The organism is Microbispora sp. H13382, from assembly GCF_014161445.1.
Taxonomy (GTDB): domain Bacteria; phylum Actinomycetota; class Actinomycetes; order Streptosporangiales; family Streptosporangiaceae; genus Microbispora.
Genome location: NZ_JABBXA010000002.1, coordinates 418351 through 473182 on the forward strand (window position 1 = coordinate 418351; position 54832 = coordinate 473182).

At 69.8% G+C, this 54832-nt stretch carries 58 protein-coding genes and 2 tRNA genes; 38 read left to right on the forward strand and 22 right to left on the reverse strand.

Annotated elements, in window-relative coordinates; genetic code table 11:
- On the forward strand, positions 1-585 hold a 585-nt coding region (locus tag HHX41_RS05845), incomplete at its 5' end, for a tetratricopeptide repeat protein (RefSeq protein ID WP_182905086.1).
- Positions 586-608: 23 nt separating this feature from the next.
- On the opposite strand, the gene HHX41_RS42230 is transcribed toward HHX41_RS05845, so the two are convergent.
- Positions 609-710, reverse strand: a complete 102-nt coding sequence (locus tag HHX41_RS42230) for a transposase (RefSeq protein ID WP_220503751.1) — start codon at positions 708-710, stop codon at positions 609-611.
- A gap of 168 nt (positions 711-878) precedes the next feature.
- Here HHX41_RS42230 and HHX41_RS05850 point away from each other — a divergent pair.
- Positions 879-957, forward strand: a tRNA-Ser gene (locus tag HHX41_RS05850).
- A gap of 36 nt (positions 958-993) precedes the next feature.
- On the opposite strand, the gene HHX41_RS05855 is transcribed toward HHX41_RS05850, so the two are convergent.
- Positions 994-1314, reverse strand: a complete 321-nt coding sequence (locus HHX41_RS05855; protein WP_220503752.1) for a hypothetical protein — start codon at positions 1312-1314, stop codon at positions 994-996.
- A 564-nt stretch (positions 1315-1878) separates the two neighbouring features.
- Between HHX41_RS05855 and HHX41_RS05865 the strand changes: the two genes are divergently transcribed.
- Complete coding sequence (locus HHX41_RS05865; RefSeq protein ID WP_182905088.1) at positions 1879-2991, forward strand: PQQ-binding-like beta-propeller repeat protein; 1113 nt, start codon at positions 1879-1881, stop codon at positions 2989-2991.
- 432 nt (positions 2992-3423) lie between these two features.
- Here HHX41_RS05865 and HHX41_RS05870 read toward each other — a convergent pair whose 3' ends face one another.
- A complete protein-coding gene (locus HHX41_RS05870) occupies positions 3424-4014 on the reverse strand; it encodes a TetR/AcrR family transcriptional regulator (protein ID WP_182905089.1) in 591 nt (196 codons plus the stop codon).
- A gap of 87 nt (positions 4015-4101) precedes the next feature.
- On the opposite strand from HHX41_RS05870, the gene HHX41_RS05875 reads away from it, so the two are divergent.
- Positions 4102-4788, forward strand: a complete 687-nt coding sequence (locus HHX41_RS05875; protein ID WP_182905090.1) for a nitroreductase — start codon at positions 4102-4104, stop codon at positions 4786-4788.
- 390 nt (positions 4789-5178) lie between these two features.
- Positions 5179-7998: a toll/interleukin-1 receptor domain-containing protein gene (locus tag HHX41_RS05880; protein WP_182905091.1), complete on the forward strand. Its 2820-nt coding sequence runs from the start codon at positions 5179-5181 to the stop codon at positions 7996-7998.
- Positions 7999-8261: 263 nt separating this feature from the next.
- Here HHX41_RS05880 and HHX41_RS05885 read toward each other — a convergent pair whose 3' ends face one another.
- Together HHX41_RS05885 and HHX41_RS05890 are read right to left on the reverse strand one after the other, a co-directional pair.
- Positions 8262-8705: a hypothetical protein gene (locus HHX41_RS05885; protein WP_182905092.1), complete on the reverse strand. Its 444-nt coding sequence runs from the start codon at positions 8703-8705 to the stop codon at positions 8262-8264.
- Between the two features lie 170 nt (positions 8706-8875).
- On the reverse strand, positions 8876-9217 hold the full coding sequence (locus HHX41_RS05890) for a YciI family protein (protein ID WP_220503753.1): 342 nt from the start codon (positions 9215-9217) through the stop codon (positions 8876-8878).
- 362 nt (positions 9218-9579) lie between these two features.
- Between HHX41_RS05890 and HHX41_RS05895 the strand changes: the two genes are divergently transcribed.
- From HHX41_RS05895 to HHX41_RS05905, 3 genes are all read left to right on the forward strand, one after another.
- Positions 9580-11154, forward strand: a complete 1575-nt coding sequence (locus tag HHX41_RS05895) for an MDR family MFS transporter (RefSeq protein ID WP_182905347.1) — start codon at positions 9580-9582, stop codon at positions 11152-11154.
- 113 nt (positions 11155-11267) lie between these two features.
- Complete coding sequence (locus HHX41_RS05900; RefSeq protein ID WP_182905093.1) at positions 11268-11936, forward strand: HEAT repeat domain-containing protein; 669 nt, start codon at positions 11268-11270, stop codon at positions 11934-11936.
- A gap of 6 nt (positions 11937-11942) precedes the next feature.
- Entirely contained in the window at positions 11943-12941 is a 999-nt protein-coding gene (locus HHX41_RS05905) for a HEAT repeat domain-containing protein (protein ID WP_182905094.1), read from the forward strand.
- 131 nt (positions 12942-13072) lie between these two features.
- On the opposite strand, the gene HHX41_RS05910 is transcribed toward HHX41_RS05905, so the two are convergent.
- Both HHX41_RS05910 and HHX41_RS05915 read right to left on the reverse strand, forming a co-directional pair.
- Complete coding sequence (locus tag HHX41_RS05910) at positions 13073-14221, reverse strand: endo-1,4-beta-xylanase (RefSeq protein WP_169984021.1); 1149 nt, start codon at positions 14219-14221, stop codon at positions 13073-13075.
- A gap of 49 nt (positions 14222-14270) precedes the next feature.
- Positions 14271-14978 carry a polysaccharide deacetylase family protein gene (locus HHX41_RS05915; RefSeq protein WP_310741794.1) on the reverse strand — a complete coding sequence of 236 codons (708 nt, stop codon included), beginning with the start codon at positions 14976-14978 and terminating at the stop codon, positions 14271-14273.
- A 354-nt stretch (positions 14979-15332) separates the two neighbouring features.
- Here HHX41_RS05915 and HHX41_RS05920 point away from each other — a divergent pair, with 354 nt between their 5' ends.
- The 7 genes from HHX41_RS05920 to HHX41_RS40210 all read left to right on the forward strand — a co-directional run bounded on the left by HHX41_RS05920 (position 15333) and on the right by HHX41_RS40210 (position 21939).
- Positions 15333-15950 (forward strand): DedA family protein, encoded by a 618-nt coding sequence (locus HHX41_RS05920; RefSeq protein WP_220503754.1) that lies wholly within the window; start codon positions 15333-15335, stop codon positions 15948-15950.
- Positions 15934-17019 (forward strand): sensor histidine kinase, encoded by a 1086-nt coding sequence (locus HHX41_RS05925; protein ID WP_182905095.1) that lies wholly within the window; start codon positions 15934-15936, stop codon positions 17017-17019. The genes HHX41_RS05920 and HHX41_RS05925 overlap by 17 nt, the downstream gene beginning before the upstream one ends.
- A complete protein-coding gene (locus HHX41_RS05930) occupies positions 17010-17654 on the forward strand; it encodes a response regulator transcription factor (protein WP_182905096.1) in 645 nt (214 codons plus the stop codon). The genes HHX41_RS05925 and HHX41_RS05930 overlap by 10 nt, the downstream gene beginning before the upstream one ends.
- A gap of 78 nt (positions 17655-17732) precedes the next feature.
- Positions 17733-18797, forward strand: coding sequence for a serine hydrolase (locus tag HHX41_RS05935; protein WP_182905097.1), 1065 nt, complete (start codon positions 17733-17735; stop codon positions 18795-18797).
- A gap of 361 nt (positions 18798-19158) precedes the next feature.
- Positions 19159-20928, forward strand: coding sequence for a hypothetical protein (locus HHX41_RS05940; protein WP_182905098.1), 1770 nt, complete (start codon positions 19159-19161; stop codon positions 20926-20928).
- A 127-nt stretch (positions 20929-21055) separates the two neighbouring features.
- Positions 21056-21790 (forward strand): alanyl-tRNA editing protein, encoded by a 735-nt coding sequence (locus HHX41_RS05945; protein ID WP_169984026.1) that lies wholly within the window; start codon positions 21056-21058, stop codon positions 21788-21790.
- Between the two features lie 20 nt (positions 21791-21810).
- Positions 21811-21939: a hypothetical protein gene (locus HHX41_RS40210; RefSeq protein ID WP_259400648.1), complete on the forward strand. Its 129-nt coding sequence runs from the start codon at positions 21811-21813 to the stop codon at positions 21937-21939.
- Here the strand turns inward: HHX41_RS40210 and HHX41_RS05950 are convergent, their stop codons facing one another.
- Both HHX41_RS05950 and HHX41_RS05955 read right to left on the reverse strand, forming a co-directional pair.
- Positions 21940-22554: a GNAT family N-acetyltransferase gene (locus HHX41_RS05950; RefSeq protein WP_182905099.1), complete on the reverse strand. Its 615-nt coding sequence runs from the start codon at positions 22552-22554 to the stop codon at positions 21940-21942.
- Positions 22551-23096 (reverse strand): DinB family protein, encoded by a 546-nt coding sequence (locus HHX41_RS05955; RefSeq protein ID WP_182905100.1) that lies wholly within the window; start codon positions 23094-23096, stop codon positions 22551-22553. The genes HHX41_RS05950 and HHX41_RS05955 overlap by 4 nt, the downstream gene beginning before the upstream one ends.
- A gap of 59 nt (positions 23097-23155) precedes the next feature.
- Here HHX41_RS05955 and HHX41_RS05960 point away from each other — a divergent pair, with 59 nt between their 5' ends.
- Positions 23156-24112: a YafY family protein gene (locus HHX41_RS05960; protein WP_182905101.1), complete on the forward strand. Its 957-nt coding sequence runs from the start codon at positions 23156-23158 to the stop codon at positions 24110-24112.
- Between the two features lie 33 nt (positions 24113-24145).
- Here the strand turns inward: HHX41_RS05960 and HHX41_RS05965 are convergent, their stop codons facing one another.
- A complete protein-coding gene (locus tag HHX41_RS05965) occupies positions 24146-24745 on the reverse strand; it encodes a hypothetical protein (RefSeq protein ID WP_169984030.1) in 600 nt (199 codons plus the stop codon).
- Between the two features lie 118 nt (positions 24746-24863).
- Positions 24864-25385 carry a helix-turn-helix domain-containing protein gene (locus HHX41_RS05970; protein ID WP_169984031.1) on the reverse strand — a complete coding sequence of 174 codons (522 nt, stop codon included), beginning with the start codon at positions 25383-25385 and terminating at the stop codon, positions 24864-24866.
- An 81-nt stretch (positions 25386-25466) separates the two neighbouring features.
- Here HHX41_RS05970 and HHX41_RS05975 point away from each other — a divergent pair, with 81 nt between their 5' ends.
- From HHX41_RS05975 to HHX41_RS05985, 3 genes are all read left to right on the forward strand, one after another.
- Positions 25467-25808, forward strand: coding sequence for a hypothetical protein (locus HHX41_RS05975; protein ID WP_182905102.1), 342 nt, complete (start codon positions 25467-25469; stop codon positions 25806-25808).
- Positions 25809-25822: 14 nt separating this feature from the next.
- A complete protein-coding gene (locus HHX41_RS05980) occupies positions 25823-26758 on the forward strand; it encodes an alpha/beta hydrolase (protein WP_182905103.1) in 936 nt (311 codons plus the stop codon).
- A gap of 184 nt (positions 26759-26942) precedes the next feature.
- Positions 26943-28367, forward strand: coding sequence for an aminobutyraldehyde dehydrogenase (locus tag HHX41_RS05985; RefSeq protein WP_310741795.1), 1425 nt, complete (start codon positions 26943-26945; stop codon positions 28365-28367).
- A 149-nt stretch (positions 28368-28516) separates the two neighbouring features.
- On the opposite strand, the gene HHX41_RS05990 is transcribed toward HHX41_RS05985, so the two are convergent.
- Both HHX41_RS05990 and HHX41_RS05995 read right to left on the reverse strand, forming a co-directional pair.
- Positions 28517-29335 carry a PIG-L family deacetylase gene (locus tag HHX41_RS05990; protein ID WP_182905104.1) on the reverse strand — a complete coding sequence of 273 codons (819 nt, stop codon included), beginning with the start codon at positions 29333-29335 and terminating at the stop codon, positions 28517-28519.
- A gap of 40 nt (positions 29336-29375) precedes the next feature.
- On the reverse strand, positions 29376-30626 hold the full coding sequence (locus HHX41_RS05995; RefSeq protein WP_220503755.1) for a sugar MFS transporter: 1251 nt from the start codon (positions 30624-30626) through the stop codon (positions 29376-29378).
- A 146-nt stretch (positions 30627-30772) separates the two neighbouring features.
- Here HHX41_RS05995 and HHX41_RS06000 point away from each other — a divergent pair, with 146 nt between their 5' ends.
- Positions 30773-31462 (forward strand): alpha/beta hydrolase, encoded by a 690-nt coding sequence (locus tag HHX41_RS06000; protein ID WP_310741796.1) that lies wholly within the window; start codon positions 30773-30775, stop codon positions 31460-31462.
- Here HHX41_RS06000 and HHX41_RS06005 read toward each other — a convergent pair.
- The gene (locus HHX41_RS06005; protein ID WP_182905106.1) at positions 31459-31884 is read right to left on the reverse strand and encodes a nuclear transport factor 2 family protein; all 426 of its coding nucleotides are present in this window, start codon (positions 31882-31884) and stop codon (positions 31459-31461) included. The two genes, HHX41_RS06000 and HHX41_RS06005, sit on opposite strands and share 4 nt — an antisense overlap.
- A 103-nt stretch (positions 31885-31987) precedes the next feature.
- Between HHX41_RS06005 and HHX41_RS06010 the strand changes: the two genes are divergently transcribed.
- From HHX41_RS06010 to HHX41_RS06025, 4 genes are all read left to right on the forward strand, one after another.
- Positions 31988-32164, forward strand: coding sequence for a hypothetical protein (locus HHX41_RS06010; RefSeq protein WP_182905379.1), 177 nt, complete (start codon positions 31988-31990; stop codon positions 32162-32164).
- Positions 32165-32255: 91 nt separating this feature from the next.
- The gene (locus tag HHX41_RS06015; RefSeq protein WP_182905107.1) at positions 32256-32681 is read left to right on the forward strand and encodes a nuclear transport factor 2 family protein; all 426 of its coding nucleotides are present in this window, start codon (positions 32256-32258) and stop codon (positions 32679-32681) included.
- 72 nt (positions 32682-32753) lie between these two features.
- Positions 32754-33599, forward strand: coding sequence for an MBL fold metallo-hydrolase (locus HHX41_RS06020; protein ID WP_182905108.1), 846 nt, complete (start codon positions 32754-32756; stop codon positions 33597-33599).
- 175 nt (positions 33600-33774) lie between these two features.
- Positions 33775-35001, forward strand: coding sequence for a glycoside hydrolase family 16 protein (locus HHX41_RS06025; protein WP_182905109.1), 1227 nt, complete (start codon positions 33775-33777; stop codon positions 34999-35001).
- 42 nt (positions 35002-35043) lie between these two features.
- On the opposite strand, the gene HHX41_RS06030 is transcribed toward HHX41_RS06025, so the two are convergent.
- The 3 genes from HHX41_RS06030 to HHX41_RS06040 form a co-directional block, all read right to left on the reverse strand.
- Positions 35044-36168 (reverse strand): MFS transporter, encoded by a 1125-nt coding sequence (locus HHX41_RS06030; protein ID WP_220503831.1) that lies wholly within the window; start codon positions 36166-36168, stop codon positions 35044-35046.
- A gap of 140 nt (positions 36169-36308) precedes the next feature.
- Positions 36309-37403, reverse strand: coding sequence for a calcium:proton antiporter (locus HHX41_RS06035; protein ID WP_169984041.1), 1095 nt, complete (start codon positions 37401-37403; stop codon positions 36309-36311).
- A gap of 42 nt (positions 37404-37445) precedes the next feature.
- Complete coding sequence (locus HHX41_RS06040; RefSeq protein WP_169984042.1) at positions 37446-38321, reverse strand: NUDIX hydrolase; 876 nt, start codon at positions 38319-38321, stop codon at positions 37446-37448.
- A 363-nt stretch (positions 38322-38684) separates the two neighbouring features.
- Here HHX41_RS06040 and HHX41_RS06045 point away from each other — a divergent pair, with 363 nt between their 5' ends.
- The 3 genes from HHX41_RS06045 (at position 38685) to HHX41_RS06055 (ending at position 41201) form a co-directional block, all read left to right on the forward strand.
- Positions 38685-39032: a hypothetical protein gene (locus HHX41_RS06045; protein WP_182905111.1), complete on the forward strand. Its 348-nt coding sequence runs from the start codon at positions 38685-38687 to the stop codon at positions 39030-39032.
- Between the two features lie 15 nt (positions 39033-39047).
- Complete coding sequence (locus HHX41_RS06050) at positions 39048-39266, forward strand: alpha/beta fold hydrolase (RefSeq protein ID WP_182905112.1); 219 nt, start codon at positions 39048-39050, stop codon at positions 39264-39266.
- Between the two features lie 324 nt (positions 39267-39590).
- Positions 39591-41201 carry a cellulose-binding domain-containing protein gene (locus HHX41_RS06055; protein ID WP_182905113.1) on the forward strand — a complete coding sequence of 537 codons (1611 nt, stop codon included), beginning with the start codon at positions 39591-39593 and terminating at the stop codon, positions 41199-41201.
- A gap of 146 nt (positions 41202-41347) precedes the next feature.
- On the opposite strand, the gene HHX41_RS06060 is transcribed toward HHX41_RS06055, so the two are convergent.
- Complete coding sequence (locus HHX41_RS06060; protein WP_259400649.1) at positions 41348-42178, reverse strand: M15 family metallopeptidase; 831 nt, start codon at positions 42176-42178, stop codon at positions 41348-41350.
- Between the two features lie 192 nt (positions 42179-42370).
- Between HHX41_RS06060 and HHX41_RS06065 the strand changes: the two genes are divergently transcribed.
- The 6 genes from HHX41_RS06065 (at position 42371) to HHX41_RS06090 (ending at position 48508) form a co-directional block, all read left to right on the forward strand.
- Positions 42371-43204 carry a prolipoprotein diacylglyceryl transferase family protein gene (locus HHX41_RS06065; protein WP_310741797.1) on the forward strand — a complete coding sequence of 278 codons (834 nt, stop codon included), beginning with the start codon at positions 42371-42373 and terminating at the stop codon, positions 43202-43204.
- Positions 43205-43578: 374 nt separating this feature from the next.
- Complete coding sequence (locus HHX41_RS06070; RefSeq protein WP_169984044.1) at positions 43579-43872, forward strand: hypothetical protein; 294 nt, start codon at positions 43579-43581, stop codon at positions 43870-43872.
- Positions 43869-45437, forward strand: coding sequence for a radical SAM protein (locus HHX41_RS06075; protein WP_310741798.1), 1569 nt, complete (start codon positions 43869-43871; stop codon positions 45435-45437). The genes HHX41_RS06070 and HHX41_RS06075 overlap by 4 nt, the downstream gene beginning before the upstream one ends.
- Positions 45434-45778 (forward strand): hypothetical protein, encoded by a 345-nt coding sequence (locus tag HHX41_RS06080; RefSeq protein ID WP_259400650.1) that lies wholly within the window; start codon positions 45434-45436, stop codon positions 45776-45778. The genes HHX41_RS06075 and HHX41_RS06080 overlap by 4 nt, the downstream gene beginning before the upstream one ends.
- A gap of 77 nt (positions 45779-45855) precedes the next feature.
- Positions 45856-46824, forward strand: coding sequence for an ankyrin repeat domain-containing protein (locus HHX41_RS06085; RefSeq protein WP_182905114.1), 969 nt, complete (start codon positions 45856-45858; stop codon positions 46822-46824).
- A 502-nt stretch (positions 46825-47326) separates the two neighbouring features.
- Positions 47327-48508, forward strand: a complete 1182-nt coding sequence (locus tag HHX41_RS06090) for an ATP-binding protein (RefSeq protein ID WP_142567879.1) — start codon at positions 47327-47329, stop codon at positions 48506-48508.
- 105 nt (positions 48509-48613) lie between these two features.
- On the opposite strand, the gene HHX41_RS06095 is transcribed toward HHX41_RS06090, so the two are convergent.
- Both HHX41_RS06095 and HHX41_RS06100 read right to left on the reverse strand, forming a co-directional pair.
- Positions 48614-49444: a MauE/DoxX family redox-associated membrane protein gene (locus tag HHX41_RS06095; RefSeq protein ID WP_182905115.1), complete on the reverse strand. Its 831-nt coding sequence runs from the start codon at positions 49442-49444 to the stop codon at positions 48614-48616.
- Between the two features lie 3 nt (positions 49445-49447).
- Positions 49448-50434, reverse strand: coding sequence for a hypothetical protein (locus HHX41_RS06100; protein ID WP_310741799.1), 987 nt, complete (start codon positions 50432-50434; stop codon positions 49448-49450).
- 260 nt (positions 50435-50694) lie between these two features.
- On the opposite strand from HHX41_RS06100, the gene HHX41_RS06105 reads away from it, so the two are divergent.
- Positions 50695-51195: a SigE family RNA polymerase sigma factor gene (locus HHX41_RS06105; RefSeq protein ID WP_169984110.1), complete on the forward strand. Its 501-nt coding sequence runs from the start codon at positions 50695-50697 to the stop codon at positions 51193-51195.
- A 9-nt stretch (positions 51196-51204) separates the two neighbouring features.
- Here HHX41_RS06105 and HHX41_RS06110 read toward each other — a convergent pair whose 3' ends face one another.
- On the reverse strand, positions 51205-51936 hold the full coding sequence (locus tag HHX41_RS06110; protein ID WP_182905116.1) for a thermonuclease family protein: 732 nt from the start codon (positions 51934-51936) through the stop codon (positions 51205-51207).
- Between HHX41_RS06110 and HHX41_RS06115 the strand changes: the two genes are divergently transcribed.
- Complete coding sequence (locus tag HHX41_RS06115; RefSeq protein WP_182905117.1) at positions 51923-52111, forward strand: hypothetical protein; 189 nt, start codon at positions 51923-51925, stop codon at positions 52109-52111. The two genes, HHX41_RS06110 and HHX41_RS06115, sit on opposite strands and share 14 nt — an antisense overlap.
- 284 nt (positions 52112-52395) lie before the next feature.
- Here HHX41_RS06115 and HHX41_RS06120 read toward each other — a convergent pair whose 3' ends face one another.
- Positions 52396-52893, reverse strand: coding sequence for a MarR family winged helix-turn-helix transcriptional regulator (locus tag HHX41_RS06120; RefSeq protein WP_182905118.1), 498 nt, complete (start codon positions 52891-52893; stop codon positions 52396-52398).
- A gap of 98 nt (positions 52894-52991) precedes the next feature.
- Between HHX41_RS06120 and HHX41_RS06125 the strand changes: the two genes are divergently transcribed.
- The 3 genes from HHX41_RS06125 to HHX41_RS06135 all read left to right on the forward strand — a co-directional run bounded on the left by HHX41_RS06125 (position 52992) and on the right by HHX41_RS06135 (position 54803).
- Complete coding sequence (locus HHX41_RS06125) at positions 52992-53555, forward strand: YceI family protein (RefSeq protein WP_169984049.1); 564 nt, start codon at positions 52992-52994, stop codon at positions 53553-53555.
- A gap of 190 nt (positions 53556-53745) precedes the next feature.
- Positions 53746-53835: transfer RNA gene (locus HHX41_RS06130), tRNA-Ser, on the forward strand.
- 503 nt (positions 53836-54338) lie between these two features.
- The gene (locus HHX41_RS06135) at positions 54339-54803 is read left to right on the forward strand and encodes a hypothetical protein (protein ID WP_182905119.1); all 465 of its coding nucleotides are present in this window, start codon (positions 54339-54341) and stop codon (positions 54801-54803) included.
- Positions 54804-54832 lie beyond the last annotated feature (29 nt).

Here is a 54832-nt window from a genome sequence, read left to right on the forward strand (position 1 = left end):
CAAGAGACGGGTAACCGAGCGAGTGAGGCGGATGCCTACCGCGATTTGGGTATTGCGCATCGCGAGCAGGGAGATTACGTGCAGGCTGAGCGAGAGACGTCTCAGGCGTTGCACATCTATCGGGAGATCGGCAACCGAGCTAGCGAGGCTCACGCTCACAGTGAGCTTGGCGTCTTGTATCGTCTGCGCGGTGACTATGCGCGGTCAAGGCAAGAGACGACGCAAGCGCTGCGCCACTATCAGGAGAGCGGCAACCAATGGAGTGAGGCCGATGCACACCGCAGTTTGGGCATCGCGCATCGCGAGCAGGGAGATTACGTGCAGGCTGAGCAAGAGACGACACAGGCATTACAGCTCTATCGGGACGTCAGCAACCAGAAGGGTGAAGGCGATGCGCGGCGCGATCTAGGTGTCCTGTACCGCTTGTGTGGTGACTATGCGCGCTCAGAGCGCGAGACCGTTGAGGCGCTGTCCATCTACCAGGAATGTCACAACCAGAGAGGTGAGAAACTTGCGCGCAATGATCTGGATACTTTATATCGCTTGCGGGGTGATGTAGGAGATGGCGCAGAAAACCTAGACTAAATGGTTCTATTGACCGGCAGGTATCACCACGGAAAGCCGGGCCGCACCACGTACAGGATCGCGTTCACGATCTCGCAACGCGGGTGTTGCTCCAGGCGGCCGCCGGTGTTCGGCTCTGGCAGCATCGCGACATCGTCACGACGCCACGCCGGAGATGCAATCATCTCAAACACGCTGTTAGCCAGCCCGGCGGCTGGGCTTCAACCTTGCTGTGGCCGAGCGCGGGATATGCACGGGATGATCTTTCTTGACTGAACCTCGATATCAAGCTGCACTGCACTTCAGGGCCAGTAGGAGCAGAGTAACCGTAGTGTTCTTGAAAACCGCTAGGCCGGGTGACCGGTCTCGTGGGTTCGAATCCCACGCTCTCCGCTCTGTGATGTCGCAGGACATCGGAAACCCTCGAACCTAAGGGTTCGGGGGTTTCTTTGTGTACTGGGGTTGGTAGTCGCGCGTGGGGTCGATGATCAGCTCGCGGAGGAGCTCTCCGGTGGTGGCGTTGACCACCCGGACGTGGAGATCGTCGACGAGCAGGATGACGTGGGTTCGGGCGTGGGTTCGCCCGATGCCGATGTGGTGGAGCCGGCCGCCGATCCGCAGGGTGACGACGCCGGTGTGGTCGACGCGGTCGTGTCGGACCCGGGCGTGGGTGTCGCCCTGGCGGCTGCCGGCCGGTTGGGCCTTGGGCCGGGTGTTGTAGGCCGCGGCGGGGGTGGCGCGGTGGGGCAACGACCGGTGGGGGCGGTGGTAGTTGTAGGCGTCCGCGAAGCACTCGATGAGGGAATTTTACGCAACCGCGATAGCAGTCACCGCCTCAATCGGGTGGTCGAAGGAACAGGCGGCCATCATCGTGGAGGCCGAACTCTGCGGTGTGCTCACGGAGGATGACCGCCAGCTTCGGCGGGATCGGGACAGGACGGCCTTCGTCCTGTGTACGGTGCTTGAGGCCGCGGTCGTCGTGCGCCTCACCACTGCCGACTGAGGCGGGTCACCGCACGGAATCAGTGCCAGAGCCAGTATTCGGCGTCCGTTGACAAGCACGACCGTCCCAGTGATCGACAAGCCGTTCTCCAGCGCTCGCCCATAGCGTCATTCGGAGCCTTCGCGCCGGGCGCGACGCCAAAGCCGACCCCAGGCATGCGAGCACCCCCGAGGAGAGATAGCGGTGAAGTCCGGGAGATGAAGAGTGTAGGCGGGCGTCAATGGAGCAGATGGCAGCGGGCGGTCACAGGGCTGGCAGTCGGCGTTTTGGTTGTCGTCTTAGGGTTCGTGTGGCGGGCAGTCACGGCGACCGTGACCATAACCCCCTCCTGGACCTACGACATCGGCTACGGGACCTCCGCGCCGGCGGTGGCCGACGGCGTGGTGTACGTCCTCGGCGGCGAGCTCGGCGAGGACAGGATGTACGCCCTGGACGCGGCGACCGGCAAGCAACGCTGGACGCACAAACTTCCCAGAGTTCCTTCAGCAGTCGGCTATTCCGATCCTGTGGTGGCCGAGGGTGTCGTATACACCACCGATGACGGCAGGGTGTACGCCCTGGACGCGGCGACCGGCAAACAACGCTGGACCTATGACACCCGTAACCGCGCCAGGGTCGACTTCAGCCCGGCGGTAACCGGCAACGCCGTGTACTTCAGCGACGAGACGGGCAGGGTGTACGCCCTGGAGGCGGCCACCGGCAAACAACGCTGGACCCACGAAACCGGCGGCAGTGGCTTCAGGCCGGTGGTGGCCGGGGATGTCGTGTACGTGGGCGATGAAGTGGGCAGGGTGTACGCCCTGGATACGGCCACCGGCGAGCAACGCTGGGCCCACGAAATCCGTAATCGCGCCAGGGTCGACTTCAGCCCGGCGGTAACCGGCAACGCCGTGTACTTCAGCGACGAGACGGGCAGGGTGTACGCCCTGGACGCGGCCACTGGCAAACAACGCTGGACCCACGAAATCGGCTTCGGCCTCTACGTCCGTCCGGTGGTGGCCGACGGTGTCGTGTACGTCGGCAGTGCCAGGGTGTACGCCCTGGACGCGGCGACCGGCGAGCAACGCTGGATCTCCGAAACCAGCGGCCCCTACGTCAGTGTGACGCTGGCTGGCGGTGTCGTGTACGTCCGCAACATCGAGGGCGATATGTACGCCCTGGATGCGGCCACCGGCGAGCAACGCTGGACCTACGAGGTTTCCGATGGCGACTACTACCCCGATGATTCGGTGGTGGCCGACGGTGTGGTGTATCTCGACGATGATGGCGAGAACATAGTGCACGCCCTGGACGCAGCGACCGGCGAGCAACGCTGGACCTATGAAACCGGCAGCGGGATCTACAGGCCGGTGGTAGCCGACGGTGTCGTGTATATCTCCACCAGCGGCGACAGGGTACATGCCGTGAGAGCGGCGACGGGATAAGGCCGACCAGCCGTTTTCGTCCGCCAACCGGCGACATCTGCGACGGCGCCACCGCACGATCTACAACCCCTCAAACAGACCGTCAACGGGCTGTGCGTGGACGAAGGTGCCCTCCGATGAGCGATCCGCACGTCAGCGTCGTCAACGCAATTCGTCCTTCATCAGGTCCCAGAAGGACCTGTGACGATGGGCGCCCGGCAACCAAGGCGCGAGAAACCAGGCCTCCCAATCGCCATCAGAGGTCGTGACGTGAGGGTTGAGGAGAGATTCTCCATCGTCCCCGTTGACCGACCAGAAGGGTGTCAGGCAGATACTCCTCTCTCAGGTTGATGCTGTCCTGCCCCCCTCAAACGCATGCAGTACCGCCCGCACTGTTCTTCGCGGCGCGTGAGCCGAGGCTCGCGCCGGCCGTCGTAGCGGGTTCGCCATGCCTCAGCGGCGAGGACGGCGTGGCGCGTGATCGAGGAGGGTCTCGGCGGCCGCGCGGGCATGGCGGCCGTAGTCGGGGTCGTTGAGCACCATCGCGCGGCTCACGGCGCCGTCGGCGAGGGTGACCAACTGCTCGGCGAGCAGTTCCGGCTCATCGATGTCCATCTCGTCCACGAGTTCGGTCACCAGCGCGAGCATGACGAGCTTCTGCTCGCGCGCGAAGGCGTGTACGCGGCCGGCGGGATCGGGGTGCTCCACCGCGGCGTGGATGAACGGGCATCCATGGACGATGCCATCCGGCCAGGGCCGTACGGCGAACATCGCGAGGAGCCGCTCGCGGGGCGCCAGGTCGGTGCGTGTCAGGGTTTCGAGCAGTGTGTACCCGGAACGCAGGAGGTAGTCCAGGTGCGCCAGGACGAGGTCCTCCTTGGTGGGGAAGTGTGCGTAGAGCGTCCTCTTCGAGACCGGGGCCTCGGCGGCGACATCCTCCATCGTGGTCGCGGTGATGCCCTGCTTCGCGAAAAGGCTGCTGGCTGCGGCGAGCACGCGTTCCCGGCCGCCCCGCCCGGCCCGACGCACCGGCTCGTCACTCATGACTCCGACTATACGACAGCGTTTACATAACGCGGATCCTCCGCTACGGTGCTTAAGTAAACGCAAACGTCTACCTAAGGAAACGACATGGGAGCGGTGACGAGCGAACTTCCCGCCGTGGCAGAGCGGCTCATCCGGGATCGGCACGCGACCAGGGCGTTCCTGCCCGACCCTGTCCCGGACGAGACGCTTCGGGCCATCTTCGACCTGGCTGGTGCCGCGCCGTCGAACGCCAACGCCCAGCCCTGGCACGTCGAGGTGGTCAGCGGGGTCGCACGGGACAACCTCGCCGAGGCGCTCGTGTCCGCCGACAGAGCCGGTCGGCGGACAGTCGACTTCCCTTACAGCGAGGGCATCTACACGCCGGTGCACCAACGCCGGCGTGCGGCGTTCGGTGCCGTGATCTACGCCGCGCTCGGTATCGGCCGCGACGCCTACGATCTGCGTGCCGCCTACGACGCCAAGAGTCTCCGCTTCTACGACGCGCCCCACGTCGCGCTCCTGTACGCGCCGGAATCGGGTGACCCGCGACTGACCGCCGATGTCGGCATGTACGCGCAGACCCTGCTGCTTGCCATGGCCGCTCATGGGGTGGCCAGTTGCCCCCAAGCGCTGCTGAGCTTCTACGCCGACACGGTGCGCGAGACGCTCGACGTCACCGACGGGAAACTGTTGTTCGGCATCTCGTTCGGCTACGCGGACCCCGCGGCCGCGATCAACGAGGTCACCGTCGGTCGCGAGCCTTTAGAGGAGACAACGCGCTTCCATCGCTGACCGAACGCCCTTCAGCACCTCCTCGCGATCCTTCACAGCGGTTCGCCGATCTGCTCTTGTCCGTCGGCCGAGCGGCAGAATGAACTCACCCCCGGCGATTCGAGGAGACTCCGTTCCGGGGGCGACGGCGGCACGAGGCGCCGCTATCGCTTGGTCCAGATCGTCTTGGTTTCCGGTGTAGTCGTATCGGGGCGCGGAGTGCAATTCCGCGGCAGGCCGGTACCGCCCGGACCACCCAGCTCAGGACCGGGCCGGCGCTATTGCCTACAAAGGAACGGCCGAGCATCATGCAGCGGATTCGGCCACCGACTGATCGATTGACCTTGCCACACCGTCACGTGATGATGCCGGAAACGCCCAAGCGCTCCAACGGCGACCACGAGGATTTGGATGTCTGTGCCTGGGAACGCGCCGAACGCCGTCTCGACCCCACCTGTTCCCGGTCAGTCCGCACGATACGCGGCGTTCATCTCGTACAGCCACGATAGCGACAGTGTGCTCGCACCGGCGCTGCGTGATGCCCTTCACCGCCTGGCCCGGCCCTGGTACCGACAGCGGGCCCTACGGGTCTTCCTTGACGAGCGCAGCCTCGCCGCCAATCCCGGGTTGTGGTCGTCTATCGAGAGCGCGCTGGATTCGTCCGACTTCCTCATCCTGTTGGCGTCGCCGGAGGCCGCCGCGTCGCCCTGGGTGGACCGGGAGGTGCGGCACTGGCTCACGCACCGGTCAACGCAGACGTTGCTAATCGCACAGACTGGCGGAGAGATCGTCTGGGACACCGCGTGCGGCGACTTCGACCGGACCGCGACGACCGCATTGTCGCCCGCCGCGTACGGGAGGTTCGCCGAGGAGCCGCGCTGGATCGACCTGCGCGGCTTGGCCGACCGAGACGACTACTCACTACAACTGCCGGCCTTCCACGATGCTGTCGCAGAGCTGGCCGCGCCGCTGCACCGCGTCGACAAGGACCAAATCGTCGGCGAGGACATCAGCCAGCACCGCCGCACCATGCGCTTGGTCCGCGCCGCGGTGGCCGCGCTGGTGACGCTGACGCTGCTGGCCGTAGCAGGGGCGGTGGCCGCCGTCCGGCAGGCCGGCATCGCGGACGCGCAGCGCGCCGTAGCCGAAGATCGTCAGCGCTTGGCGACCAGCCGCCTACTCGATGCGCAGGCGGACAACCTGCGCATTACCGACCCGGTCCTGTCAGGGCTGCTGGCGGCCACTGCCTGGCACTTCAGCCACACCGCCGAAGCCCGCTTCGGCATACTCTCCACGCTGGCGACCTCCGTCGAAGCCGTCCTGAACGGCCACACCGGCGACGTCTCCGTAGTGGTGTTCAGTCCGGACGGCAAGACCCTGGCCACCGCCGGCGCCGACTCCGCCATCCGGCTGTGGGATGTCGCCTCCCGCCGGCAGATAGGCGACCCTCTCGTGGGTCACTCCGAAGAGATCGCCGCGCTCGCGTTCAGCCCGGACGGGAAGACGCTGGCCAGCAGTAGCACCGATCGCACGGTCCGGTTGTGGGATGTCGCCTCTCGCCGGCAGATCGGCGCTCCCCTCAACAGCTTCACCGGCAACCACTCCGCGGTCGCGTTCAGCGTGGACGGCAAGACCCTAGCCTGCGGGGGTGCCGGTGATGGCAGAGTTTGGTTGTGGGATGTCGCCACCCGCCGAGAGATCGGCGATCCGATCAACGTCTACACGGGAGTCGTCACCACGGTCGCGTTCAGCTCCGACGGCAAGACCCTGGCCATCGGCGGGCGCCACGGCGCTCTCCGGTTGTGGGACGTGACCGCTCGTCGGTGGATTGGTGATCCGATCAAAGTCCCTGCTATCAGCACCTACACAGCGGTGTTCAGCCCGGATGGCAAGACCCTGGCCACCGTCAGCGCTTCGACCGTCCGATTGTGGGATCTGGCCACTCGCAAGCAGATCGGCGGCCCTATCGAGAGCCCTGGCGTCAGTATTTTCGAGGTGGCATTCAGCCCGGATGGCAAGATGCTGGCCACCGCGAGCGATTCGACCGTCCGATTGTGGGATCTGGCTACTCGCCGGCAAATCGGAAACGCCTTCAAAGGCCATACCGACACGGTCTCCGCGATAGCGTTCAGCCCGGATGGCAGGACACTGGCCACCGGCGGCGCGGACTACACCGTCCGGTTGTGGAATTTGGCAACTCGCCGCGAGATCGGCGATCCGCTCAAAGGCCACACTGGTGCCGTCTCCGTGGGGTTCAGCCGGGACGGCAAGACGCTGTACACCAGTGACGCCGACCGCACCGTCCGGACGTGGGATCTGGCCACCCACCGGCAGACCAGTAATGTTCTCGCAGCCCATGAACCCGGTGAAGTATTCGCGGTGGCGTTCAGTCCGGATTGGAAGACCCTGGCCACCGTTACCACCCTCGACAGCAGAGTTCGCCTGTGGGACGTGGCGACTCGACGACAGATCGGTGATCCTTTTGATGGGAACGCCGGTTCTGTGTACGAGATGATATTCAGTCCCGACGGCAAGATCCTGGCCGCCGCCGACTACGCGGGTGGTGTCCGGCTGTGGGATGTGGCCGTTCACCGGCAGATCGGTTACTTTCTCGACGTCCCCAGCGGCGGTCGTGCCCTGGCGGCGTTCAGTCCGGATGGCAGCGTCCTGGCCTCCGCCAGCGGTGGCACCCTCAAGTTGTGGCAGGTGGCCACTGGTCAGCGCATCGGTTACCTGCTTAATGGCCACGAGGGTGGTGTTGACGCGGTCGCCTTCAGCCCCGACGGCAAGATCCTGGCTGCCGCCATCGCTGGTGCCGTCCGTTTGTGGGATGTGGGCGATGGCCGGTGGATAGGCGACCCTCTCGTTGTCCCTCCCAGCGGTACCTTGATTACCCTCTCCAGAATGGCGTTCAGCCCGGACGGTGAGACCTTGGCCACCGCCGGCTTCGGCATCGTCCGGCTGTGGGATGTGGCCACTCACCGGCAGATCGGCGACCCCCTCGTTGTCCCTCCCAGCGGTGCTTTGACCGATGCCATCTCCGGAATGGCGTTCAGCTCGGACGGTACGAGCCTGGCCATCGCCGACTTCGATGGCACCGTCCGCCTATGGGACGTAGCCCTGCCGGCCGACCCGTTCCTTTCGGTGTGCGGGGTGGCAGGCCGTTCTCTCACCGAGCAGGAATGGGGGCGGTACCTGCGAGACGAGCCCTTCCAGCAGGTCTGTCCCTAGTGTCCTGAGTCATCGAGGATGGCCTGGCGAACGTGCTGGTAGAGGTCGTGATGCGGGTCGTCGAGTGACCGAGCTGTGCCGAGACGACCCTGACGTCCCAACCCCGCCTCCAGGCTGAGCGACGCCGCCGTGTGCAGATAGGCGCACAGCGCGTCGATGCACATCTGCCGGCCGCCTTCCCAGTCGTCTGCGAGCTTCGCTCGGCTCAGCAGTTCCGGCCCTGTCCTCTTCCGGAGGCGGGGCCGTTCGGCGTTTCTGGCGAGCTATTCGACGATCTCGTTAAGCGCGTCCTCGTACGCCTTGGCGTCGGAGGGGGCCATGGCCTTGTCCACGCGCACCACGACGTTCCCCTTGACGTACGTGTACTCGGCCAGCATCGGGGTCTTTCCGAGCGCCTGTATGTACTCGGCGCGGGCCTCGGCGCCGTTTGCGTCCTCGAACACCTCGACACTGCCCGCCTTTTCTGTCTTGACCCTGCTATCGGTGAACTCGGCCTTACTGAGGTAGCCATTGGGGCGGCCAAGCAGCTTGTTCGGGTCGGTGTTCTCGTCGTAGACGGTGCCGAGCTTAGCGGGTACGCCGTTGGTACCGAGGTCGCCGATGATGGCGGCGGCGTCCTTGTTGGTCGTGGCCCCGCCGCAGGCGGTGAGGAGGCCGACCAGTGCAATCGTGGCGGCGGCGTGGGGGTGTCGTCGTAACCAGATCATGAGGTCATGCATACATTCTGGATCGGTCCAGCGTGGCCGCGTTGATGTGATTGGTAGCGTCTCGCCACCGGGCATGCGGGTCCCAGGTCGTCTGCGGAACATGGACGGCGCTGGGGCGAGGAGGGGATCCGGCTGAGGCCGAATGCGCTTCCCAGCGAGGTCGAGGCCCGTCAGCTGGCGGGATCGTGCTGGAACGCACGGACCTCCTGCGCGCATCGGCACGCGACCGCGATCTTCGCGGCCCACTCCAGTGCCGCCCCGCGGGACGGCAGCTCCAGAACCGTGTAGCCGCCTTCAAGCTGCTGCGTCTGCGGGTATGTGCCTTCGGTCACGGTCCCATGCCCATCCACCATGACAGGCGGAACGCTTTCGTCGATGCCGCCGCCGAACACCAGACGCCGGCGTCCTTCGCCTCCTGCACCACGGCATGCGACGCATCCGAAACCGCCTGCAGATCCTCGTCGGGGGATGACCATGGCGCGACTCGGGAACGAGATCAGGTACTTCGTCATCGCGTCGGCTCCTTCTTCGCGCTTCACGGATCGCACCCAACCTCGCCGACGCCACTCGGCGGCGCGCCGCCATGAGCCTGACCGCTTTCGGACACCTGGGTCGAAGCGATGATCGTCTCGGAAGGAGTCCGTGAGATGCCCGCCGCTGCCCGCACGGTGCGTGAGAAGGTCGTGGCCGCATTGCCGCAGGTAGTGCGTGTGCGGTGGGGGCGGCGCAAGAGCGCGCTACAGCCTGTGGAGGAGGCACGGATACCCGGGAGATGGGAGGTCCGGGACATCCATGGGCGCAGCCGGAGTTCGGCGTCCGCGGTGAAAACCGGGTGACATCTCGCCTCACTCGCCGGAATCCTGGGGTGCGGGCGATGAGTTTTGTCGGTGGCGGCTGTCAGGCTTGCCATGACCACGAACTCCTGTGGGGCCCGGGCTGGGACGCCAGCCATGACCAGGTAATTCCCCCTGACAACCCTGATCGAGGTGCCGTGTCCATCGCACAGCTTGATTCGCCTGCCGATTCCGCGGCCCCCGTCTCGGGCCGCACCCCACCCGTGATCCGGTTGCTGGTGCTCGCCACGTTCGTGGTCATCCTCAACGAGACGATCATGATCAATGCGATCCCGCGGCTGATGGACGCGCTGCACATCACCGAGCAGACCGCGCAGTGGCTCTCGACCGCCTTCATGCTGACCATGGCCGCTGTCATCCCGATCACCGGATGGTTCCTGCAGCGGGTGTCCACCCGCAGCGCGTACGCCACCGCGATGGGATTGTTCCTGTTCGGCACCGCCTTGGCCGCCGTCGCGCCGTCGTTCGAGGTGCTGCTGGGCGCACGCGTCATTCAGGCGTCCGGGACGGCCGTGATGATGCCGCTGCTGATGACGACCTTGATGCAGGTGGTGCCGGAGACAGAGCGCGGCCGTGTGATGGGCAATGTCTCCCTGGCCATCTCGGTCGCGCCCGCGATGGGCCCGACGGTCTCAGGCGTGATCCTCCAGTTCGGGTCCTGGCGGCTGCTGTTCGCCGTGGTGCTTCCCATCGCCGCGTTGATCACTTGGCGAGGCCTGAAGCAGCTCCAGAACGTCGGAGAGACCCAGGCCAGTGCGATCGACTGGCTGAGCGTGGTGACCGCCGCGGCCGGCTTCGGCGGCTTGGTCTACGGGCTCAGCCGGTTCGAGGGCGGTAACGTCCGCGTGGCCGTCGCGATCGTGGGAGTGGGCCTGGTCGCCATCGCCGTCTTCGTCGTCCGCCAGCTGTCGCTGCAGAAGCGCGGCGTGCCGCTGATGGACCTGCGTACGCTGCGCCACCGCACCTACACGATCGCGCTGGTCCTCATGTCGGTGGCCTTCATGGCGATGCTCGGTTCGATGATCCTGCTGCCGCTATACCTGCAGAACGTCCGCGAGCTCAGCCCTCTGGAGACCGGCCTCCTCGTGATGCCGGGCGGCCTCGCGATGGGGTTGCTCGGGCCGACCGTCGGCCGCCTGTTCGACCGGTTCGGTGGCCGGGTTCTGGTCGTTCCCGGCGCGATCGGCATCGCGCTCGCGCTCGCCGGCCTCACCCAGGTCACCATGACCATGCCGTACTGGCAGCTCCTGGGGCTGCACGCGCTGTTGATGGTGAGTCTGGCCGCGACCTTCACCCCGGTGTTCACCCTCGGGCTCGGCGCGGTTCCCCCGAAGCTCTACTCCCACGGCAGCTCGATCCTGAGCACCCTGCAGCAGGTCGCCGCGGCCTTCGGCACCGCGCTCGTGATCACCGTGATGAGCGCGCGAGCCGATGCTCTGAAAGCCGCGGGAGCCTCAGAGGTCCTGGCCAACCTCGACGGCATGCGGCTGGCCTTCGTCATCGGCGCGGTGCTGTCTGTGGCCGTGGTCGTCACCGCCCTGCTCCTGCCGGCGCGAGCGAACGGCGTTGCCGAGCTGGGGCCATCCGCGCATTGAAACGGGTGTCACGGCAGCACGCTCTGATCACAGCCGGAGCCGCCTCGCGGTGTGGCTCCGCTTGACCTTGACACTGTGACAAGGTCTTCACTGGGGCCAAGGAGGTGGTCCCGATGGCCATGCCGAAAGAGGACACGAACACGACGCGAGCGCTCCGGGGGCTGGAGAACAGCAGCGCCTCGGTGCGGCTGCAGGCGGTGCTGGCGGTCGGGACGGCCCCAGACCCGCGGTTCGTCGACAAGCTCGTCGAACGATGCGCGGTCGAGCCCGATTTCTACGTGCGGGACATGCTCACCTGGGCGCTCACCCGCCACGCGTCATCGGTGACGGTCCCCAAGCTCATCGACGAACTCCGTTCGGAGCGTGCGCAGGCACGGAGCCAGGCGTTGCACACGCTGTCCAAAATCGGGGATCGGCAGGCGTGGCCGGCGATCACGCGGGCGCTGCTGACCGACGCGAACGACGAGGTGGCGCGGACCGCCTGGCGGGCAGCGGTCGTCCTTGTGCCCGAAGGTGAAGAACCCGGGCTGGCCGGAGTGCTGGCGACGCAGCTCGGACGCGGCGAGCGTGAGACGCAGTTGAGCCTCAGCCGGGCGCTGATCGCGCTGGGCGAAGTGATCACGCCGGCTCTGCGTGCCGCGATGACGGATCCCGACCCGCGCGTACGTCAGCACGCGGTCGCCACCGAACGGCTGTCGCGCAACCCGGATGCCGGATTCGAGTTCGCGATAGAGGAGGCGAAGCGCATCGTGGCCCTCGGCACGACCGGCCAGGAGGGGTGACAGGCGGTGTTGATCGGTGATGTGGCACGACGGTCCGGGGTCAGCGCCCGCATGCTCAGGCACTACGAATCGCTCGGCCTGGTGCGGCCGACGGGTCGTAGCGAGGCCGGCTATCGGGAGTACTCCAGCGAGGACATCCGGCGCATCTTCCATATCGAGAGCCTGCGGTCGTTGGGGCTGTCGCTGCGGGAGGTCGGGCGCGCGCTGGAGGATCCCGGCTTCACGCCCGCGGAGCTCGTCGAGGACCTCATCCGCCAGACGCGGGAACGCATCGCGCGTGAGACGGAGCTGCTCACGCGGCTGAGCCGGATCGGCGCCGCGGAACCCGCCGACTGGGAGGGCGTCCTCCGGGTCGTCGCGCTCCTCCAGGCCTTGGGGTCGGAGAGCGCGGGGAAGCGCCAGCGCGCGGCCCTGTCCTCGGCCGCGGAGGTGCCGGTGGACGCTCTGGTCGAGGCGGCGTTGAGCGAGACGGACCCGAACGTCGCCGGAGCCCTTCGATGGGCGCTGGCTCGATCGGGCGATGACGCGTTGGGACTGCTGGCGGAGGGGCTCGGCTCACCGGCGGCCGAGGTGCGCGAGCGCGCCGTCCAGTCCATCGCCGAGATTCCGGACGCCGCGGCGACCGCACTGCTGCGGGACGCCCTCACGAGCTCCGACGTCGTGGTCCGCAGGTGTGCGGCTCTGGCGCTCGGGGCCCGTGGAGTGGCCGACGCGGTCCCGACGCTCATCGACATGATCGTCGAGGGGGCGAACGACACCGATGCGGCCGACGCACTGAGCGCGCTGGCGCGTGACGAGGCGCCGGCGGATCAGATCGCCACCGGGCTCGCCGATCGCCTCGCCCACGGCGCCGTCGGGCCGTCCGCCCGGCTACGGCTGACACAGGCGCTCGCGGACATCCCGGGACCCACGACGTCGCGTGCGCTCGCGGAGTTGTCACAGGACGAGGACCGTGCCGTCGCGCTCACCGCGACGTACATTCTCAAGCTCCGCGACGCGCGATGACGGAGAGCGACGCGCGATGACGGAGCCTTCCCATACGGCATAGCACGGCGCACGGGGCCGCCCTGCGGCGTGCGGCCCCGTGCGTGTCACTTACGGGGCCGCCCTGCGACCCCGTGCGTGCCGGGTACGGGTCAGTGGCGACGCGGAGCGCCCGCGGCGAGGGCGAGGTCCTGCTGGATCACGTAGTACTGCGACTTGGGCTTCAGGTCCGCGTCATACAGCAGGGCGGCACCCTCCTGCGGGTCGTCGAACCAGCCGGGGATCCAGGAGTACGTGTCGCCGAAGCCCCACGGGGTGAACGAGATGCACTCGCGGATTGCCAGGCAGGCCTTCAGCGCGCGGGACCAGTAGCTCTCCTGGGCGTACACGGCCAGCGGGTTGGTCGGGGTGTTCACGTTCGGCGCGGCCTCGGTGAACGTGCGGACGTCCACCTCGGTCTCGGCCACCTTCAGGCCGAGGTCCGCGAAGCGCTGCAGGTTGTTCTGCAGGTCCGGGAAGCCGTACTGCGTGTCCAGGTGGCCCTGGAAGCCGACGCCGTCGATGGGCACACGCTGGGCCTTCAGGGTCTTGACGAAGTCGTACACCGCGTTGCTCTTCGGCCCGGTGAACTCGAGGTTGTAGTCGTTGTAGAACAGCAGGGCCTTGGGGTCGGCCTGGCGCGCCCAGCGGAAGGCGTCGGCGATGTAGCCCAGGCCGCCCCACGCCTTGTACCAGATGGTCTCGCGGGGCTTCCCGTCGTCGTCGAACGCCTCGTTGACCACGTCCCACTGCCAGATGTCGCCCTTGAAGTGCTTCACCTGGTCCTGGATGTGCTTCTTGAGCAGGGCCTTCAGCTCGTCGTTGGACAGCGTGGTGGTGTAGCCGTCGGAGGAGAGCCAGGTGGGCAGCTGGCTGTGCCACACCAGCGTGTGGCCGCGGACCAGCTGCTTGTTCTTCTTGGCGAAGTCGACCAGCCGGTCGGCCGCCGCCCAGTCGTAAGAGCCGCGGTTGGGCTCCACGAGCTGCCACTTCATCACGTTTTCGGCGGTGACGCTGGAGAACTGCTCGGCCGTGATCCGGGTGTACTCGGCGTTGCTGCCGAGCTCGTCCATGTTCACGGCGGTGCCGATGCGCAGACCGACCCGGTCGCCGAGGGCGCGCAGCGAGTCCGCCGGGTAGCGGGTGGGCTGGGAGTGGGCAGGGGCGGCGCCGGGTTCGGCCGAGGCCGAGCCGGTGAGAGCCGCCCCGCCCAGCAGGACCGTGGCGCTCACGAGGCCGATGGACAGTGCGGAACGAAGCACACGAACTCCTCGGGGTGAAAGTGGGGGGTTGATGGGTACTGCGGTCAGGTCAGCCCCGCCGGGCGGGCAGCGACAGGTGCCATCCCTCCGACCGGAGCGCGGGGACGACGGCGGCGACCGCGTCGACGGTCTGACTCCGGTCCCCGCCGCCGTCGTGCATGAGGACCACCGCGCCCGGCGTGATTCCCTCTCGCAGGCGGCGGATCAGTTCGGCGGTGCCCGGCGGATCCCAGTCCCCGATGGCGAGACGCCAGCCCAGCGCCTGCATGCCGAGATCGGCCGCGACGGTCGGCGTCTGCCCCCAACTGCCGTACGGGGCCCGGAAGTACGGGATGTGCGCTCCCGGCACCGCCTCGCGGATGGCGGCGCTCGTCTCCAGCAGGTCGGCGCGGATCTTCGTCGCCGGCCAGGCCGCCATGTCGTCGTGGTGCATGCCGTGGTTGCAGAGCGTGTGCCCGTCGGCGGCGATCAGCCGGACGACCTCCGGGTGCTGCCGTACGTGATCACCCCAGAGGCAGAAGACCGCCTTCACGTGGTGCTCGCGCAGCACGCCGAGCAGGCGCAGCGTGTCGGGAGGGTTCGGGCCGTCGTCGAAGGTGAAGCCGACCGACATCCCGCCGCCGCGGGTCGAGTCGACGACCATGGGAGTCGGGTTGTCCGCCAGGGCCGGATGCGTCATGCCCAGCACCAGACCTATCGCGGCCAGCGGGATCGCGAGAAGACGTGCCCGGCGTGGGCGCCGGCTTCGGTTGACCACGGTGACTCCATCTTCGAACGACGGGGGCGCCCGAAAGTTTCGGCGGTGTTACGAAAGTAATGCAGACCATAGGAAGATGCTCGATGTACGTCAAGAGCCACAACCACCAGTCAATTCACAGAAGTCGCGACCTACAAGGCGCGGCACGGGAGAGTCGATACGCCTCCTGCCTCGACGTACCCGGCGGATCCGCCGAAAAGTTTTCGGCTCCCGGGGTGCGGAGCTCGCTGAACGTTTCGTACGGCTGGCGCCGTCACCACCCCCCACGCGAACCCGGCCCTGTGGTTCTCCGCACCCCCGAACGGCCACGCACCTCATGGTCATCGTCGGTTGACCGTTTCTAGGCTCCCGGACATGACGGAATGGCTGATCGACCTCATGGAGACCCTCGGCGCGCCGGGCGCCGCGATCGCGATCGCGCTGGAGAACCTCTTCCCGCCCCTCCCCAGCGAGGTGATCCTGCCGCTGGCCGGTTTCACCGCCTCGCGGGGAGAGATGAACCTGGTCGCCGTCCTGTTGTGGACCACGGCCGGGTCGGTGGCCGGGGCGCTGGCGCTGTACTGGGTGGGCGCGCTGCTCGGCCGTGAGCGCACGCTGGCTCTGGCCGCGCGGATCCCGCTGCTCAAGGTCTCCGACGTCACCAAGACCGAGGCCTGGTTTCTCCGGCACGGGCGCTGGACGGTGTTCTTCGGCCGGATGATCCCGATCTTCCGCAGTCTGATCTCCGTCCCCGCCGGGGTGGAGCGCATGCCGCTGGGTGTTTTCACGCTCCTGACCACGGCCGGCAGCCTGCTCTGGAACACGGTCTTCGTGCTGGCCGGCTGGACATTGGGAGAGAACTGGTCGCTGGTGGAGACCTACGTCGGCATGGGCACCAACGTGGTCGTCGCCATGGTGGCGCTCGCCGTGCTGGTCTTCGTGGGCGTACGGCTGAGCGAGCGGCGCAAGGGGCGGCATGTGCTGGACGGTTAGGGGGCTTCGGCTCGCCGGGGCGGTGACCGCCGGTGCGGTCACCGCCCTTGTGGGGTTGGTCTTCGTCCTGGTGGCGGCCCCGTTCGCCGGCCGCCCCGCCGTACGCGCCGCGGCCGCACGCCTGACCGGGCTGGAACTGCGGCGGCTGCGCCTGGACCTGCCGGGCCGCGATGCCGACGGCGAGCTCCGCTACCTGGCCGCGCGGGTGCCCGTCGGTCTCCTGGGCGGCCTGGTGGTGTTGCTGCTGGTGATCGGGGCCACGCTGGCGGTCAGGCTGATGTGGTCGTGGAGCCGTGGGGAGGCGATGGACGGCATGCTGCCCACTCCGCCGCTGCTGGCCTACGCCTTCCTCTCGGGCGTCGTCCTGCTCTTCCTGGATCTGTCCGGCCTGGTGGGGGTGGACGTGCTGGAGCGGCGGCTGGCCGTACGGCTTCTCGCTCCCGACCCGACCGAGGCGCTCCGGCGGCGGATCACCGAACTGACCGAGAGCCGCGCCGGGGTGGTCGCGGCGGTGGACGCCGAACGGCGGCGCATCGAGCGTGACCTCCACGACGGGGTGCAGCAGCGGCTGGTGGCGCTGTCCATGCTCGCGGGACGCGCCCGCCGGGGCCGCCCCGAGCTGCTGGACCAGCTCCACGAGCAGGCCCGGCAGGCGCTGGTGGAGCTGCGCGAGGTGGCGTGGCGGGTCTACCCGTCGGGACTCGACGCGCACGGGCTGGCGGAGGCGCTGGCCGGGGTGGCCGAGCGGGCCGCGGTCACGGTCAGTGTGACCTGCGAGCTGCCGGAGCGGCCACCGGCACCGGTGGAGACGGCCGCCTACTTCGTGGCCAGCGAGGCCGTGACGAACGCCGCCAAGCACTCCCGGGCCGCCCTGGTCGCCATCGAGGTCCGCCAGGAGGGCACCATGGTCGTCGTGCGAGTGCGGGACGACGGCATCGGCGGAGCCGACGCCACCGGCGGCGGGCTGACCGGGCTGGCTCGGCGGGTGGCGGCGCTGGACGGCCGGTTCACCGTGACCAGCCCGCCCGGCGGGCCGACCGTGGTCGAAGCGGAGCTGCCGTGCGCGTGATGCTGGCCGAGGACTCCGCCCTGCTGCGCGAGGGCCTGGTGCGGCTGCTGCAGGAGGAGGGCCACGACGTCCTGGCCGCGGTGGGCGACGCCGGCGCGCTCCTGGAGGCGGTGGCCGGCGAGCGGCCCGAAGCCGTGGTGGTCGACGTACGGATGCCGCCCACCCACACCGACGAGGGCCTGCGCGCCGCCCTGGAGATCCGGCGGCGCTGGCCGGAGGTCAAGGTGTTGGTGCTGTCGCAGTACGTCGAGAAGAAGTACGCCACCGAGCTGATGGGCGGCAGCATCGACGGCGTCGGCTACCTGCTCAAGGACCGCGTGGCCGAGGTCGGCGACTTCCTGGACGCGCTGGACCGGGTGGGCGCCGGTGGAACGGCCTTCGACCCTGAGGTGGTGCGGCAGCTGCTCGCGCGGACCAGCCACGCCGATCCGCTGGCGCGGCTCACCGCCCGTGAGCGCGAGGTGCTGGAGCTCATGGCCCAGGGCCTGACCAACGCCTCGATCGCCCAATCCCTGCACGTGTCGCAGAGCGCGGTGGAAAAGCACGTCAACGCCCTTTTCGACAAGCTCGCGCTGTCGCACATCACCGGATACAGCCGCCGGGTCCTGGCGGTGCTGCGCTACCTCGGTTCCTGACCCGCTGTGGTTTTCCGCAGGTGAAGCAGGCGGCGCACCTCATTCTGCCGCCGAATCGATCTCCCTAGCGTTGATCACATGATGCAGACGATGATGAACGTGCTGGTGGCGGCGGTCGTCGCGGCGGGCGGGCAGGTCGTGGACGTACGCCCCGATCTGGAGAAGATCGTGACCGGCGGCGGGGCGACGGCCGCCCTGGCGCGGATCTCCGACGGCGGCCGCGCCCGGTCGTACGCCGTGGGAGTACGCGACGTCGAGCGCGGGGGACGGCCGTCGCCGAACGGCTACTTCCGGATCGGCAGTGTCACCAAGACCTTCGTCGCGACCGTGGTGCTCCAGCTCGTGGACGAGGGCGAGGTGCGGCTCGACGATCCCGTCGAGAGGCACCTGCCCGGCCTGGTGCCGGGCGGCGAGAAGATCACGGTGCGCGCGCTCCTCAACCACACCAGCCACCTGTACGACTACATGAGCGAGCCGGGGTACTCGACCAACCGGTGGCGCGGGGACGCCCGGTTCCGCTCCTACCGGCCGCGCGAGCTGCTCAAGGTGGCCTTCGCCGGGAAACTCCCCGACGACGGGAAGTGGCACTACTCCAACACCAACTACGTGGTGCTCGGGCTGCTGGTGGAGAAGCTGACCGGCAACCCGTACGGCGAGGAGGTCCGTCGCCGCATCCTGCGCCCCCTGGGGCTGCGCCACACGGTGGTGCCGGGCGACCGGGCGGGGCTGCCGTCACCGCACGCCAAGGGGTACGAGCCGCTGCCCGGGCTGGTGGACGCGACGCGGATGAATCCCTCGCTCGACTGGGCCGCGGGGGAAATGATCTCGACCGCGGCCGACCTGGAGCGGTTCATGTCGGCCCTGCTGGGCGGCGAGCTGATCAGCACGGCGTCCCTGCGGGCGATGCGGACGACGGTGGAGACGGGGGCCGGGTTCGGCTACGGGCTCGGGTTGCAGGCCTACGCGCTGCCGTGCGGCACGGTGTGGGGACACAGCGGAGAGCTGATCGGCTACCTGACCTTCGCGTTCCGCTCGGACTCGGGTAGATCGATGACGTTGTCGATCAACCCCTCGGTCCGCAACCCGTCCACCGCGGAGGTCATGGGGATCGCCGTCAGGGTGTTCTGCGAGCCGGCCGCTTAACCGAGGCCTTTTCCCTTATTGCTCGACGGCAGGGCGCGCGTGTCTTTTCGTGCGGGTGATTCCGGCTGGTCCGTATTGAATAACCGGTTGACGCAAGATAAAGCCTCATGTCTTGATCAAATGGTTTCTCGTACTGATCTTGCTTATTGCTGGAGGAATCATGCCGTCGGTGCGACGTTCCGGCCGCGCTCCGTCATCGCCCAAACCCAGGCTGTCTCGATTGATGCGGCGAATGCTCGCCGTCGGCGCCGTTTCGGTCATGGCGGCGGGCCTGATCGCGCCTCAGACGCCCGCGGCCGCGGCAGCCGACGACACGACCGATCTCGGCGTTTCCCTCGCACTCTGGAGGAAGGGGGGTGACGTGACGGCGGGTAGGGACAAGGTTTTCGTCTCTGCCATAGACCGCATCGTCGTCGCGGACGCCCAGGGCTCCGTCATCGGCACGATCCCCGGCATCCCCGGCGTGCAGGAACTCGCCCTGGCGGCCGACGGTGCCCGCCTTTACGCGGCGGTCGAAAGCGCGAACCAGGTGATGGAGATCGACACCACATCTCTGTCTGTCATCCGGCGAATCGACATGACCGCGTATCCGTGCCCGTCGGCCCTGTCTCTGTCGGGCGACCGTCTTCACGTCGGTTACGGGTGCAGCACGAATACGGGCGGTGTCGTGAGTGTCGACGTGTCGGCGGGCGACCCGGAGTTCACCCAGATCATGACGGGGTTGTACAAGGCTCCGCTGCTGGCCGCGGCGGGACGGACTCTCGTGGTCGCCGAAAAGGGCCTCTCGCCGGGCATCCTCTGGGTCTATGACGTGTCCGGCGCCACCGCCACCCGCCGCGGCGTCATCCGCAGCGGCGCACCGGACCTCGCCATCACCCCGGATGGCGCCACGGTGTTCACGGGACTGGACAGCTGGGACACGGCCACGATGGCCCACGTAAGCCGATACGGCGAGGACCGCGTCCCGCAGGCGGTCGCGCTCAGTCCGGACGGTGCGCTTCTGGTGCGCGGACAGATGCGAGGGATCCCCGTCGAGGCGTTCGACATCGGTACGGGAGAATCCCGGTTCGCCCACGAGAACCGGAACGATGAGGTGGTCCCGGGAGGCATCGCCATCCTCGGCAGCACGGTCTTCGCGCTGCGCAGAGACCCGTCCTACCGGCTCCACCTGTGGCGGCTGCCCGACGTGACGCTCCCCGCGTCCTCGCTCACTTTCACGGCTCCGTCCTGGGCGACCGTGCTCGATCCGCTCACACTGACCGGCCGCCTCACCCTGACGGACGGCTCGGCGCCCGGTGCCCAGCCTCTGAAGGTCACCCGCCACGCGTACGACGGAACCGCGGAGTCCCTTCCCGTGGTGACGACCGCCGAGGACGGCACGTTCACCGTCACCGACATCCCGAAGGTCGTCGGCTGGTTCACGTACGACGTCGCCTGGGACGGCGACTCGGCCTACCGGTGGAGCAGAGCCTGGTGGTGGGCGGGAACCGTCGTGGAAAAGCGCCTGCCCTCATTCACCCTGTCGCGTCCGTCCACGCCGCCGACCGCGCTCGAACCGCTCACGATGACCGGCCGGCTCACCCTGGTCCCCGGATCGGCTCCGGCCACGCAACGGCTCACGGTGACCCGCAAGTTTCCCGGTGACGTCATCGGCGAGCCCCTCGCGGAAGTGACCACGGCCGAGGACGGCACGTTCACCGTCACCGACACCCCGCCCGTCGGCGGGACCGTCAGCTACGAGGTGAACTGGCCTGGGAACGACATCTACGACAGGCGTACGGTCCGGCATGCCCTGAAAGTCGCCATGCGCCGGACGACCCTCACCGTGTCGGGTCCCGAGGAGACGATCGCCGGCAGCCGGATCGAGTTCAGCGGCGAACTGGACGGCGACGGGCGGCTTCCGTCACCGAACGCCGTGCTCACGGTGCGCCGCACCGTCGTCGGCTCCACCGGCACCACGACCACGACACTGCCGGACGTGACGGTGTCCGAGGACGGGTCGTTCGGCTTCACGGATACGCCCACCGAGGCCGGCGCATACACCTACAGCCTCAAGTGGGTCGGCGACACGACGTTCTCGGCCGTGCAGGGTACGCACGTGGTCACGGTCGAGGGTGGCCCGGCCGAGTAACGGAGCCCTCCAGTGGAGGCACCGGTGAGTGCGGGTGACCGGCTCGCCACCCGAGGCCGACGCCGGGCGAGCGGCCCGCGCCCGCGTCGGCCTCGGTGCCCTATGGGACGTGACTAGACTCGGTCGGGTGACGTTCGATCTCCATGGGCGGACGCGGCGGCTGGAGCTGACCGATCAGGACCTGCGGGCCTTCGAGGCGGTCGTGCTGGAGGCCACGCCGGACGGAATCGTCCTGGACCGCTCGGCCTTCTACCCGGGTGGCGGCGGACAGCCGCCGGACCGGGGCGTGCTGCTGTGGCAGGGCGTCGAGACCCGCATCGAAGGCGTCCGCAAGGGCGACGACCTCTATCTCATGCCCGCGCCGGACGACCCGATCCCGCCCGCCGGCACGGTCGTACGGGCGGCGGTCGCCGACGAGCGGCGCACGGCCCTGATGCGCACGCACTCCGGACTGCACGTGCTGTGCGGCGTCGTGTTCCGCGACTACGGGGCCCTGGTCACGGGCGGGAACATGGAGCCGATGACGGCGCGGATGGACTTCAACCTCCCCGAGGTGCCGCCCGGCTTCAAGGAGGCGGTCGAGGACGCCTGCAACGCCGAGATCGCCGCCGACCGTCGGATCGACGTACGGGTGCTGCCGCGCGCGGAGGCCTTCGCGATCCCGGACATCATCCGCACCGCGACGAACCTCGTGCCGGAGCACATCCCCGAGGTGCGGATCGTGGACATCGCCGGGCTGGACACCCAGGCCGACGGGGGCACGCACGTCGCCTCGACCAGGCAGATCGGCAGGATCAAGGTCGCCAAGATCGAGAGCAAGGGACGCGGCTTCCGCCGCCTCCGCATCGCGATCTCCGACTAGACCGCGTCCCGGACGGCGTCGTGTTCCTGTGGGGAGGCCTGCCCACGGCCGACCCCGTGACCCGGCTGTGCGCCATGGCCGGGCGCGATCTCACCCGGGCCGAGTGGGACCTCTATCTCGGTGATCGGCCGCGCGAACCGATCTGCTGATCAGAAGTCGATCCGCACGACGGCTCGCCTGAGCGTCGGCCTGCTCACCTCGGTGAACCCCGCGTCCAGGAAGACATCACGGCTGCCGACGTGGAGCTCGCCCCAGGTGATCTCGGCGCCCGGGCGCGTGATCATCGGATATGCCTCCAAGGCCCGGGCTCCCCGCGTCCGGGCGAAGTCGATCGTGGCGCGTGCGAGCGCGTACGTCACCCCGCGTCGGCGGAAGCCCCTGCGGGTGACGAAGCAGGTCACGGCCCAGACGCTGTCGTCGGTTTCGTCCTCCTGCCGCCCGGTCCAGGGCACGCGGGTGCGGGTCAGCTGGGGATAGGCCGTCCGGGGCTCGACCGCGCACCACCCCACCGGCTCATCGCCGAGGTAGGCGACGAGACCGCTGGTCGAGCGGGCTGCGGGCGTTCCACAGCCGGTCTGCTCGCGCAGGCGCGCGGCGCGTTCCGCGGCGGAGACCGCGCCCCACTGGTACGTGAAGATCTTGTAGCGCTGGCAATGGCAGTCGATCGTGCCGAGGATCGCCCGCAGGTCGTCCCACGACGCCTGGTTGGCGGGGACGACGACGAGCTGGTCGACGGGGATCGGCTCCGTGATGTCCTGCCTCATTCCGCCGGCTGGTCCTCTCCGACCAGGCCGTCGTCGGACTCGCGGATGAGGTCGGCGTGCCCGATGTGGCGGGCGTACTCCTCGATCATGTCGATCAGCAGGCGGCGAAGGCTGGGCGACTCGCCGCGTGAGTTGGTGTGGGCCGCGAGCCGTCCGAGGCCGCCCTCGGCCAGCGCCTGCCGTACGCCGGCCCGGGAGCGGGCCACCGCGTCCTGCCACAACGTCGTCAACTGCTCGGGAGTGTCGTCGGCGGCCGTACGCCACTCCCAGTCGGGGTCGGTGTCGAAGTCCACCGTGTCCCACGGCGGCGACGGCGGCCGCCCGAACAGCTTCCGGGAGAACATATCGTCCTCCACCAGGGCCAGGTGCTTGAGCAGCCCTCCCAGGGTGATGGACGACGCGGCGGCGGTCGCCCGCAGGCCTGCCGCGTCGAGCCCGCCGCACTTCCACGCGAATGTCCGGCGCTGGCGTTCCAGCGACCCGAGGAGCGTGTCGATCTCGTCGCCCGCGACCGGCGGCTCACGAAGGATGTTTTCGGCCATGGCGGACAGGCTACGGTCATTTCCGGACGATCCCCTTCCGGAATCCGACGGGTTGCCGAATGAAACGAGACGAGAGCCCCACCGCCCGGGCCCTCCTGCTCCTCGAACTGATCCAGAACAGTCCCGGCATCACCGCGGAACGGCTGGCCGACCGGCTCGGTGTCTCCGAGCGGGCGGCCCGGCGTTACGTCGGCATCCTGCGCGAGGCCGGCATCCCGATCGAGTCCGTCCGCGGCCCCTATGGGGGATACCGCGTCGGCCGGGGGCACCGGCTGCCTCCCCTGATGTTCACGCCGGCCGAGGCGCTCGGGCTGGTGATGGCCGTGCTGGACGGCCACCACGACGACGCGGCGGATTCGGCCGATCCCGTGGGCGTCGCGCTCGGCAAGATCCTGCGGGTGCTTCCCGAGGCGGTGGCGGAGCCGGCCGCGGTGGTGCGGAGCCTGAGCGCGAGACACCCCGAGCCCGGGGCCAGGACGCCCGACCCCGAGACCACCGCCGTCCTCGCCCAGGCCTGCGCCGCGCGTCACCGGCTGCGGCTCGGATATCGCATCCGCCCCGGAGACGAGCGGATCATGGAGGTCGATCCGTGGGCCGTCGTCGTGCGTCGCGGCCGGTGGTATCTCCTGTGCTGGTCGCACACCAGGAACGCCCGCCGGGTGCTGCGGGTGGACAAGGTGGCGGACGTCGAGGTCCTCGACGTTCCGGCCGTCCCTCCGGCCGATCTCGATCCGGCGGAGATGCTGGAAGACCACCTGTCGGCGGGCTGGCGGCACGAGGTGGAGGTCGTCGTGGACGCACCCGCCGAGGCCGTGGCCGAGTGGATCCCGCGCAGCCTGGGCCGCCGCGAGCCGATCGATGCGACCACCACGCGCCTGGTGGGCGGCACGGACGAGCCGGACTGGTACGTCCGGCAGCTCACGGCGATCCGGGCGCCTTTCCGCATCGTCGGCTCTCGCGAACTGCGGGAGGCCGCCGAAGCCCTGGGACGACGCCTCCTCCGGGCCGGGTCCTGAAACGCCGGGTCCTGGGAAGCGCGGTCGTGGAGGCTAGGCGGAGCACGTGGCCCAGAGTTCGGCCCAGCCCTCGTGCATGAAGTCGTCGTTCTGGTACCAGACCGCGTACGAGTGGTCGTCGGACTGGACCGAGGTGATGCCGACGTTGGCGGGGCGCCGCCCGTCGGCGCCGCTGAGGTGCGGGTGGCTGGGCGGGCAGGCCACCATCAGCAGAGCGTCGCCGCCCGGCGGGATCCTCGTGCTCTGCATGAACTCGAAGCCGGTCATGGGCTCGTGCTGCACGTTCGAGCAGAGCACCTCGATCTTCACCAGGATGGCGGACGCGTGCTTGTCCGTCTTCGACTGGGAGTTGCCGAACGTCACCTTCACCTCGCGCCCGTTCACGGTGATGCCCTTGTAAACCAGCTCGCCCCCGTCCCAGGTGTCCTGGGCGACGGACGAGGTCCGGGTCGTCACCGGATACGGCTTCGTCGACGGACAGGTCCTCGACACGTAGACCGTCATGCCCGGCTGGACGGAGGTCGAGTTCGTCATGACCACGGTCTCCTCGGCGAACGCCGGGGCGACGGGGACCGTGAGTGCGGCGGCGGCGGCCATCGCCGCGACCGCGCCCGTTCGCGTGAGCTTGCGCATGTGGTGTCTCTCCTCGTTCGTCAGGCGTGTCCTTGCGCCGACGACGCTAGAGAGACCGTCTTGAGGCGGTCTTGACCGTGTCGTGTGGAGTGCTTCACGCGCACTTGGGGCCGGTGTTTCAGCCCGGCATGACGACGGTGGACAGGAGGCGCCGGGTGCGGCCCGGTGCGGGCTGGTTGGCGAGCCTCGCCAGGAGCACCTCGCGCAGGTCCCGCAGGAAGTCCTGGAACTCCTCGTCGCTGAGGTACATGGCCGCCTGCCGGAATCCCACGCCGTCGCGGCCGAGGTCGATGTCGTCCCGGGCGAGGTAGCGGTCGAAGTCGGCCAGCAGTAGCGCGACGAACGTCAGGAACGCCTGGCGGTGCTCCTCCGCGCCCAGCCCGGCCGCCTCCTCGGCGCCGACGTTCGCGTTGGCCGCACGCAGCCGGTAGGTCCGTTCGAAGGTGCCCCGGACCTTGCGCTCGGCCGCGACCTCCAGAACCTCGCCGTCGACCAGTGCCGCGACCTGCCTGTAGAGGGTCGCCGCCGGCACGTCGGGGAGCTCCGCGCGAAGGTCGGCCGTCGTCAGCGTCCGCTCGCCCAGGAGCGCCTGGACGATGCGCAGCCGGATGGGGTGCAGCAGCAACTCGGCCGTCGTCATGATCCTACGTTCTCACATTTGACATCATTCTCACAATCGAGAACAATCAGACTCACCACAGCACAACCTGCGAGGAACGCCATGAGCACCGTGACCATCACCCCCGACGCCATCGAAGTCCGCCTCTCCGCCGTCGAGAAGGCCGCCGCGCTGCGCACCGACCTGCGTGTCCCGCGGTCGGCGGTGCGGTCCGCCGAGATCGTGGACGACGCGCTCCGCGCCGCCCGAGGCCTGCGCACCGGCCTCGGCCTGCCCGGTCAGCGCAAGCTCGGCACCTGGCACAGCCGGGCCGGCAGGGAGTTCGTCGACGTGCGCAACGGTCAGCCGGCGGTGCGGATCCACCTCGACGGGCACGGCTACACCTCGCTGCTGCTGGGCGTGGACGACCCGCGCGCCGTGGTCGCCGCCCTCACCGGCGCCTGAGACGGGCCGACGCGATGCGCGACATCGACCTCACCTTCACCTCGGCCGGCGAGCGGCTCGCCGGCACGCTGACCCTGCCCGACGGCGACGGGCCCTTCCCGGCGGCGCTGCTGGTCCCCGGCTCGGGGCCGGTGAACCGTGACTCCGACCACCGGCGGCTCCCCCTCGGGGTGACCCGCTGGCTGGCGGAGGCGCTGGCCGCCGCCGGGATCGCGTCACTCCGCTACGACAAGCGCGGGGTGGGGGCCAGCACCGGCGCTTTCCTGACGTCCGGGTTCCGCGACAACATGGACGACGCCGCAGCCGCGCTGGCCACGCTCCGCGGACGCCCGGAGATCGACCCCGGCAGCGTGGGGGTGGCGGGACACAGCGAGGGCGCATTGATCGCGACGAACCTCGCCGCCCACGATCCCGCGGTGGCGGCGGTCGTGCTGTTGTCCGGCGCCGCCAAGATCGGTGCCGAGACGCTGCGCTGGCAGGCCGCGCGTCTCGCGCCGACCTTGCCGGCGTTCGTCCGCGCGGTGCTGCGCCTCACCCGCACCGACCTGGTCACCAAGGTGACCAAGAACCACGAGCGCATCCGCCGTACGACGACCGACGTCGCCCGGATCGGCGGAGTCCGGGTGAACGCCCGCTGGACCCGCGAGTTCCTCGACTACGACCCGGCGGCCGACCTCGCCCTGATCAAGGCGCCGGTGCTGGCCGTCACGGGCGAGAAGGACCTTCAGGTCGACCCCGGGGACCTCGCCCGTATGGCGGAACTGGTGCCGGGGCCGATCGAGACCCACCTGATCCCCGATCTCAGCCACATCCTGCGCAGGCAGCCGGGGACGCCGTCGCTGCGCGCGTACAAGCGTGAGGCGCGCGAGCCGGTCGACGCGCAGGTGCGAGACCTCGTCACCGCCTGGCTCGTGCGCACGCTTGCGGCGCCGGCGCGGGACGGAGGCTGATTCCCCGGGCCGACGTCGAGGGCATAGGGGCGGGCGAAGACCCGCTGCGAGTCGAAGAGGAGCGAGGCGGAGCCGCGGACCCCGCCGAGCGACCAGTACGACCTGCGCCTCCAGTCGTTCGGCGTGCCCGTTTTGCGGGGAGGACGACCTCAGGGTACTGGTGGGCGACTCCGAGGAGACCACCGTGGACACGTATCACAATGTGATCGCCGGAGAGCGTCGTGACCCGGCCTCCGGCGAGTGGATGGACCTCGTCGACCCCTCCACCGAGCAGGCGTACGCCAGGGCGGCCCGGTCGGGCGACCAGGACGTGGCGAGCGCGGTGGAGGCGGCCACCCGGGCCGCGCGGGCCTGGCGGCGGACCACCCCGGCCGAGCGTCAGCGGATGCTCGTCGAGCTGGCCGATCTGATGGCGGACAACCGGGAGGCGCTGGGCGAGGCCGAGGTGCGGGCGACCGGCAAGCCGCGCGGCACCGCGCTGCGGGTCGACGTGGACGGCGCGATCGACGTCATCCGCTACTTCGCCGGGGCCGCGCGAGTGCTGGAGGGACTCGGCGCGGCCGAGTACGCCGAGGGGCACACCTCATACGTACGGCGCGAGCCGATCGGCGTCGTCGCCCAGGTGACGCCGTGGAACTACCCGCTGATGATGGCGGCCTGGAAGATCGGTCCGGCCCTGGCGGCGGGCAACACCCTGGTGCTGAAGCCGTCCGACACCACGCCGGGCTCGGCCGTGCTGCTCGGCGAGCTGTGCGCGCGGGTGCTGCCGCCCGGCGTGGTCAACGTCGTGTGCGGCGACCGGGACACCGGCCGCGCGCTGGTGGCGCACCCCGGCGCGGAGATGGTGGCGATCACCGGCTCGACGCGGGCCGGGGCCGAGGTGATGGCGGCGGCCGCCGCCGACCTCAAGGACGTCCACCTGGAGCTGGGCGGCAAGGCTCCCGCGGTGGTGTTCGCCGACGCGGACCTGAAGGCGACCGCCCGCGGCGTCGCCGAGGCGGCGTTCTTCAACGCCGGGCAGGACTGCACGGCCGTCACCCGGGTGCTGGTCGAGGAAGGGGCGCATGACGACTTCGTCGCCGCGCTCGCCGAGGCGGCGCGGGCGCTGGCCGTCGGCGACCCGGACGAGGAGGGCGTGTTCCTCGGACCGTCCAACAACGCGGCCCAGGCCGAGCGGGTCGCGGGCTTCCTCGACCGGCTGCCCGCGCACGCCCGCGTGGTCACCGGCGGCGCCCGGCTCGACCGCCCCGGCTACTTCTTCCCGCCGACCGTCGTCGCCGGCGTCCGGCAGGACGACGAGATCGTGCAGCAGGAGGTCTTCGGCCCGGTCGTGACCGTGCAGCCGTTCGCGGACGAGGGCGAGGCCGTGGCCCTGGCCAACGGGGTCGAGTACGCGCTCGCCTCGAGCGTGTGGACGAGAGACGTTGGCCGGGCGATGCGGCTGTCGGCCGCGCTCGACTTCGGCGCGGTGTGGGTCAACTGCCACCAGGTGATCATCCCGGAGATGCCGCACGGCGGCTTCAAGCACTCGGGCAACGCCAAGGACCTGTCCCGGTACGGCCTGGACGCCTACACCCGCGTCAAGCACGTGATGATCAGCCACGCCTGAGGTCCACGGCGAGGCTGGCGGGGTCGACAACCCTGTCGTACTCGGCGGCGGCCACTGCGGGATCCGCAGGACGATCTTGAGCACCTGGACCGCGCGGGTCTGACGCTTGGCGGAGGGCGCCCGGCGCGGGTTCCCACTGTGCCGACGGCTCAGTCGCGCAGGCCGGCGAACAGGTCGTCCTCGTGGGCCGGCGCGTCCACCCGGCAGGTCTGCCGGATGAAGAACTCGTGCGAGAAGGCCTGGTGCTGGGCCTCCGGGGGCATCTTCAGCAGGAAGATGTTCTCGCCCTGGCTCGCGTGCGCCTGCAGGGCCTTCACCTTGTTCTCCACGTACGGCGACACGTCGACCACGGAGGTGATGAGCTCCTCGGGGGTGCCGAAGTCGTCGGGGAGCTCGAAGTCCTCCGGGGCCATGCCGCTCGACCGCATGAACGCGAACATCTCACGGATCCGCTCGCGCGGCACGGCCGTGTAGTAGAGCTTGTCCGGGATGCCGGTCATCTCGGCCGCCGCGACCGCGATGCGGTGGGCCTGGATGTGGTCGGGGTGCCCGTAGTTGCCGTTCTCGTCGTAGGTGACGATCACCTGCGGGCGGTAGCGCTCCATCAGCTCGGCGAGCCGGGCGGCGGCCGTCTCGACCGGGACGTTGGCGAACGCGTCGGCGTGACCGTTGCCCTCCCAGCCGTCCATGCCGGAGTCGCGGTACCCGAGCAGCTCCAGGTGGGAGATGCCGAGGTGGGCGACCGACTCGCTCAGCTCGGCCAGCCGCCGCTCGGCGACGGCGGCGTCGTCGTGGCCGGGCTCGCCCGGCTTCACCCCGCCGGGGCCGTCCCCCTGCTCGCCGTTGGTGCAGGTCACCAGGACCGTACGGACACCCTCGGCGGTGTATTTCGCGAGGATCCCGCCGGTGCCGATCACCTCGTCGTCGGGGTGGGCGTGCACGGCCATCAGGGTGAGCTGTCGGTCCATTCGATTCCCCCGGGTGTCGTTTACCGTCACCCGGACGAGCCTATATCGCCTCTTGATCTCGCGCGGGGACGCCGCTGACCGGCGGAGTGGGGGCCGGGGTCATGCGGGTGGTCACCAGCCACCAGATGACCAGTTGCAGCAGGGCCAGCGCCAGGGCGAAGGGCGGCAGCGTCCAGGCGCCGATCCCCTGGGCGATCGCCCCTGTCAGCCAGGGGAACACCGCGCCGCCGACCACCGACACCCCGTTGATCAATCCGATGGCGGTGGGCACCAGCCGGGTCACGGTGAGCCGAGGCGCCACGGCCATCGTGGTGGGGAAGACCGGCCCGAGCCAGAAGCCGAGCAGCACGAAGCTGACGCTGGCCATCGCGGCGCCCGGCACGAGCCAGGCCAGCGCCGTGCTGAGCGTGACTCCGGCCAGGCAGAGGAAGGTCATCCCGGTCGCGGTCATGCCGAGCCTGGTGGCGATCGGGCTGATCAGGAAGCGGCCCAGGGTGAGCCCGAGCCAGTAACCGGAGATCGTGTAGCCGGCCAGCAGGTCGCTCTGCCCGTGCTCGTCGACCAGGAAGCTGAACCCCCAGTTCCCCACGCTGATCTCCAGGCCGACGTACACGGCGAGGAACACCGCGCCCAGCAGGACGGCGGGCTGCCGTGCCGCGGTGGACAGCAGCCCGCCGGTCGCGGGCCCGGCGTGTTCCCCCGGGTGTTCCCCCGCGGGCGTGGGCGGCGGAGCCTCGCGGGCGGGCAGGGTCAGGTAGAAGCCGATCAGCAACGGCAGGCAGACCAGGGCCAGGACCAGCCACACGGCCGTCCAGGGCAGGAAGGTCAGGATCCAGGTGGCCAGCAGCGGCCCGAGCAGCGCGCCGACGCCGAAGAACGCGTGCAGGCGGTTGAGCAGCGTGGTCGCCCCGGGCAGGTCGGTGAGATAGGCGTTCAGCACCGATTCGAAGACGCCCGTGCCGTACCCTGCCACGACCTGGGCCACCAGGAAGGCCAGGAACGGCGGGCGCACGGCCGTGAAGAGACCGGCCAGCGCGAACGTGCCGCCGCCGAGGAGGAGCGAGGCCCGGATCCCGAAGCGGTGGATCAGCGGGCCCGCGGTCGAGCCGGACAGCATGAACCCGGCGGAGAAGGCGAAGAACTGGGTGCCGATCGTGGCCTTGTCGAGGCCGTAGTCGTCCATCTGCGCCGGCAGCAGCACCCCACCCACGCCGGCGCTCACGCCGACCAGGATGAAGGTGACATAGGAGAGCGCGACCGGCGCCCACAGATCGCGCCGCAGTGCGGACACCTGACCTCCCGCGTACGAGCAGCCTTCCGGCCACCCGGCATGCGGGATCGGCCGTATCCGTGATCAACGGTGATCCCGTTTTCGGCGTCATGCTACTTGGGGTGCCTGTTGCTCCCATAGGGGTTTTCGGTGGATATCGTCACCATGTGACGGATCATGCGACGGTCCAGGCGAACGGCGTCCGCATCGCGTACCGGTCGTACGGGCCGGACGGACCGGACGGCGGCGTGCCGCTGGTCCTGCTGCACGGGCTGGGCGAGGGCATGGCCGGCTGGGCGGACGTCGCGCCGGTGCTGGCCGCCCACCGGCACGTGTACGCCCTCGACCTGCGCGGCCACGGCGCCAGCGACCGGCCGGGTGACTACGGCCTGGAACTCATGCGCGACGACGTCCTGGCCTTCCTCGACGCGCTGTCGCTCGGCACGGTGGACGTGATCGGGCACTCGATGGGCGGCATCGTGGCCTACCTGCTCGCCGCCGAGCGGCCGGACCGGGTGCGGACGCTGATCCTTGAGGACGTCCCGCTCCCCGTGCCGCGCGTCCCGCCTCCGCTCGTACGGCCGGAGGAGCCGCTGACGTTCGACTGGGCGATGGTCACGGCGATCAGGCCCGAGATCGACCGGCCCGACCCGGCGTGGCTGGAGCGGCTGGACCGGATCACCGCGCGGACGCTCGTGATCGGCGGCGGGCCGGACAGCCACATCCCCCAGGACCGGGTCGCCGAGATGGCCCGCCGCGTCCCCGGCGCCGCGCACGTCACGATCCCGGCCGGGCACCTGGTGCACGAGAACGCCCCCGGCGCCTTCGTCCGCGAGGTGCTGGCCTTCCTCGCCTAGAGGCTGGCCGGCAGCCCGAAGACGGCGAACAGGGCGGGACTCCCGAACACGACGTTGCGCGCGATGCCGTCCTTGCCGATCGCGAGGACCTGGAGTGAGTGGGCCCGCAGGACGCCGTCGCCGTCGGCGTAGGCGGCGAGTGCGGGCTGGCCGTTGGCCCGCGCCGGCGCCATCCGCCAGGGGCCGCGCCGGGCGCAGACCCAGCGGATGAAGCGGCCGAACTCCTCCCTGCCGGAGAACCACGACAGGAACGGCGGCATCTCCAGGACGGCGTCCTCGCGCAGCAGCCGCTCCAGGGCGTCGACGTCGGCCTTCTCGAACGCCGCGACGTACCGGTCGAGCAGCTCGCGGCAGGCGGGGGTCGTCCGGTTCGAGGAGGTCGTCCTCCGCCGGGGCCACCCGGTCGAGCTGGGCGCGGGCACGCTGCAGCGCGCTGTTGACGGCGGCGACCGAGGTCTCCAGCAGGTCGGCGACCTCGCTCCACCCGCCCGCGCCGCCGACGCGAGCGGCCTGCTCACCACGGCCATGCAGCTCGGCCAGCTCAGCGGCGTGGCCGTGTTCGGCACGGTGTTCCTCGCCTTGGCCGACCCACCGAAGCCGGAGGCGATGGGGACGACCGCCTGGTGGCTCGCGCTGGCCACGGCCGCGGGCGCGGCGGGCGCGGTCGCCCTGGCCCGTGCCGTACGGCCCCGGCCCGCGTAGCCCCCCGCGTGCGGTGCGGGTGTTGCGTCTTCCTCGGACGTCCTTTGCCCTGGCGGCGCTACCGTGGGTGTACGCCCTGGGGGTGATCCGCATGCCAGACGGCCGGCAGCTCGCGGACCGCGTGCTGAACGCGGTGAACGGTCATGACCTGGAACGACTGTCGGCGTGCTACGACGACGACGCCGTCCTGTCCACCCCGCTGAGGGACTGCGTGGGGCGCGAGCAGATCGTCCGATACTGGGAGAGCCTGTTCAAGGGCTTCACCGACATGGCCATGACGGTCTGGAACAGGGTGGAGTGCGCCGACCCGGGCTTCAGCGAGTGGACGATGACGGGCACGCACACCGGGCCCTTCCCGCTGCCCGATGGAGGTGTCGCGAGCGCGAGCGGCCGGCGGATCACGGTCCGCGGCTGCGGGGCGTGCCACGCGAAGGACGGGCTCGTCGTCGCCCACCGGGACTATTTCGACCTGCTCGAGCTGTACTCCCAGCTCGGGTTCTCGCTCGTCCCCGGCTAGGTAACCGCCCCCCGCTTTCGGGTGATTTGTGGTGGTTTACGTAGCCTGAAAGTCTGGGAGAGGGGAGGCGTCATGCCCGATCCAGCGGACGCGACCGTGTTCTTCGTGGGAAACGCCACCATGATCATCCGTTCTCACGGGTTCACCCTGCTGACGGATCCGAACTTCCTGCACCAGGGGCAGCGAGCCCATCTCGGCTGGGGGCTGAGCACCCGCCGCCGCACCGAGCCGGCGATGAAGGTCACGGAGCTCCCGCCGCTGGACCTGGTCGTGCTGTCGCACATGCACGGCGACCACTGGGACAAGATCGCCAGGAACGGCCTCGACAAGGACCTGCCGATCGTCACCACCCGCCACGCGGCGGCCCGGCTCCGCCGCCAGGGGTTCGACCACGCCATCGGGCTGGAGCCGTGGGAGTACCACCACGAGCGCCACGGGGACGGCACGCTCACGGTGACGGCCACGCCCGCCCGGCACGCGCCGGGCCCGGCGAACTCGCTGATGCCGCCGGTGATGGGGAGCGTGCTCGACTTCGCCCACGCCGGCGAGGTGGACCTGCGCCTGCACATCAGCGGCGACACGATCATGGACGACTGCCTGTCGGAGATTCCGCGCCGCTTCCCGGACATCGACGTCGGCATCATCCACCTCGGCGGCACGCGGATCCTCGGGGTGACGGTGACCATGGACGGCGCGCAGGGGGTGGAGTGGCTCAGGCTGATGCAGCCGGAGTCGGCCCTGCCCGTCCATTACGACGACTACGCGGCGTTCGCCTCCCCGCTCAGGGACTTCCAGCAGCACGTCCGGAGCGCCGGGCTGTCGCACCTGGTCCACTACCTCATGCGCGGGGAGACCTACCGCCTTCCTGTGCGGCAGTCCGGCGTACGCCCGCGCCGGCACGTCCCGGGAGTGGGCTGACAGGCACTAGTCAAAAAGAAACCATCCTATTGACACCCGTACGGCGAGGGTGTTGCATCTTTATTCAAGCTTTAAAGCTTTCCTGTAGCGCTGGACACCGGCACGCGCGCTCCCAGACCGGAGGCGGCGCGGGCCGGAGATCCTGCTGGCATCCCCCCACCAACCGGAGATCTCCATGCGCAAACCCCGGCTCCTCATCATGGCCGCGGCCATGGTCGTCAGCCTGACCGGCGGCCTGGTCGCCGGCACGGGCGCCGACCGGGCCGAGGCCGCCATCGGCCCCGTCACCTGGTCGGACGAGTTCAACGCCGCGGCGGGAACGCCGATCGACGGCGCCAAGTGGAAGTTCGACGTAGGCGGCAGCGGCTGGGGCAACAACGAGTTGCAGTACTACACGAACTCCACCCGCAACGTGTACCACGACGGGCAGGGACACCTGGCCATCACCGCCCGCCGGGAGAACCCGTCCAACTACCAGTGCCACTACGGCACCTGCCAGTACACCTCGGGCCGCATCCTGACCGCCGACAAGTTCAGCCAGGCGTACGGCCGCTTCGAGGCGAGCATCAAGATTCCCAAGGGTCAGGGCATCTGGCCGGCGTTCTGGATGCTCGGCGGCGGCAACTGGCCGAACACCGGCGAGATCGACATCATGGAGAACGTCGGCAAGGCGCCCAACACCGTCTACGGCACCGTGCACGGCCCCGGTTACTCCGGCGGCGGCGTCGGCGGCAACCGGACGATCGGCGCGCCGCTCGGCGACGCCTTCCACACCTACCGGGTCGACTGGTCGCCGAACCTCATCGTCTGGTATCTGGACGGCTCGGAGTACTTCCGCGTCACGCCGGCCGACATCCGCGGCAACCAGTGGGTGTTCGACCACCCGTTCTTCATGATCTTGAACGTCGCGGTCGGCGGCAACTGGCCGGGCAACCCCGACTCCACCACGTCGTTCCCGCAGACCATGCTGATCGACTGGGTCCGCGTCTCCGCCTGGACCAGCGACGGGGGAGGCGGGAGCGGCGGCGCGCTGAAGTCCGGCCTGAACGGCCGCTGCGTCGACATCCCGGGCGCCGACCCCGTCGACGGCGCCCGGCTGCAGATGTACGACTGCAACGGCACCGCCGCCCAGCAGTGGACGATCAACGGCGACGGCACGGTCCGCGCGATGGGCAAGTGCATGGACGCCGCGGCGGCCGGCACCGCCAACGGAACGCCGATCCAGCTCTACACGTGCAACGGCACCGGCGCCCAGCGCTTCACGCTCACCCCGGCCGGCGACCTCGTCAACATCCCCGCGAACCGATGTGTGGACATCGTGGACGTGAACCCGGCCAGTGGCGCGCGCCTCCAACTGTGGGACTGCACCGGCGGGGCCAACCAGAAGTGGACCCGCGGCTGACGACCGCGTGACCGGCGTGAGGGGTTCGGCCTCTCGCGCCGGTCACGGCCGCTTCCGGCGTACGGCGAGGGCGATCACCAGGTACGGCGCCGCCGCGACGGCGAACAGCGGCCCGGGGCCGGTCCACACCGAACCGGCGGCGTAACCGCCGTAGACCGCCAGGGCGACGACCTCGGTGCCGACCCCGGCCATCGACGTGACCGTGGCCCGCGCGCCGTCCGAGATCCCCTCCTGAAGCCTCGCCTCCAGCGCCGCCGTCGCCCACTGGAACAAGCCGAAGGCCACGGCGACCAGCGTGAGCGCCTCCGGCCGGCCCGCGGACGCTCCGACGGCGCCGGCCGCCATGCAGACGGCGGCCGTCACCAGGGCCGGCGCGAGGGCGCCCCGCCCCCGCCCGGCGAACCACCCGCCGACCATGCCGCCCGCGCTCACCAGCAGGACGAGCAGGGGAACCCGCCCGACGGACACCCCGGTCGCCTCCGCGAGCAGGGGGACGTACTCGTCCATCGCCCCCGCGACCGACGTGGCCGACAGGACCACGATCGCGCGGCGGACCGCGGGACCCCCGCGCACCTGGGCCAGGCCGTCGCGCAGGACGGCGAAGTATCCGCCGGCGACGTCGGACCGGTCGCGGTCGCCGCGCGACTCGGGGAACGACAGTCCCACGGCGGCTCCGAGCAGCGTCACGAGCACGCTGGCCAGGCCCGCGGCGCGCATGCCGCCCACGGCGAGCACGGGCCCCGCCAGCGCGGTCGCGGCCATCACCGCCGTCGTGCCGAGGGCCGCCGCCCGCCCGGCGAGGGACGGGTAGCGCCCGGTCGCGCCCCGCCGGTCGAGTTCCTCGTACACCAGGGCCTGGAGTGTGCCCGAACGCAGGGAGCCGCCGGCGCCCCACAGCACGAAGCCCAGCGCGAACGACCAGTAGGAGGGGGCGAACGTCCACAGGGCGTATCCCGTGCCCGCCAGGAGGGGCGCGGCGGCGAGCAGCAACCGCCGCGAGACGAGGTCGGCCCACACACCGGACGGGACCTCCAGCACGAAGCCGGTGACGGACCAGATCACGAACAGCGAGGAGATCTGGGCGGGGGAGAGCCCGTTCTCGGCGAACAGCAGGGCGTACACCGGATAGAGGACGACGAAGTCCTCCAGGAACGCGTACGCGTACAGGCGGGCCGCGAGGGCCCGTTCAGGTGAGCGTCAATGTCGCCAGGTCACCCTCCGCACCCTACGCGCCCGTCGATCTTCGCGCATCGGACTTTTCTCTGCAGGCTCACGGGCCCGAGGCTCGGGGCTCACGGGCTCGGGGCTCACGGGCTCACGGCGAGGAGCAGGAAGGCGGCGAGCAGCGTGAGGTGCACGCCCGCCTGCAGGACGGTGGCCCGGCCGGGCACCACGGTCAGCGTCGCCACGACGATCGTCAGCCCGAGCAGCACGATGTGCGTCGCGTCGAGTCCGAGCAGCAGCGGCCCTTTCACCCACAGCGACGCCGCGGCGATCGTCGGGATGGTGAGCCCGATGCTGGCCATCGCCGAGCCGAAGGCGAGGTTCAGGCTGACCTGGACCCGCGCGCGCCGGGCCGCGCGTACGGCGGCGAGGGTCTCCGGCAGCAGCACCAGCAGCGCGATCACGACGCCCACCACCGCCTGCGGCAGGCTCGCGGCGCGTACGGCCGTCTCGATGGCGGGCGACTCGACCTTCGCCAGGCCGACCACGGCGACGAGCGCGGTCAGCAGCAGCGCCAGGCTGGCCGTGGCGGCCCGCGTGGTCGGCGGGCCGGCGCGCCCGTCCGCGTCACGGCCGCGGGGTTCCACCGGCAGGAAGTAGTCGCGGTGCCGTACGGCCTGGGTGAGTACGAACAGGCCGTACAACGCGAGCGAGGCGAACGCGGCGAACGCGAGTTGAGCCGGAGAGAAGGCGGGCCCGTGCTTGCTTGTGGTGAAGGCCGGCAGGACGAGGCTCAGGGTCGACAGGGTGGCGACGGTGGCGAGCGCGCCCCCCGTTCCCTCCGCGTTGAACACCGCCACCCGCCGCCGCAGCGCCGCGACCAGCAGCGACAGGCCGGCGATCCCGTTGCATGTGATCATCACGGCGGCGAACACCGTGTCGCGGGCGAGCGACGCCGCGGCCGGCCCGCCGGACACGGTGAGGCTGAGGATCAGCGCCACCTCGATCACCGTGACCGCCACGGCGAGTATGAGCGAGCCGAACGGCTCACCCACGCGATGAGCGATGACTTCGGCGTGGTGCACGGCCGCGAGCACCGAACTCGCGAGGAAGAGCGCGGCGATCACCACGACGACGGGTGGGATGCTCCGTCCCCACGCCAGCGCGAGCACCGCCACGGCGAGGATCGGAACGCTCACGGTCCAGGTGGCGGCCAGTCGGCGGTAGCGCAGGCTCACATGGTTCTTCCTGCCCAAATGGGACGAAAGGTATAAAGGACGCTAGAGCTGCTTGAGCAGCCAGCGCGGGCCGGCGACCAGGGCGCCGAGGGCCGTCACCCGCTCGCGCAGCCCTCGATCGGCGGTGACGACGAGGGCGGTCTCCCACGACCGCACGCCGCGCACCACGTCCACGATCGCGTCGTCCCCGCTGCCACCGGCCACCACGACCGCCAGGTCTCCGGCCACCGGCCCCGGGTCGGCGGCGCCGGCCGCCGCCCCTTCGAGCACCGCGACCATGCGCGGGAACCACCGGGACAGTGCGGGAACGCCTTCCGGCATCTCGCCGAGGCCCTGCCCGGAGAGCGGGACCAGCTCGTTGAGCAGGCGGTTCGCGGCGCCGGCGCGGTCGTTCCACCATCCGTGCTCGGCGCGCGCGCCGATGATGTTGGCCATGTCGAGGACGACGACCACCGGGCTCAGCGCGGGCCGGATCCTCGGCCACGAGTCGGCGAAGCCCGGATGCAGCTCCTTCGACGCGACCTCGTCGGCGGCCACCCAGCGCATGTCGGCGCTCTCGCCGTTGGCGGGCGCGGCGTCGAGCAGCCCCCCGGCCTCCGCGATCACCGTCTGGAACGACCAGCCGCCGTGGTCGTCGACGTAGAGCCCGCGCACCCGGACGAGATCGGCGTCCAGCGCGGCCTCCTCCTGCGCCTCGCGCAGCGCGCCGGTGATGGCGTCCTCATGGCTGTCGCACGCGCCGCCCGGCAGCCCCCACGTCCCGCCGTGATGACTCCACCAGGCCCGCTTCTGCATCAGCACGTACGGCATGCCGTCGAGGGTGTGATGCACGGTGAGCAGGCCGGCGGCGCCGTACACCCCCCAGTGCTGGTGCCCCAGCGCGCACAGGGCCCAGCCGTCACCGTCCTTCGCCGCCATGGACCCATCTTGCCGCAGCGGGCTGAGTGCGGTCCGCCGCCCCGTTGCTCTGTGGGCGCCGGCGTGGACCGGCGGTACGTGACGGGGTCGTAGGCCGATCGTTATTAACCGGTAAGCGATCCTTCCGAAGGCCGAGTCCGAAGCCCGTTAGCGTGTGAGCCCTCACTCGTGATTCCCCCTTATCCGGAGAATCAGGAGATGTCATATCTGGAGAGACGCCCGCTTCCTGCGGCCGGAGGAGCGGGCGTTGTCCTCCCCCTGTCGTTTCGGTGTCGGCCCACCGGCCGTCCTGCTCGGCTCCTCTCGGGTGCCAGGCGGTGGAATTCTTCACGATCTCTCCACGGACGCCGCACAAGTGCCTGATTGACTGATGCCGTGATCCGGGAACCGGTGGGCCGGCATCGTGAACGCGTCCCGTTCAGGGCGACCACGTCGAGACAGAACATCGCCGTATATCTCGCACTTGTGGCCGGCGTGGCACTGGTTCCACTCGGAATTCTGGATTGGCTCGTGGCGATGTGGCTCGTCCGGGGAGTCCAGTGCGGCGTGCACGAGCAAGGCGGCGTACTCGACTGTGGTGGGTCATCCGCGCTGGAGAAAGCGATCCTTTTCGGATCGCTGCTCGCGTTGCCGATGTTCGTCGTGGAAACCTGGCTGATCGCCCGAGGGATTCGACGGATCGCTGCCGGGCGCGAAGGAAACCGGGCCTGACCCCGCCCATCGCCCATGCCGGTCCTGGGCATCGGCGGTCAGTACTCCATCGGGCCGGGGGCCGCGGACGCGTTCCGCCAGGTCGCCGACGACGTGCGCACGGTGGTGGCACCCGACTCCGGGCACTTCGTCCCCGAGGAGAACCCACGCTTCATGGCCGATTGCGCGAGCCTCTTCCTGGGCGCCCGGACCGGCACGCCCCCGCGCCCCGAGCTCACCTCCTGCGCCCCGTAGACACAGGCATGTGATCGGCTTTCTCTCCTTCTCGCGCCGTCGCGGGTGCGGGTGGTGGTGGCTGTTACCCGATCACCGAATTCTCGCCTGAACGTTTCAGCCGGTCCCGGAGTCCCGTTCTTGTCTCCAGCGATCCCTGTGCAAGTGAGGGCCGTTCTGGGCGGAAAGCCGCCGCGGCGCGGCGTTGACCGGCGATCGACCGGATCGTAGCTTGATGCGCGGTGTTCCTGTGGGTGAATTCAGTTCAGGTGCACGAAAACCCTTGTGGGGTCAGGAGTAATTCCTCGGTCAGGGACCCTGCGCGACCTTGCAAGGAGCTCGGTTGTGAAAAGCAGAACCAGAACGGGTGCCGGGGTGATCAGCGCCCTCGCCGGGGTCGTCGCCCTGACCGCTGTGGCCACCGCCGGGTCGGCGCAGGCCGCCACCGGGTGCGCCGTGACCTACACGACCAACGACTGGCCGGGTGGGTTCACCGCCACCATCACGATCGAGAACCTGGGCAGTGCGATCAACGGCTGGACCCTCGGGTTCACCTTCCCCGACAGCGGTCAGAAGGTGGGCACCGGCTGGTCGGCCACCTACAGCCAGAGCGGGCAGAACGTCACGGCCACGAACGTGGACTACAACGCCGCCATCGCGACCGGCGCGTCGTTGTCTCTCGGGTTCAACGGCAGCTGGACGGGGTCCAACCCCAAGCCCACCTCGTTCACCTTGAACGGCGTCACCTGCACGGGCTCCACCACCACCTCATCGCCGACCCCGTCGCCCACGCCGACACGCTCGCCCTCGCCGTCACCCAGCCCCACACGCTCACCCTCGCCCTCACCCTCACCCTCGACGACGCCGTCGAGTGGTGCGGTGTACGTGTCGCCGACCGGCAGGGACGGTGCGGCGGGGACGCAGTCCGACCCGACGACCCTCACTTCGGCGATCACACGCGTCGCCCCCGGCGGGACGATCTACCTGCGCGGCGGGCGGTACGCGTTCGCGCAGACGATCACCATCGCACCGGGTAACAACGGCACGTCGAACGCCCGCAAGACCCTGTCCGCCTACCCCGGTGAGACTCCGGTGCTGAACTTCTCGGCCCAGAGCGAGTCCTCGTCGAACCGCGGACTCGTCGTGAACGGCTCGTACTGGCATGTGTACGGCATCGTCGTCGAGCGGGCCGGCGACAACGGAATCTACGTCGGCGGCAGCAACAACGTCATCGAACGCACGGTGACCCGGTTCAATCGCGACACCGGGCTGCAGCTCGGGCGGATCGCCTCCGACACCCCCCGCGACCAGTGGCCGTCCAACAACCTCATCCTCAGCGCGGAGTCGCACGACAACGCCGACTCCGACGGCGAGGACGCCGACGGCTTCGCCGCGAAGCTCACCACCGGCACCGGAAACGTCTTCCGCTACAACGTGTCCCACAACAACATCGACGACGGCTGGGACCTCTACACCAAGACGGACACCGGAGCCATCGGACCGGTGACCATCGAGGACTCCCTGTCCTACAACAACGGCACCCTCACCGACGGCAGCCAGGCCGGCGCCGGCGACCGCAACGGCTACAAGCTCGGCGGCGACCAGATCTCCGTCAACCACATCGTCCGGCGCAACATCGCCTACCGCAACGGCCACCACGGGTTCACCTACAACAGCAACCCGGGCACGATGTCGATCTCGAACAACGTCGGCATCGACAACGCCGAGCGCAACTTCTCCTTCGACGCCGGCACCTCGGTGTTCCGCAACAACACCTCGTGCCGCAGCGGCAGCGGGTCCAACGACAAGACCGTCGGCAACGTCGACAGCTCCAACCAGTTCTGGTCCGGCTCGAACGGGTCCCGGTGCTCCTCCTACACCGGCGCCATGGGCTGGTCCTTCGCCTCGGACGGCCACCTCGTGGTGACCTTCGGCGGCAGGCCGGTCACGCCGTAACCGGTCGTCTCGTCAACCGGCATGGGCTCCCCGGCGGACTGCGGCTCAGCCCTGCCGGCCTCTCACAGGGTCACCGGCGGGGGGACCCGCCCACCGCGCCGTACGCGATGGGCGGGGCCCGCGGGGCGGCTTGCGCGGCGCCGGTCTCAGCGGCCGTTCACGGAGAAATGCTGGTAGTCCTTGGCGCCCGACCACGAACCGCCCCAGCCCCAGCCGATCTGCTCGAAGGCCCGCACCACGCGGTCTCCGCTGTTGATCACGCCCGGCTTCTTGAGCGGCCGGTCCACGAACGCGTCCGCGTTGCGGTGGGCGTTCGAGCCGTTCGCGTAGACGTACGGGTTCTCCCGGGGGTTGAGGTCCACGGCGAGGCCGTACGCGTGATTGGACCAGCTGCCGGATCCGGTGGCGTTGCGGCAGTTGAAGGCCGAGGTGTTGTCGGCCTCGATGGAGTCGTAGTCGCTGCCCTTGTAGACGTCGACGGGCTCCATCCGGCGGATGGGATAGCGGAGGTCGTAGAGCTTCTCGAAGACGGAGGCCACGTCTTCGGCCACCTTCTTGTTGACCACCAGCGTGCCGGCGTGCGCCTTGTCGTCGAAGCCCCAGTAGGTCATCGTGATCTTGCGTAGCCCGCTCAGCGGAACCGGGCAGCCCGGACGCCACGAGTGCCTGACCTCGTCGCGGGACACCGTCTCGATCTTCGCCGAGAAGGGAGGCGGCCCGCTCGGGCTCGGCGTGGGCCCGGTCTCGGGCGTGGGCGAGACCGGTACGGCCGAGGGCGTGACGGACGCGGACGAAGCCGGCGCGGCCGAGGAGGCGGTGGGCATGGGCGAGTCCGATGCCGGGGCCGCCGGGGCGGTCACGGACACCCGGGTCCGGGCGGTGGCGGACGCGCCCGCGTCGCCGACCCCGCCGCAGCCGGTCATCCCGACGAGAGCCGCCATCACTACCACTGACCTGCGGTTCCACAAGGAGGTCATAGGCGCAGGTTACCCGTGGGCGAGACATGCGCCGGCGGTCGCGCGACACTCCTGTGGACAACGGGATTCCTGTGGACAAAACTTCGGCGGTTGAACGACTAGCCGTATAGAACCGGAATCGACATACGGAAGGGGCGCAAGCCGTACGAATTGACGATCGGAATCGTCGTGTGCCGCCGCTAGGGTGGCGTCGTGCTTGAGGAGCTGCGTTTCGGCGGGGTGATCGTGCCGACCCACGCGTTTTTCGTGGGCCTCGGCGTGATCCTCGCGAGCGTGGTGTTCGTCCTGGAAGCACGGCGCCGGGGAGCCTTGCGGGAGGAGTCCCTCGTCGCCGTCACCGGCGCGCTGGTCGGCGGGGCGATAGGCATGCGACTGTCCGGGTGGGCCGAGCATCTCGACCCTGCCCTCAACCCCGGCCTCGTCGAGGCGTGGATGTTTGGCGCCCGGAGCATCCTCGGCGGCCTGACCGGCGCGTACGTCGGGGTGCTGGTCGCGAAACGGCTGATCGGCTATCGGGAGCGGACCGGCGACCTGTTCGCGCCCGCGGTCGCGCTCGGCATGGCCGTCGGCCGCATCGGCTGCTTCCTGACGGAGGCCCCCGGCCGCCCCACGAGCCTTCCCTGGGGTGTCCACGCACCCGCCACCGTGGCGGAATGCCCCGGTTGCGTGACCGGGCAGGCCATGCACCCGTCGTACCTGTACGAGACGGTCTTCCAGCTCGCCGCATTCGGCGCGCTGCTGTGGGCCCGGAGCCGGGTCGACAGGCCGGGAGAGCTGTTCACCCTGTATCTGGGCGCGTACGCCGCCTTCCGGTTCCTCGTCGAGTTCACCAGGGCGAACGAGACGGTCTGGCTCGACCTGACCCGCCCGCAGTGGTTCCTCGTCCCGGGCCTCGCGCTCCTCGCCGTCCGCCTCGGGATCGGATATCGCAAGGGCTTCTACGATCGGCTGCTCCCCCGCCGGGGCGAGCGGCGACCGCTGTCACTGGGCGCCCGGCTGTCGCCCGCGGCCGAGGAGGAGAGATGAGCACACCCCCCGAGCCGCCCGAGCGGCCGGACGAACCGCAGCACGGCGATCCTTCCGGGCGGCCGCCCGTCCCGCCGCCTCCCGGCACGCCGCACGGTCCCGGTGGCCCGACACCGCCTCAGGGCCCCGGCGGTCCGACACCGCCTCACGGTCAGGGTGCGCCACCGCCGTCGTACGGCCCGGGTGGTCCACCGCCTCAGGGCCCGGCCGGTCCGCCGCCGTCGTACGGCCCGGGTGGCCCATCGCCTCATGGTCCGGGCGGTCCGCCGCCTCATGGCCCGGGCATCCCGCCGCCGCCGTGGGGTGCGCCGCCGCCTTACGGTTTGCCGTACCGACCGCCTGCGGGCCAGAGCTCGACCGGCGTGGTCGTCGCGATGACGATCGTGGGGATCGTGGCCTACGTGGTCATCAATTTCGTGCTCTTCCTCGCGACCCTCGCGGTGGCGGACGGAGTCGCGAGCGACAACAAGAACATCGCGCTCATCGGCGGATCCGTGATCCTGGCCGCGATCGCGTTCGGCGGCGGAACGCTGCTGTTACTCCTTCGCAGGCCCTGGTCGCGCGGGCTCGGGATGGGCCTGATGATCGGCTGGGCGCTCATGACGATTTTCACCGCCGGCTTCTGCACCGGGGTCAACCCCTCGCTGTACACGGACGGTGCCCTGTGAGCACGGGAATGCCCCTGCGGGGCGACCGCATCCTCCGCTACGTCAACGCGTTCTGCCCCCGCTGCCACGACGAGCGGCCGGACCGCCCGCTGGCGGAGGTGCCCCGCCTGTCCGGCTGGCTCGCGGCCCGCGACGGGCGGGTCTACCTGGAGCGCGGCTGCCGGACCCACGGCATGGTCAGGACCCTCTACGACGAGGACCCGGAGATCCTCGCCTACCTGGAGGAGTGGACCGCCCCCACCAAGGCGCATCTGCCCGACGTCGCCGGGAACTTCGACCCGGTCCCGGAGGCGTACCTGCGGGGGCTGCCGGAGATGCAGACCCAGCACACCTGCATCCTCCTGGAGGACGTGGCGGAGGCGTGCAACCTCCGCTGCCCGACCTGCTTCACCGAATCCTCGCCCGACCTGCGGGGGATCGTGCCGGTCCGGGAGGTGCTCGCCAACGTGGACCAGCGGCTGGCCCGCGAGAACGGCCGTCTCGACGTGCTCATGCTCAGCGGCGGCGAGCCGACCCTCCACCCCGACCTGCCCGAGCTGCTCGCCGAGCTGACGGCCCGGCCGGTCACCCGCATCCTGATCAACACCAACGGGCTCCTGGTGGCCCGGGACGACGCCCTGCTCGACCTGCTCACCGAGCACCGCGAGCGCGTCGAGATCTACCTGCAGTACGACGGCGTGTCGGCCGAGGCGTCCCGCCGCCACCGGGGCGGTGACCTGCGGCGGCAGAAGGCGGAGGCGCTGCGGCGGCTGTCGGAGCGGGAGATCTTCACCACGCTCGTCATGACGGCCGCCCTCGGCGTGAACGACGGCGAGATCGGCGACGTGGTGCGCCTCGCCCTCGAGACGCCGTACGTCGGCGGCGTGTCGATTCAGCCGCAGTTCGGGTCGGGGCGATCCGGGGTGATCGACCCGATGGACCGGCTCACCCACACCGGTGTGCTCAAGCGCCTCGGCCCGCAGACCGGCGGCCTGGTCACCTGGCGCGATCTGACCGCCCTGCCCTGCTCGCATCCGCACTGCTGCTCGGTCGGCTACATGGTCAAGGATGACGCCGACCAGTGGCGCTCGCTGACGGCGTTGGTCGGGCACGACCGCCTCAAGGAGAACCTCGGGCTGGTCTCCAACCGCATCGCCGACTCGGAGATCCCCCGCCAGCTCCGCATGGCCGTGCAGGAGTCGCTGCTCGGCCTGCTGTCGGAGCAGTCGTCGCTGTCGCACCCCGAGATCGGCAAGGTCTGGCGCGACATCTGCGAGAACTGCGACCTCGGGCTGACCACCCTGCTGACGCTCGCGTCCTCGGCCCTGCCCGGCCGCAGGAAGCGGCTGCGCCGGCTGCTGGGCGAACGGGTCGTACGCATCACGATCAAGCCCTTCATGGACATGTCCACGATGCTGGAGGAGCGGTTGGTCCAGTGCTGCGTCCACGTCGGCACCCGCTCCGACCAGGACCAGTGCGCGCCGTTCTGCGCGGTTCAAGCCTGGCCGGCGCTCGCGCGCCAGCGCCTGTCCGCCGTCGCCGCGACCGACCCCGGCGTACGGCTCCCGCTGCTGGAGATCACATGAGCCTCCCGCGCGGGAAGCCCGGCGATGGGGAGACAGGCCCGACGGGGGTCGCGTACGAGCAGGCCCTCGCGGCGCGGGCGTCCGAGGGCGGGCAGGCCAAGCCGTACGATCCGCTGAAGCTGTGCGTCTACGCGACGGTGGCGCTGCTCGCCTGGCTGTTCGGCGCCTGGGCCGTGCTCGGCTTCGCGGCACTGGGGTTCGCCGGATACTGGCGAGCCCGCCGCGCCGGGCTCACCAGGAGCAAGTGCTATCTCAGGGACACCCGGCTCGTCCTCGCCTATCTGGGCTTGATCGCCCTGCTCGCCGCGGCGGCCCTCGTGCTCCCGCACCTGCCTCGTTGACGGCTGGGCGCGCAGCGCCAGGCGAAACTGTCGGTGGGTGTCGCCATGATCGGCGTACCTACTCACCGAGGAGCATCATGGCTGTCGCCCAGGAAGCGGACTGGTCCGGCATCGGCTGGGACGCCTGGAAGAGCCTGCGGCTGATTCGCGCCCGGCTCGACGCCGGCGCCGACCCCAACTCGGGGGTGTTCTTCCACGGACGGCCCTTGCACGCGGCCGCCGAACAGGGCTCTCCCGATGTGGTGGCGGAGCTGGCAGCCCGCGTCGACGACGTGGACGCCGAGCACGAGGGCCGTACGGCTCTGTGGACGGCCGTCTTCGCCAACCGTCCGGACAACGCCCGGATCCTGGCCGAGGCCGGTGCCGACCCGTGGCGGCCGATGATGAACGGCTGGTCGCCCGGACGGCTGACCCTGGCCACGCGGACCCCCGACCTGTTCGCCCTTCCCACAGGCCAGCCGGGGCTTTCCGAAGCCGAGCTGAACGCGGTGGCCGAAGCCCGGCGTCTCGTCGACGCGTTGGGCGACTTCTACTACGACGGGCTGAGTCTCGCCTGCGTGCCCGGCGTCACCGCGGCCGAGGCGGTACGCCGCCTGGGGGCCGTCCCCGTCGACGGCGCCGAAGTCGAAGCGCTCTTCGAAGACGACATCTTCGAGGACTTCGACGGGAGCCTCGAAATCGTCGGCGTCACGGATGTGCCCGGCGGTTGTGTCGTCACCCAGCCCTGGGGATACATGTCGTCCACCCCCGGCGTCACGAAGCGCCTGTCGGCGGGGACCGTCTGCTACGCCATGTACGCCAATCCCAAGAGCGGTAACCAGGGCAGTGTCGCCCGGGACGGCGAGATCGTGGAGTGGGACACCCACCCCGGTGGCGGCCACCCCTCGTCAGACGACTCCGCCGAGGAGATCCTCAACAGCTACCTCTTCCGCGGACGAGCGATCGCGTACTGCTGCGCGGGCGCGGGCCTGCGGCTGGCCGACGCCGATGCCGTCGAACGGCCCGGCATGTGGGTGAGGCTCCCCGAACGCGACTACTGGAACTGACCGCCAGGACGAGGCCTACGAGCGCACGGGCTTCGGTCGCCGAGCAGGTCGGCGGACAAGCGGTGGGGGCGGCGTCGCGCCGCCGATGACGGCGCGCAGGGCGGCTGCCGGGGCCGTTCCCGGGACCAGGGACGGCGGGGTGGGGTGTCGCTGAACGACGGTGTTTGACGGAGCTTTCGTGGAAAGCTCGCGCAGGTGTTCGATGACGCGCTACAGTCATGCCCATCGGATCGAACACGGGTTCGGTCGAGTCCTGCCAGGTAAGGGGTGTGTGATGACTGTGCCCACGGTGTCCGCCACCCCGGTTCCGGCCGGCGCCGCTCCCGTGACCGGCGATCCGGTCGTGCCCTCCCCGGCTCCGCTCGCTGTCGTCCCGGTCGTCCCGGCCCAGGCTCCGCCCGCCGCCATGCGGTGCGTGCCGCGGCCGCGCCGGGCGACACGCCGTAGCACTCTCTACGGAAATCTACGACGGCCGCTATATCCCGTCATAAAGTCCGAGAGCGTGGACCCCGTGCGCAATCCCTACGCCCCCGGCGCCGGTCAGCGCCCCCCGGAACTCGCCGGACGCGACCGCGAACTGCAGCAGTTCGAGATCGTGCTGGAGCGGGTGGCCCGGGGCCGCCCCGAGCGGAGCATGGTCCTCACCGGCCTGCGCGGCGTGGGCAAGACCGTCCTGCTCAACACGTTCAAGTCCATGGCCATGCAGCGGCTGTGGGGCACCGGCAAGATCGAGGCCAGGCCCGACCAGTCGATCCGCCGCCCGGTGGCGGCCGCGCTGCACATGGCCATAAGGGAACTCGCCCCCCGGCACCGTGCCCCGGAGCGCATCGAGGAGTTCCTCGGCGTGCTCAAGGCGTTCGCGATGCGCGATCCCGCCGCCGCGAAGGGCACCTCGCACTGGTCGCCCGGCATCGACGTGCCCGCCGCGCGCGGCCGGGCCGACTCGGGTGACCTGGAGATCGACCTGACCGAGCTGTTCGTCGACGCCGCGGGTGTCGCGACGGACCTCGGCGTCGGCATCGCGCTGTTCATCGACGAGATGCAGGACGTGCAGGCGCCGGACGTCTCGGCCCTGTGCGCGGCCTGCCACGAGCTGTCGCAGAACGGCGGCCCGCTGATCGTCGTCGGCGCCGGCCTGCCCCACCTGCCGAGCGTGCTGTCGGCGAGCAAGAGCTACTCCGAGCGGCTGTTCCGGTACGCGCGCATCGACCGGCTCGACCGGGACGCCGCCGACCTGGCGCTCATCGCCCCGGCCGCCCGTGAGGACGTCGAGTTCACGCCCGACGCGCTCGACGCGTTGTACGAGGCGGCCGATGGCTACCCCTACTTCGTCCAGGCGTACGGGAAGGTCGCCTGGGACCTTGCTCCGCGCAGCCCGATCACGGCCGAGGACATCAAGGTGTCCGCCCCGGAGGCCGAGGAGGAGCTGGCGGTGGGCTTCTTCGGCAGCCGATACGAACGGGCCACGCCCGCCGAGCGGGACTACATGCACGCCATGGCCCAGCTCGGCGACGACCCGGTGCCGACCGCCGAGGTGGCCGAGACACTGGGTCGCAAGCCGTCGAGCCTGTCCCCGGCCCGCGACAGCCTGATCAAGAAGGGCCTGATCTACAGCGCGGAGCGCGGCGTGATCGGGTTCACTGTTCCGCATTTCGGGAGGTTCCTTCGTGCGCAGCCGCTCTGAGCGGCGCGCCCATCGACCTCTCTACGGCTTTCTAGAGGGGAAGCTAGAGAGCCGTAGAGAGCTGAAGTGAAAGACCTCGATGCGGGAATCTACGCGTGTATAGCGTCAGGCCGATACAGGCGTAGATTCCCGCAGAGAGGCATCGCCGCGGTCATCGGCCGAGGTCACGTGGCCGTCGGCTCCCACCAAGACGGCGCGTACGGCGGGACGCCGGCCGCTGAGCTGCACGGCGAAAACGACCTCCGCGTCGCCCTGGGTGGGGAAGACGAAGAAGCGCCAGCACAGTTCACGCCACATGTCGGACGGCTCGTCCGTCAGCAGCGACCCGGCGTGGGCCCGCCACGCCTCGCTGGCCCGCAGGCGCGACAGGGCACGTCCGGGCGGCATCGGCCGCTGCTCGCACGGTGCGCGGTGACGCAGGCGCGAGACGATCTCGTTGATCTCGGGTGAGAGGGCGAGCAGCAGGGCGGCCCCTCCGGCCGCCCAGGCGGCCGTCTCGCCGGTGAGGGCGGGCAGCCCCGTGGCGTTCTGGACCGCGACGAGGGCCGCCATGGCGGTCAACGCCGCCACCCGGCCCATCGACCGCAGCCCGACCGGGGCGGCGCTCACGTCACCGAAGCAGCCGCACCCCACGTCCGGCCGCCGCCTGCGCAGGTCCCACAGGACGTACGTCGCCACGGCGAAGAACGCGACCGGCAGCCACCGGGCGGCCGGGTGATCCACGACCAGCAGGCCGGTCGCCAGCGCGAGCTCGACCAGGGAACAGGCGTACAGGGCGGGCCTGGCGAAGCGCTCGGGCATGAGCACCGCTGGGCCGAGCCGGGCCAGCGCGCCGGGCGACTCCTCGCGCCCGGCCGTGGCCAGTTTGGTGACGCCGCCCAGCGCCAGTGTCACCACGAGGATCGGCAGCGCGGCAGCCGCGATGGTCGAAAGCACCGGTCACCCCAATCCGACGCGGGCATTGAAGCAGCCCTTGGTCAAGTCTCCCCCAAGCGCGACATAGGAGGACGCGGCGAGTTCCACGACCCGGCCGCGCGGGGACGTGCCGCATTCCAGGCACCGGTCGCAGAACCGCCCCGTGAGGCACCCGCACGCGACGATGGGCAGCACGTCCGTCCGGCCGTCGCACACGTTGCGTACGCGCAGCAGCGAGCCCATCGCGAGGTACGGCAGGCCGGCGCAGGAGACGCCGGCGTCGTCGCAGCCGCTGTCCTCGCGTTCGAGCATGGGGTAGGCGACACCCTTCGCGACGCCCTCCTCCGCGAAGTCCGGAAGATCCGCCCACACCGCCGTGCCCGAGATGCCCGCCTGGCCTCCTCCGTACGCCGGCGGAGACGGGGGCGCGGCCGTCGCCCGGTACGGCGGTTGCGAGGTCGCCGGGAGGTGCGCGAACGTCGCGCCCTGGTCGAACAGCCCGATGGCGTCGAACAGGTAACCCGGCTCCAGTTTGGGGTGCCGCACCCGGATGCGCCCGGAGGAGCGGTAGGGAACGACGATGGAGCGTTCCCGGCGATGCGGACCGCAGTCGAGCTCGACGGTGAGATCCCGTCGGCCGTGGACCTCCCGGATGACGCCGGTGATCCGCGTGATGTCGGCCCAGATGCGCTCGGCCACCGTGCCGCCGCGCAGCGCCCGGATGACGACCCTCGCCCCGGCGGGCAGATCGGCGGGCGCAACCGCGCCCCCGCGCCAGGCGGTCGCCCACGGCGCGATGACCAGGCGCCGCTGCTCGCCGCCGGCGGTCTCCAGGATGATCAGGTGCGGGCTCACGTCGAGCAGGTCGCCGCTGACCACGTCGAACGGCGTCGTCTCCTCCGGTGACCGCGGCGCGGGCCCGGGGTCGCGGCCGAGCGCCGCCGCCGCCAGCGTCCGCCGTCGCTCTCCGGCCCGGTACGGCATCGCCCCTTCCACGTCCTCCAGCCTCACATGCCGGACGGGGATGGAGAGGTGGTTTTCCGGGCGATGGTGGCGTCCGGGATCAATATTCCTCCTCCCGGTGCAAGGCGTTGCCATCCGTTTCGGGCAAACCACTGCCTGACGGGACGTGTGGCACGCGCGCGCGGGCCGCCACCGGGTTGCCTGGTCTTTGCCCACGCGGGTGCGAAACCTGGATTTCGGTTCAGCCGGATCCGGGAGCGCGGCTGCGATTCTGGCACGAGATGCCTCTCTGGCCGGGTTGGTGATCCCTGATCGTGAACCATGAGGAGTTCCGCACGTACGTCCAGTGTCGTGGGGCGGCCCTGCTCCGTGTGGCGAACCAGTTGACCGGGAACCCCAGCGACGCCGAGGACCTCCTGCAGACGGCCCTCGCCCGTACGTATCTCGCGTGGGACCGCATCCGTGACCGGTCGTCGCTCGACGGCTACGTGCGGCGGGCGATGGTGAACATCAACATCTCCTGGTGGCGGCGGCGCAAGCTGGAGGAATACCCCTCCGACGAACTCCCCGACGTACCGGTGCAGCAGGACGCGCGGCACCGGTACGACGAGCTGGAGCAGGCGCTCGACCGCCTCCCCGCGCGGCAGCGTACGGCGATCGTGCTGCGCTATTACGAGGACATGACCGAGCCCGAGATCGCCAGGACCCTCGGGATCAGCGTGGGCACGGTCAAGAGCTCGGTCTCGCGGGGCATGGCCAAGCTGCGCGGCGACCTGGTCGTGCCCGACGCGAGCAAGAGCGTGAACTGACGCGCCGCGTCACCTCTCGCAGACCAGGCCGTCGCTGTCGCGGTCGATGTACCAGTCGTATTCGGGATCGATGCCGCGTCGGTACGGGCCGAATCCGTGGTCGTTCGCCTCCTCGCAGGTGCTGTACCTGGGGTCGGTCGCGCCGTCGGCGCTCGGCGAGGGGCTCGGAGTGGGACTCGGCGCCGAGTTGGACGCGGGGCTCGGGGAGGGCCGCACCGTGGCGACCGATCCGGCGGTGCTACCCGGCGGAATGGGCTCGAGGGAGTACGTCGTGCCGGGCGGGGCCGGGGACGCGTCCACAGGCTCGATCGGCGCCGGAGTCGCCGCGCCGGCTCCCGGCGGGGCCTGGAGGCTGCCGCGCTTGTCGTAGGTGTCGGCGGCCCAGCAGCCCGACCACAGCCCGAGCTTGTCGACCTGCGCGCGCACCTGCTCCCAGTACTGCCACTCGGTGTAGCTGTGCTCGGGGAAGGAGTTCACGGTCTGGGCCAGGCCGTTCCTGACCATGTCACCGTTGACGTAGACGCCCTTGGCCGACCACACGTAGATCAGGATGCGCTCCTGCTCGGGCACCTGCTCGGCGGCCCGGACGTACGCCGGCTTGCCGGGCGGCAGCAGGGCCTTCAGCCGGGCGGTGGCCTCCGGGGACCAGCAGACGCCCTTGTCGGGGGCCTCCGCCTCCAGCAGACCGATCCGTACGGTCCTGCCGCTCGAGGTGACGACATCCGCGGTGTCACCGTCCACGATCTTCTTCACCGTCACCTGGACGGCGTCCTTCGGCACGGTCTTCGGCCGTGTCGTCGTGGCCGTCGTGCTCTTCGTCGTCGCGGGCTTCGCCGCCCCGGGGGTGACCGTCTTCGTGACGGTGACCACCGGCTGCGGGACGCTCGAACTCGTCGCGGCGGGCGTCTGCGACTGAGTCTGCGCGGGGCTCGGACTCGGGCTCGGACTCGGGCTCGGGCTCGGAGAGACCGGGGCCGCGGCGGCAGCGGAGGTGGAAGCGGCGACGGGAACCGCGAGGGCCGCGGCGGCGAGGACGGCGAGTGCGTGTGAGGGGAAACGCACGGGCGCTCCATGGGCTCGGGTACGGGGGACTGCGTCGGCTGTCGTGGAGCCGTTTCCTGAATTACGGAGTCCACCAGAAATCGATCGTTTACGCCAGTCCGTCCGGTCAGTTCCCTCGAATCCCGATTACGGCGAGGCTCAGCCCGTCTTGGCCCGCGCGGCCCTGCTCGCCTCCCGTACGCCGGCGGTCGCGCAGGGCCGTACGACGTCGCGGATCAGCCGCAGCGCCTCCAGGAAGTCGGCGAGCTGGTTTTCGGTCAGCAGTCCGGTGAACCAGGTCTCGATGTCCTCGACGTGCTGGGGGAGCACCGTGCGCAGCCGCTCCGCCCCGGCGGTGCTGAGCACGGCGTACGAGGCGCGGCGGTCGCTGACGCAGGCATGCCGTTCGACGAGCCCGTCACGTTCCAGGCGGTCGACCACGCGGGTGATTCCGCTGGTGGACAGCGACGTCTGAGCCGCGAGGTCACTCATCCGCAGCCGTCGCTCCGGCGAACGGGCCAGCCGGATCAAGGTCTCGAAGTCGACTTCGGAAAGTCCTGAGGCGGCCAGTGTCGGGCTGGTCTTGCTCGACAGCCCGCTGAAGACCTCCGTGAACAGGCCCATCGCCGTGAGCCGGGGGTCGTCGAATGGGTCCATGGTCCAAGTCTACGGCACGATAGTTGACGCGAGGAATATTTTTCCGGTAGACATTTGCTTAGTGAGACATCCGCACAGCAACGATCAGGGGAGCAGCCATGAGCATCCGTGAGTGGGAGGGCCTGAAGGTCCCGACGGCCGGCGAGTTCGCGCTGGACAAGGCCCACACGCGCGTCGGCTTCGTCGTCAAGCACATGATGGTCAGCAAGGTCCGCGGCCACTTCGCCGACTACGAGGGCAAGATCGTCATCGCCGAGAACCCGCTGGAGTCGAGCGTCGACGTCGTCATCAAGGCGGGCACGATCGAGACCGGTGCGGCCGACCGCGACGGCCACCTGCGGAGCGACGACTTCCTCGCCGCCGACAAGTTCCCCGAGGTCACCTTCCGCAGCAAGCGGGTCAGCGGCCTGTCGGGCAACGAGTTCACGCTCGTCGGCGACCTCACGATCCGTGACGTGACCAAGGAGGTCGAGCTTAAGGTCGAGTTCAACGGCGCCGCCAACAACCCGTGGGGTCAGGAGATCTTCGGGTTCGGCGCGGAGACCGAGATCGACCGCGAGGAGTACGGCCTGACCTGGAACCAGGCCCTGGAGACCGGTGGCGTCCTCGTCGGCAAGAAGGTCAAGATCGAGATCGAGGGCGAGGCCATCCGTCAGGCGTAGCCTGTGTCGGGCTGAGGCGCGATATCCACATCCTGTGCACAGCCCTTGTCCACACCCTGTGGACAAGGGCTGTGCATCGGTCCAATCGCCCCGCCACGTGAGTCCACAGAACTGATCCAACGCGGCACCGGCAATCCGCTTTGCCGCCTTGGGCGATCGCCGGTACGCTGTGCTGAGCAACGCGCTACCAGGAGGCTTCGCCTAGTCAGGTCTATGGCGCCGCACTGCTAATGCGGTTTGGGTCTTAAGCCCATCCGGGGTTCAAATCCCCGAGCCTCCGCAGTTCAAAGCCCCTCTCGCTGGCTTCAGCGAGAGGGGCTTTTTGATCTCCAAACCCGTGAGGGTTGCAGTTTGAGTTGCAGTTGCTTGCAGCCTTCGCCCCAAAGGGCCGCCCCCATGCGCTCGCCGGCGTCCTTCACCTGGGGACTGGCGATGCGGGCGTAACGCTCGGTCGTGGTCGCCGGTCCCAGCCGCCGGCATTTCCGGCCGCTCGTGACAAGCGCGGCCGAAGCGGCCTTCACCCTGACGGCGTGGTCGCCTGAGAGTAGTACGAACGCCTGGTCTGTCACCTCCAGCAAGACGGAGGCGAGCACATCACAATGAGCTTCGCTCAGGTCGCCCGCGTCATGGGCGAGGAGCTACCTGTCAGCCCCTACGCGCACTCAGCCTGGTGGGCCGGCGACCCCAAGCACACAGGCCGTATTACATCGCGAGGACCGATCTTCAATCCACGCCCGGCAAGTAGGCTGACCGCGGTTGCCCGCGACGGTGAAGGAGCCACCGATGACCACCGATCCAACGCTGGCCCGGATCGGCCAGGGGGTGGAGTTGCATCACCATCAGGGCCAGCGTGAAGCCGCTCGTGACTTGTTCGCGCAGATCTGGGACGACATCGGCGGCGAGCAAGGCGATCCGCTGCATGTTTGCGTTCTTGCCCACTCGATGGCCGATGTGCAGGACGACGTGCACCAGGAGCTGATATGGGATCTGCGAGCGCTTGCCGCCGCTGATCGGGTCACCGACGAGGCGGTGGCGCAAGCTGGGGTGACGCTTCCGGTGGCGGGCCTGTATCCGTCGTTGCACCTGAACTTGAGCGAGTGCTACCGCAAGCTGGGCGATCTCGATCGCGCCCGTGGGCACCTCCAGCAGGCTCGAGCCGGGATCGGCGCGCTTGGCGACGACGATTATGGGCGGCTCATCAAGGGTGGTCTGGAGCGGCTGGCCGAGCAGTTGGGTGAGGCCGTCTGACTGCGAAGCCGGTGAGAGTCTCCGCACCT

What these genes read in the sequence shown, in the direction of transcription:
- HHX41_RS06025 (WP_182905109.1), top strand. Translation starts at nt 33,775, where the DNA reads ATGCGCAAACCCCGGCTCCTCATCATGGCCGCGGCCATGGTCGTCAGC.
- HHX41_RS05975 (WP_182905102.1), top strand. Translation starts at nt 25,467, where the DNA reads ATGAGCACCGTGACCATCACCCCCGACGCCATCGAAGTCCGCCTCTCC.
- HHX41_RS05990 (WP_182905104.1), bottom strand. Translation starts at nt 29,335, where the DNA reads ATGGACCGACAGCTCACCCTGATGGCCGTGCACGCCCACCCCGACGAC.
- HHX41_RS06015 (WP_182905107.1), top strand. Translation starts at nt 32,256, where the DNA reads ATGCCAGACGGCCGGCAGCTCGCGGACCGCGTGCTGAACGCGGTGAAC.
- HHX41_RS05885 (WP_182905092.1), bottom strand. Translation starts at nt 8,705, where the DNA reads ATGATCTGGTTACGACGACACCCCCACGCCGCCGCCACGATTGCACTG.
- HHX41_RS05880 (WP_182905091.1), top strand. Translation starts at nt 5,179, where the DNA reads ATGTCTGTGCCTGGGAACGCGCCGAACGCCGTCTCGACCCCACCTGTT.
- HHX41_RS05980 (WP_182905103.1), top strand. Translation starts at nt 25,823, where the DNA reads ATGCGCGACATCGACCTCACCTTCACCTCGGCCGGCGAGCGGCTCGCC.
- HHX41_RS06060 (WP_259400649.1), bottom strand. Translation starts at nt 42,178, where the DNA reads ATGACCTCCTTGTGGAACCGCAGGTCAGTGGTAGTGATGGCGGCTCTC.
- HHX41_RS06050 (WP_182905112.1), top strand. Translation starts at nt 39,048, where the DNA reads ATGCCGGTCCTGGGCATCGGCGGTCAGTACTCCATCGGGCCGGGGGCC.
- HHX41_RS05900 (WP_182905093.1), top strand. Translation starts at nt 11,268, where the DNA reads ATGGCCATGCCGAAAGAGGACACGAACACGACGCGAGCGCTCCGGGGG.
- HHX41_RS05925 (WP_182905095.1), top strand. Translation starts at nt 15,934, where the DNA reads ATGTGCTGGACGGTTAGGGGGCTTCGGCTCGCCGGGGCGGTGACCGCC.
- HHX41_RS06085 (WP_182905114.1), top strand. Translation starts at nt 45,856, where the DNA reads ATGGCTGTCGCCCAGGAAGCGGACTGGTCCGGCATCGGCTGGGACGCC.
- HHX41_RS06010 (WP_182905379.1), top strand. Translation starts at nt 31,988, where the DNA reads ATGCAGCTCGGCCAGCTCAGCGGCGTGGCCGTGTTCGGCACGGTGTTC.
- HHX41_RS06135 (WP_182905119.1), top strand. Translation starts at nt 54,339, where the DNA reads ATGACCACCGATCCAACGCTGGCCCGGATCGGCCAGGGGGTGGAGTTG.
- HHX41_RS05970 (WP_169984031.1), bottom strand. Translation starts at nt 25,385, where the DNA reads ATGACGACGGCCGAGTTGCTGCTGCACCCCATCCGGCTGCGCATCGTC.
- HHX41_RS05890 (WP_220503753.1), bottom strand. Translation starts at nt 9,217, where the DNA reads ATGACGAAGTACCTGATCTCGTTCCCGAGTCGCGCCATGGTCATCCCC.
- HHX41_RS06040 (WP_169984042.1), bottom strand. Translation starts at nt 38,321, where the DNA reads ATGGCGGCGAAGGACGGTGACGGCTGGGCCCTGTGCGCGCTGGGGCAC.
- HHX41_RS06080 (WP_259400650.1), top strand. Translation starts at nt 45,434, where the DNA reads ATGAGCCTCCCGCGCGGGAAGCCCGGCGATGGGGAGACAGGCCCGACG.
- HHX41_RS06020 (WP_182905108.1), top strand. Translation starts at nt 32,754, where the DNA reads ATGCCCGATCCAGCGGACGCGACCGTGTTCTTCGTGGGAAACGCCACC.
- HHX41_RS05875 (WP_182905090.1), top strand. Translation starts at nt 4,102, where the DNA reads ATGGGAGCGGTGACGAGCGAACTTCCCGCCGTGGCAGAGCGGCTCATC.
- HHX41_RS05950 (WP_182905099.1), bottom strand. Translation starts at nt 22,554, where the DNA reads ATGAGGCAGGACATCACGGAGCCGATCCCCGTCGACCAGCTCGTCGTC.
- HHX41_RS05935 (WP_182905097.1), top strand. Translation starts at nt 17,733, where the DNA reads ATGATGCAGACGATGATGAACGTGCTGGTGGCGGCGGTCGTCGCGGCG.
- HHX41_RS05895 (WP_182905347.1), top strand. Translation starts at nt 9,580, where the DNA reads ATGAGTTTTGTCGGTGGCGGCTGTCAGGCTTGCCATGACCACGAACTC.
- HHX41_RS06120 (WP_182905118.1), bottom strand. Translation starts at nt 52,893, where the DNA reads ATGGACCCATTCGACGACCCCCGGCTCACGGCGATGGGCCTGTTCACG.
- HHX41_RS42230 (WP_220503751.1), bottom strand. Translation starts at nt 710, where the DNA reads ATGCTGCCAGAGCCGAACACCGGCGGCCGCCTGGAGCAACACCCGCGT.
- HHX41_RS06070 (WP_169984044.1), top strand. Translation starts at nt 43,579, where the DNA reads ATGACGATCGTGGGGATCGTGGCCTACGTGGTCATCAATTTCGTGCTC.
- HHX41_RS06125 (WP_169984049.1), top strand. Translation starts at nt 52,992, where the DNA reads ATGAGCATCCGTGAGTGGGAGGGCCTGAAGGTCCCGACGGCCGGCGAG.
- HHX41_RS05965 (WP_169984030.1), bottom strand. Translation starts at nt 24,745, where the DNA reads ATGCGCAAGCTCACGCGAACGGGCGCGGTCGCGGCGATGGCCGCCGCC.
- HHX41_RS05960 (WP_182905101.1), top strand. Translation starts at nt 23,156, where the DNA reads ATGAAACGAGACGAGAGCCCCACCGCCCGGGCCCTCCTGCTCCTCGAA.
- HHX41_RS05955 (WP_182905100.1), bottom strand. Translation starts at nt 23,096, where the DNA reads ATGGCCGAAAACATCCTTCGTGAGCCGCCGGTCGCGGGCGACGAGATC.
- HHX41_RS05870 (WP_182905089.1), bottom strand. Translation starts at nt 4,014, where the DNA reads ATGAGTGACGAGCCGGTGCGTCGGGCCGGGCGGGGCGGCCGGGAACGC.
- HHX41_RS05920 (WP_220503754.1), top strand. Translation starts at nt 15,333, where the DNA reads ATGACGGAATGGCTGATCGACCTCATGGAGACCCTCGGCGCGCCGGGC.